The 54,363-nt window shown below is 61.2% G+C and carries 62 protein-coding genes and 1 other RNA gene (1 of these 63 only partly in view); 28 read left to right on the top strand and 35 right to left on the bottom strand.

Annotation, left to right across the window (positions count from 1 at the left end; genetic code table 11):
• The 3 genes from LNV07_RS00315 to LNV07_RS00305 all read left to right on the top strand — a co-directional run.
• Positions 1–989, top strand: the 3' portion of a protein-coding gene (locus tag LNV07_RS00315; RefSeq protein WP_263569188.1) for a DUF3369 domain-containing protein. Its footprint begins 562 nt before the window's first position; only the last 989 of its 1,551 coding nucleotides appear in the window; its start codon lies off the left edge, out of view; its stop codon occupies positions 987–989.
• 81 nt (positions 990–1,070) lie between these two features.
• Positions 1,071–1,868 (top strand): adenosylcobinamide-GDP ribazoletransferase, encoded by a 798-nt coding sequence (locus LNV07_RS00310; RefSeq protein WP_263569187.1) that lies wholly within the window; start codon positions 1,071–1,073, stop codon positions 1,866–1,868.
• Entirely contained in the window at positions 1,858–2,397 is a 540-nt protein-coding gene (locus LNV07_RS00305) for a histidine phosphatase family protein (protein ID WP_263569186.1), read from the top strand. The genes LNV07_RS00310 and LNV07_RS00305 overlap by 11 nt, the downstream gene beginning before the upstream one ends.
• Here the strand turns inward: LNV07_RS00305 and LNV07_RS00300 are convergent.
• Positions 2,387–3,505 (bottom strand): ankyrin repeat domain-containing protein, encoded by a 1,119-nt coding sequence (locus LNV07_RS00300; RefSeq protein ID WP_263569185.1) that lies wholly within the window; start codon positions 3,503–3,505, stop codon positions 2,387–2,389. The genes LNV07_RS00305 and LNV07_RS00300 overlap by 11 nt on opposite strands.
• Before the next feature lie 214 nt (positions 3,506–3,719).
• On the opposite strand from LNV07_RS00300, the gene LNV07_RS00295 reads away from it, so the two are divergent.
• Together LNV07_RS00295 and LNV07_RS00290 are read left to right on the top strand one after the other, a co-directional pair.
• Positions 3,720–5,462, top strand: a complete 1,743-nt coding sequence (locus LNV07_RS00295; protein WP_263569184.1) for an SUMF1/EgtB/PvdO family nonheme iron enzyme — start codon at positions 3,720–3,722, stop codon at positions 5,460–5,462.
• 40 nt (positions 5,463–5,502) lie between these two features.
• A complete protein-coding gene (locus LNV07_RS00290; protein ID WP_263569183.1) occupies positions 5,503–5,811 on the top strand; it encodes a hypothetical protein in 309 nt (102 codons plus the stop codon).
• 67 nt (positions 5,812–5,878) lie between these two features.
• On the opposite strand, the gene LNV07_RS00285 is transcribed toward LNV07_RS00290, so the two are convergent.
• The gene (locus tag LNV07_RS00285; protein WP_263569182.1) at positions 5,879–6,175 is read right to left on the bottom strand and encodes a hypothetical protein; all 297 of its coding nucleotides are present in this window, start codon (positions 6,173–6,175) and stop codon (positions 5,879–5,881) included.
• Between the two features lie 27 nt (positions 6,176–6,202).
• Positions 6,203–6,529: a hypothetical protein gene (locus LNV07_RS00280; RefSeq protein ID WP_263569181.1), complete on the bottom strand. Its 327-nt coding sequence runs from the start codon at positions 6,527–6,529 to the stop codon at positions 6,203–6,205.
• Positions 6,530–6,636: 107 nt separating this feature from the next.
• Between LNV07_RS00280 and LNV07_RS00275 the strand changes: the two genes are divergently transcribed.
• Positions 6,637–7,350: a helix-turn-helix transcriptional regulator gene (locus tag LNV07_RS00275; protein WP_263569180.1), complete on the top strand. Its 714-nt coding sequence runs from the start codon at positions 6,637–6,639 to the stop codon at positions 7,348–7,350.
• A gap of 275 nt (positions 7,351–7,625) precedes the next feature.
• On the opposite strand, the gene LNV07_RS00270 is transcribed toward LNV07_RS00275, so the two are convergent.
• Both LNV07_RS00270 and LNV07_RS00265 read right to left on the bottom strand, forming a co-directional pair.
• Positions 7,626–8,414, bottom strand: coding sequence for a substrate-binding periplasmic protein (locus tag LNV07_RS00270; RefSeq protein WP_263569179.1), 789 nt, complete (start codon positions 8,412–8,414; stop codon positions 7,626–7,628).
• A 249-nt stretch (positions 8,415–8,663) separates the two neighbouring features.
• Entirely contained in the window at positions 8,664–9,149 is a 486-nt protein-coding gene (locus tag LNV07_RS00265) for an Lrp/AsnC family transcriptional regulator (protein ID WP_263569178.1), read from the bottom strand.
• Positions 9,150–9,294: 145 nt separating this feature from the next.
• Between LNV07_RS00265 and LNV07_RS00260 the strand changes: the two genes are divergently transcribed.
• From LNV07_RS00260 to kce, 7 genes are read left to right on the top strand one after another with little or no spacing between them, the layout of a single operon-like run.
• Positions 9,295–10,515 carry a KamA family radical SAM protein gene (locus LNV07_RS00260; RefSeq protein WP_263569177.1) on the top strand — a complete coding sequence of 407 codons (1,221 nt, stop codon included), beginning with the start codon at positions 9,295–9,297 and terminating at the stop codon, positions 10,513–10,515.
• Between the two features lie 19 nt (positions 10,516–10,534).
• Complete coding sequence (kdd, locus tag LNV07_RS00255; RefSeq protein ID WP_263569176.1) at positions 10,535–11,578, top strand: L-erythro-3,5-diaminohexanoate dehydrogenase; 1,044 nt, start codon at positions 10,535–10,537, stop codon at positions 11,576–11,578.
• Positions 11,562–12,668, top strand: coding sequence for a lysine 5,6-aminomutase reactivase subunit KamB (gene kamB / locus LNV07_RS00250; RefSeq protein ID WP_263569175.1), 1,107 nt, complete (start codon positions 11,562–11,564; stop codon positions 12,666–12,668). The genes kdd and kamB overlap by 17 nt, the downstream gene beginning before the upstream one ends.
• Positions 12,649–14,199 (top strand): lysine 5,6-aminomutase subunit alpha, encoded by a 1,551-nt coding sequence (gene kamD / locus LNV07_RS00245; protein WP_263569174.1) that lies wholly within the window; start codon positions 12,649–12,651, stop codon positions 14,197–14,199. The genes kamB and kamD overlap by 20 nt, the downstream gene beginning before the upstream one ends.
• A gap of 1 nt (position 14,200) precedes the next feature.
• Positions 14,201–14,971 carry a lysine 5,6-aminomutase subunit beta gene (gene kamE, locus LNV07_RS00240; RefSeq protein ID WP_263569173.1) on the top strand — a complete coding sequence of 257 codons (771 nt, stop codon included), beginning with the start codon at positions 14,201–14,203 and terminating at the stop codon, positions 14,969–14,971.
• The gene (gene kal / locus LNV07_RS00235) at positions 14,968–15,363 is read left to right on the top strand and encodes a 3-aminobutyryl-CoA ammonia lyase (protein WP_263569172.1); all 396 of its coding nucleotides are present in this window, start codon (positions 14,968–14,970) and stop codon (positions 15,361–15,363) included. The genes kamE and kal overlap by 4 nt, the downstream gene beginning before the upstream one ends.
• The gene (gene kce, locus LNV07_RS00230; protein ID WP_263569171.1) at positions 15,360–16,184 is read left to right on the top strand and encodes a 3-keto-5-aminohexanoate cleavage enzyme; all 825 of its coding nucleotides are present in this window, start codon (positions 15,360–15,362) and stop codon (positions 16,182–16,184) included. Before kal ends, kce begins: the two co-directional genes overlap by 4 nt.
• Before the next feature lie 22 nt (positions 16,185–16,206).
• Here kce and LNV07_RS00225 read toward each other — a convergent pair whose 3' ends face one another.
• From LNV07_RS00225 to LNV07_RS00215, 3 genes are all read right to left on the bottom strand, one after another.
• Positions 16,207–17,580, bottom strand: a complete 1,374-nt coding sequence (locus LNV07_RS00225; RefSeq protein ID WP_263569170.1) for a histidine kinase dimerization/phosphoacceptor domain -containing protein — start codon at positions 17,578–17,580, stop codon at positions 16,207–16,209.
• Positions 17,577–18,044 carry a YfiR family protein gene (locus tag LNV07_RS00220; RefSeq protein ID WP_263569169.1) on the bottom strand — a complete coding sequence of 156 codons (468 nt, stop codon included), beginning with the start codon at positions 18,042–18,044 and terminating at the stop codon, positions 17,577–17,579. Before LNV07_RS00220 ends, LNV07_RS00225 begins: the two co-directional genes overlap by 4 nt.
• 127 nt (positions 18,045–18,171) lie before the next feature.
• Positions 18,172–20,112: a TonB-dependent receptor plug domain-containing protein gene (locus LNV07_RS00215; protein WP_263569168.1), complete on the bottom strand. Its 1,941-nt coding sequence runs from the start codon at positions 20,110–20,112 to the stop codon at positions 18,172–18,174.
• A gap of 266 nt (positions 20,113–20,378) precedes the next feature.
• On the opposite strand from LNV07_RS00215, the gene LNV07_RS00210 reads away from it, so the two are divergent.
• Positions 20,379–20,570, top strand: a complete 192-nt coding sequence (locus LNV07_RS00210; protein ID WP_263569167.1) for a hypothetical protein — start codon at positions 20,379–20,381, stop codon at positions 20,568–20,570.
• A gap of 5 nt (positions 20,571–20,575) precedes the next feature.
• Here LNV07_RS00210 and LNV07_RS00205 read toward each other — a convergent pair whose 3' ends face one another.
• From LNV07_RS00205 to LNV07_RS00155, 11 genes are all read right to left on the bottom strand, one after another.
• Entirely contained in the window at positions 20,576–21,025 is a 450-nt protein-coding gene (locus LNV07_RS00205) for a DoxX family protein (protein ID WP_263569166.1), read from the bottom strand.
• Between the two features lie 127 nt (positions 21,026–21,152).
• Positions 21,153–21,404, bottom strand: a complete 252-nt coding sequence (locus LNV07_RS00200; protein WP_263569165.1) for a YfhL family 4Fe-4S dicluster ferredoxin — start codon at positions 21,402–21,404, stop codon at positions 21,153–21,155.
• Positions 21,405–21,415: 11 nt separating this feature from the next.
• Positions 21,416–21,916 (bottom strand): pantetheine-phosphate adenylyltransferase, encoded by a 501-nt coding sequence (gene coaD / locus LNV07_RS00195; RefSeq protein ID WP_263569164.1) that lies wholly within the window; start codon positions 21,914–21,916, stop codon positions 21,416–21,418.
• A 39-nt stretch (positions 21,917–21,955) separates the two neighbouring features.
• Complete coding sequence (gene rsmD / locus LNV07_RS00190; RefSeq protein ID WP_397545507.1) at positions 21,956–22,579, bottom strand: 16S rRNA (guanine(966)-N(2))-methyltransferase RsmD; 624 nt, start codon at positions 22,577–22,579, stop codon at positions 21,956–21,958.
• Positions 22,576–23,337 carry an imidazole glycerol phosphate synthase subunit HisF gene (hisF, locus tag LNV07_RS00185; RefSeq protein WP_263569163.1) on the bottom strand — a complete coding sequence of 254 codons (762 nt, stop codon included), beginning with the start codon at positions 23,335–23,337 and terminating at the stop codon, positions 22,576–22,578. Before hisF ends, rsmD begins: the two co-directional genes overlap by 4 nt.
• A 16-nt stretch (positions 23,338–23,353) precedes the next feature.
• Positions 23,354–24,097, bottom strand: a complete 744-nt coding sequence (hisA, locus tag LNV07_RS00180) for a 1-(5-phosphoribosyl)-5-[(5-phosphoribosylamino)methylideneamino]imidazole-4-carboxamide isomerase (RefSeq protein WP_263569162.1) — start codon at positions 24,095–24,097, stop codon at positions 23,354–23,356.
• Positions 24,098–24,139: 42 nt separating this feature from the next.
• Positions 24,140–24,787 carry an imidazole glycerol phosphate synthase subunit HisH gene (hisH, locus tag LNV07_RS00175; protein WP_263569161.1) on the bottom strand — a complete coding sequence of 216 codons (648 nt, stop codon included), beginning with the start codon at positions 24,785–24,787 and terminating at the stop codon, positions 24,140–24,142.
• A gap of 1 nt (position 24,788) precedes the next feature.
• Positions 24,789–25,385, bottom strand: coding sequence for an imidazoleglycerol-phosphate dehydratase HisB (hisB, locus tag LNV07_RS00170; protein WP_263569160.1), 597 nt, complete (start codon positions 25,383–25,385; stop codon positions 24,789–24,791).
• Positions 25,382–26,464, bottom strand: a complete 1,083-nt coding sequence (hisC, locus tag LNV07_RS00165) for a histidinol-phosphate transaminase (RefSeq protein WP_263569159.1) — start codon at positions 26,462–26,464, stop codon at positions 25,382–25,384. The genes hisB and hisC overlap by 4 nt, the downstream gene beginning before the upstream one ends.
• Complete coding sequence (locus LNV07_RS00160) at positions 26,461–26,904, bottom strand: PIN domain-containing protein (protein ID WP_263569158.1); 444 nt, start codon at positions 26,902–26,904, stop codon at positions 26,461–26,463. Before LNV07_RS00160 ends, hisC begins: the two co-directional genes overlap by 4 nt.
• Complete coding sequence (locus tag LNV07_RS00155; protein WP_263569157.1) at positions 26,901–27,125, bottom strand: CopG family transcriptional regulator; 225 nt, start codon at positions 27,123–27,125, stop codon at positions 26,901–26,903. Before LNV07_RS00155 ends, LNV07_RS00160 begins: the two co-directional genes overlap by 4 nt.
• A 185-nt stretch (positions 27,126–27,310) precedes the next feature.
• On the opposite strand from LNV07_RS00155, the gene LNV07_RS00150 reads away from it, so the two are divergent.
• The gene (locus LNV07_RS00150; protein ID WP_263569156.1) at positions 27,311–28,867 is read left to right on the top strand and encodes a methyl-accepting chemotaxis protein; all 1,557 of its coding nucleotides are present in this window, start codon (positions 27,311–27,313) and stop codon (positions 28,865–28,867) included.
• A 14-nt stretch (positions 28,868–28,881) separates the two neighbouring features.
• On the opposite strand, the gene hisD is transcribed toward LNV07_RS00150, so the two are convergent.
• The 5 genes from hisD to LNV07_RS00125 all read right to left on the bottom strand — a co-directional run bounded on the left by hisD (position 28,882) and on the right by LNV07_RS00125 (position 32,951).
• Positions 28,882–30,189, bottom strand: a complete 1,308-nt coding sequence (gene hisD / locus LNV07_RS00145) for a histidinol dehydrogenase (protein ID WP_263569155.1) — start codon at positions 30,187–30,189, stop codon at positions 28,882–28,884.
• A 7-nt stretch (positions 30,190–30,196) separates the two neighbouring features.
• Positions 30,197–30,835 carry an ATP phosphoribosyltransferase gene (gene hisG, locus LNV07_RS00140; protein ID WP_263569154.1) on the bottom strand — a complete coding sequence of 213 codons (639 nt, stop codon included), beginning with the start codon at positions 30,833–30,835 and terminating at the stop codon, positions 30,197–30,199.
• 66 nt (positions 30,836–30,901) lie between these two features.
• Positions 30,902–31,168 (bottom strand): BolA family protein, encoded by a 267-nt coding sequence (locus tag LNV07_RS00135; protein WP_263569153.1) that lies wholly within the window; start codon positions 31,166–31,168, stop codon positions 30,902–30,904.
• A 92-nt stretch (positions 31,169–31,260) separates the two neighbouring features.
• Entirely contained in the window at positions 31,261–32,034 is a 774-nt protein-coding gene (locus tag LNV07_RS00130; RefSeq protein ID WP_263569152.1) for an ABC transporter permease, read from the bottom strand.
• Entirely contained in the window at positions 32,031–32,951 is a 921-nt protein-coding gene (locus tag LNV07_RS00125) for an ABC transporter ATP-binding protein (RefSeq protein ID WP_263569730.1), read from the bottom strand. The genes LNV07_RS00130 and LNV07_RS00125 overlap by 4 nt, the downstream gene beginning before the upstream one ends.
• A 181-nt stretch (positions 32,952–33,132) precedes the next feature.
• On the opposite strand from LNV07_RS00125, the gene LNV07_RS00120 reads away from it, so the two are divergent.
• The 3 genes from LNV07_RS00120 (at position 33,133) to LNV07_RS00110 (ending at position 35,124) form a co-directional block, all read left to right on the top strand.
• Positions 33,133–33,786 (top strand): TetR/AcrR family transcriptional regulator, encoded by a 654-nt coding sequence (locus tag LNV07_RS00120; protein ID WP_263569151.1) that lies wholly within the window; start codon positions 33,133–33,135, stop codon positions 33,784–33,786.
• A gap of 18 nt (positions 33,787–33,804) precedes the next feature.
• Positions 33,805–34,578: a tetratricopeptide repeat protein gene (locus LNV07_RS00115; RefSeq protein WP_263569150.1), complete on the top strand. Its 774-nt coding sequence runs from the start codon at positions 33,805–33,807 to the stop codon at positions 34,576–34,578.
• Positions 34,579–34,773: 195 nt separating this feature from the next.
• Positions 34,774–35,124 (top strand): hypothetical protein, encoded by a 351-nt coding sequence (locus LNV07_RS00110; protein WP_263569149.1) that lies wholly within the window; start codon positions 34,774–34,776, stop codon positions 35,122–35,124.
• Positions 35,125–35,137: 13 nt separating this feature from the next.
• On the opposite strand, the gene LNV07_RS00105 is transcribed toward LNV07_RS00110, so the two are convergent.
• Positions 35,138–36,553 carry a wax ester/triacylglycerol synthase family O-acyltransferase gene (locus LNV07_RS00105; protein ID WP_263569729.1) on the bottom strand — a complete coding sequence of 472 codons (1,416 nt, stop codon included), beginning with the start codon at positions 36,551–36,553 and terminating at the stop codon, positions 35,138–35,140.
• A gap of 115 nt (positions 36,554–36,668) precedes the next feature.
• Here LNV07_RS00105 and LNV07_RS00100 point away from each other — a divergent pair, with 115 nt between their 5' ends.
• Positions 36,669–36,920, top strand: a complete 252-nt coding sequence (locus tag LNV07_RS00100) for an acyl-CoA-binding protein (protein WP_263533809.1) — start codon at positions 36,669–36,671, stop codon at positions 36,918–36,920.
• Between the two features lie 40 nt (positions 36,921–36,960).
• Here LNV07_RS00100 and LNV07_RS00095 read toward each other — a convergent pair whose 3' ends face one another.
• The 3 genes from LNV07_RS00095 to LNV07_RS00085 are packed head-to-tail and all read right to left on the bottom strand — an operon-like array spanning position 36,961 to position 40,416.
• Positions 36,961–37,284, bottom strand: a complete 324-nt coding sequence (locus LNV07_RS00095; protein ID WP_263569148.1) for a polyhydroxyalkanoic acid system family protein — start codon at positions 37,282–37,284, stop codon at positions 36,961–36,963.
• Positions 37,285–37,288: 4 nt separating this feature from the next.
• Positions 37,289–38,350: an aminopeptidase gene (locus LNV07_RS00090; RefSeq protein ID WP_318013651.1), complete on the bottom strand. Its 1,062-nt coding sequence runs from the start codon at positions 38,348–38,350 to the stop codon at positions 37,289–37,291.
• A complete protein-coding gene (locus LNV07_RS00085; protein WP_263569147.1) occupies positions 38,347–40,416 on the bottom strand; it encodes a molybdopterin-containing oxidoreductase family protein in 2,070 nt (689 codons plus the stop codon). The genes LNV07_RS00090 and LNV07_RS00085 overlap by 4 nt, the downstream gene beginning before the upstream one ends.
• 64 nt (positions 40,417–40,480) lie before the next feature.
• Here LNV07_RS00085 and LNV07_RS00080 point away from each other — a divergent pair, with 64 nt between their 5' ends.
• From LNV07_RS00080 to LNV07_RS00055, 6 genes are all read left to right on the top strand, one after another.
• The gene (locus tag LNV07_RS00080; RefSeq protein ID WP_263569146.1) at positions 40,481–40,858 is read left to right on the top strand and encodes a hypothetical protein; all 378 of its coding nucleotides are present in this window, start codon (positions 40,481–40,483) and stop codon (positions 40,856–40,858) included.
• A gap of 95 nt (positions 40,859–40,953) precedes the next feature.
• A complete protein-coding gene (locus tag LNV07_RS00075; RefSeq protein WP_263569145.1) occupies positions 40,954–42,150 on the top strand; it encodes a M20 aminoacylase family protein in 1,197 nt (398 codons plus the stop codon).
• A gap of 14 nt (positions 42,151–42,164) precedes the next feature.
• A complete protein-coding gene (locus LNV07_RS00070; RefSeq protein WP_263569727.1) occupies positions 42,165–43,253 on the top strand; it encodes a M14 family metallopeptidase in 1,089 nt (362 codons plus the stop codon).
• Positions 43,246–43,815, top strand: a complete 570-nt coding sequence (locus LNV07_RS00065) for a DUF1415 domain-containing protein (RefSeq protein WP_263569144.1) — start codon at positions 43,246–43,248, stop codon at positions 43,813–43,815. The genes LNV07_RS00070 and LNV07_RS00065 overlap by 8 nt, the downstream gene beginning before the upstream one ends.
• A gap of 165 nt (positions 43,816–43,980) precedes the next feature.
• A complete protein-coding gene (locus tag LNV07_RS00060; RefSeq protein WP_263569143.1) occupies positions 43,981–46,302 on the top strand; it encodes an ATP-binding protein in 2,322 nt (773 codons plus the stop codon).
• A 16-nt stretch (positions 46,303–46,318) separates the two neighbouring features.
• Positions 46,319–47,038 (top strand): substrate-binding periplasmic protein, encoded by a 720-nt coding sequence (locus LNV07_RS00055; RefSeq protein ID WP_263569142.1) that lies wholly within the window; start codon positions 46,319–46,321, stop codon positions 47,036–47,038.
• A 14-nt stretch (positions 47,039–47,052) separates the two neighbouring features.
• Here LNV07_RS00055 and LNV07_RS00050 read toward each other — a convergent pair whose 3' ends face one another.
• Entirely contained in the window at positions 47,053–48,057 is a 1,005-nt protein-coding gene (locus tag LNV07_RS00050) for a carbonic anhydrase (RefSeq protein WP_263569141.1), read from the bottom strand.
• 75 nt (positions 48,058–48,132) lie between these two features.
• Positions 48,133–49,338, bottom strand: coding sequence for a multidrug effflux MFS transporter (locus LNV07_RS00045; RefSeq protein ID WP_263569140.1), 1,206 nt, complete (start codon positions 49,336–49,338; stop codon positions 48,133–48,135).
• A gap of 101 nt (positions 49,339–49,439) precedes the next feature.
• Here LNV07_RS00045 and LNV07_RS00040 point away from each other — a divergent pair, with 101 nt between their 5' ends.
• Positions 49,440–50,444, top strand: coding sequence for a Gfo/Idh/MocA family protein (locus LNV07_RS00040; RefSeq protein WP_263569139.1), 1,005 nt, complete (start codon positions 49,440–49,442; stop codon positions 50,442–50,444).
• Between the two features lie 58 nt (positions 50,445–50,502).
• Here the strand turns inward: LNV07_RS00040 and rnpB are convergent.
• Positions 50,503–50,879, bottom strand: an RNA gene (rnpB, locus tag LNV07_RS00035) — RNase P RNA component class A.
• 49 nt (positions 50,880–50,928) lie between these two features.
• Between rnpB and LNV07_RS00030 the strand changes: the two genes are divergently transcribed.
• Both LNV07_RS00030 and cysK read left to right on the top strand, forming a co-directional pair.
• On the top strand, positions 50,929–51,228 hold the full coding sequence (locus LNV07_RS00030) for a helix-turn-helix domain-containing protein (protein WP_263569138.1): 300 nt from the start codon (positions 50,929–50,931) through the stop codon (positions 51,226–51,228).
• Positions 51,218–52,135, top strand: a complete 918-nt coding sequence (gene cysK, locus LNV07_RS00025) for a cysteine synthase A (protein ID WP_263569137.1) — start codon at positions 51,218–51,220, stop codon at positions 52,133–52,135. The genes LNV07_RS00030 and cysK overlap by 11 nt, the downstream gene beginning before the upstream one ends.
• Before the next feature lie 488 nt (positions 52,136–52,623).
• On the opposite strand, the gene LNV07_RS00020 is transcribed toward cysK, so the two are convergent.
• The 4 genes from LNV07_RS00020 to LNV07_RS00005 form a co-directional block, all read right to left on the bottom strand.
• Entirely contained in the window at positions 52,624–52,938 is a 315-nt protein-coding gene (locus LNV07_RS00020) for a helix-turn-helix domain-containing protein (RefSeq protein ID WP_263569136.1), read from the bottom strand.
• Complete coding sequence (locus tag LNV07_RS00015; RefSeq protein ID WP_263569135.1) at positions 52,922–53,233, bottom strand: type II toxin-antitoxin system RelE/ParE family toxin; 312 nt, start codon at positions 53,231–53,233, stop codon at positions 52,922–52,924. Before LNV07_RS00015 ends, LNV07_RS00020 begins: the two co-directional genes overlap by 17 nt.
• 157 nt (positions 53,234–53,390) lie before the next feature.
• Positions 53,391–53,810 (bottom strand): DUF4279 domain-containing protein, encoded by a 420-nt coding sequence (locus LNV07_RS00010; RefSeq protein WP_263569134.1) that lies wholly within the window; start codon positions 53,808–53,810, stop codon positions 53,391–53,393.
• Positions 53,811–53,956: 146 nt separating this feature from the next.
• Positions 53,957–54,363: hypothetical protein (locus LNV07_RS00005; RefSeq protein WP_263569133.1), on the bottom strand; the 407-nt coding region annotated here is incomplete at its 5' end.

The raw sequence follows: 54,363 nt of genomic DNA, 5'->3' as shown, positions 1-54,363 counted from the left end.
CCTCGGCCGTACTGGAGCAGGTCACCCATCTGCTGGGCATGGATGCGCGCGCGCTGTGTGCCAGCCGGGTCTCGGCCTACGCGGCCAGTAACTGCGAAGGCCATCTGAAGGTCTTGGCCGCTACCGCCGAATACTCCCGCCTGCTGGTCGATGATGAAATCAGCAATCTGCCGCCCGAGGTCAAAACCGCGCTGGACCGCGCGCTGATCGATCAATGCGGCTATTTCGACTCCCATCATTTCATCGGTTACTACCGCAGCAGCACCGACAACGAGACCCTGCTCTATATGCAGTTTTCGGACCCGGTCGATGCGCAAGCGCGCGAGTTGCTGGAGATCTTCTGCGCCAATGTCGCCATCACCTATGAGTCGCTGCTGCTGCGCGAGGAGATTCAGGAGACCCAGCGCTCGACGGTCTTCATCTTGGGCGAAGCGGTCGAGCGCCGCTCCAAGGAGACCGGCGCCCATGTCCGGCGCGTGGGTGAAATTTCCGCCTTGCTGGCCGAGACCTCGGGCATGCGTGCGGCCGATGTGGAGTTCATGCGGCAGGCCTCGCCGCTGCACGATGTGGGCAAGATCGGCATCCCGGACCGGGTCTTGAACAAGCCGGGCAAGCTCGATGCCGACGAATGGGAAATCATGAAAACCCATGCGCGCATCGGCTTCGAGCTGCTCAGCAAGTCAGACAAGCGCATTCTGCAACTCGGCGCCATCATTGCGCACGAGCACCATGAGCGCTGGGACGGCGCTGGCTACCCCCGCGGCCTGCTTGGCGACCAGATCAATATCGCCGGTCGCATCGTGGCTCTGGCCGATGTATTGGACGCGCTGGTCAGTGGGCGTTGCTACAAAGAGGCATGGGAATTCGATGCCGCGCTGGCCTACATCACCGAGCAGGCCGGCAAACAGTTCGACCCCGCCTTGGTGCAACAACTGTTTGACAAGCTGGAAGCGGTGCACGAAATCTATAGGCGCTATCCGGACTCCTGAACGCCCGGGGCGTTGGTTTGGGACCGGCATTTGCATTGGCATTGGCGAGGTAGAGTGCGGGCCTGCCCCTCCCTCCCGCCTATGAGCTATCTACTGCACGAACTGCGCCTCTTCTTCATCGCCCTGCAATTCTTCACGCGCTGCCCGACGCCGCGTTGGGTCGGCTTCGAACCGATTTGGTTGCAGCAATGCGCGCGCCACTTCCCCGCAGTTGGCCTTTGCATAGGCAGTTTTGCCGGCCTGGTGCTGGGGCTCGCCTTGTGGATCTGGCCGCCTGCGGTGGCCGTGGGCCTGAGCATGGCCGCCAGCATCTGGCTGACCGGCGGCTTCCACGAAGACGGTTGGGCCGACACCTGCGACGGCCTCGGCGGCAGCGTCAGCCGCGAGCGCGCGTTGACCATCATGAAAGACTCCCGCATCGGCAGCTACGGCTCGCTCGGCCTGATCCTGATGCTGGGGCTGAAGGCCGCGGCGCTGTTGGCGCTGGCCGAGGCGAGCCCGGAATTGGCCGTGCTGCTGACGATCTGGGCCCATGCTGCCTCGCGCGCCGCGCCGGTCTGGTTGATGCACAGCCTCGCCTATGCCGGCGACGCCGAGCATGCCAAAGCCAAGCCCTTGGCCACGCAGGCCGATGGTCGCACCTTGAGCGTCGCCTTCGCCTGGGTGCTGGCGGCGGGCGCTGCAATGGTGCTGCTGATGCCGCCCCTGTTGCCGAGTTTGCTATTGGCCCTGCTGAGCGCCGCCGGGCTAACGCTTTATATGCAGGCCTGGCTGGATCGCCGCCTGGGCGGCTACACCGGCGACAACCTCGGCGCCACCCAGCAGGTGGTGGAACTGGGCGTCTTGTTGAGCTATTTGGCGCTGTTGAATGTCTTCTGAAAATATCAGGGTCTGGCGCCATCCATGCCCGAGCGGTGCGGCAGGACGCTGCATCGGTGCCGGTACCGACCTGCCGGTGCATTGGCGGGCCGCCAAACGCTTGGCAAGGCGGATTCAAAAGCTCGCCCAGCGGGAGCGACTGCCCAAGATCATCTATAGCTCGCCGCTGCGCCGCTGTGCCGATGTCGGCGCCTGGCTGAAGGCCTGGGGCTGGCAACACCATCAAGACCCCGCCTTGCTGGAGCTGGACTTCGGCGCCTGGGATGGCCGCGCCTGGGCCGAGATCGAACGCGCCGAGATTGACCTATGGGTGGCCGACTTTGTCGCCCATGCGCCGGGCGGCGGCGAGTCGCTCGCCGCTCTGCTTGAGCGCGCCGGCAACTGGCGGCCACAAGAAGGTGGCCTCCTCATCAGCCATGGTGGCTGGATGCTGGCGCGGCGTTGGCGGGCCGAGCAGGGTCAGGTCTTGCCGGCCGCCGCAACTTGGCCCAAGCCGCCGCGCTATGGCGAGTTGTGGCTCACGGCTTAGCCGGCGGCAAAGGCTTTGCGCCCAGGCTCAGCAGCAGTTCGGCGGCCGCCTTGAGCGAGTCATCGCCGGTCCAGCCCAGCGGCGATGTGCCTTCGGCATCCGGCGCGTCGATGGGCACGCCCTCGGCCACCAGCCAGCTGATCATCTCCAGCCGCCCCGCCGAGGCCGCCAAATGCAGCGGCGTCACGCCCACCGCACGCTTGGCCGCTTGCGCACTCAGGCTGGCGCCACCCGCCCGCAAGCGCCGGCAGACCGCAACATGCCCCTCGCGCGCGGCCTCCATCAGCGGGGTCAGGCCGATGCTGTCGCTTGCATCGACCTTGGCGCCGGCTCCCATCAAGGCCTCGAGTGCGTTCAACTTGGCGCCGCGAGCGGCCAGCGCCAGCACGGGTCTATGGGTTTCGTCCAAAGCATCGGGCTTGGCGCCGGCGGCAAGGGCGGCCTTGACGGCGGCGGCATTGTCGGACTCAATCGCCCGCACCAGGCTCCGCGACAGGGCGTCGAGTGGCTTGCGTTCGCCGCGATAGTCCAGCAGTCGCAACACCAGCGCCTGATGGCCGCGCCGCATCGCCACCTCCAAGGCATTGCCATGGCCGACCAGATCGCTGCGGGCCTTGTACAGAAGCAGCAATTCGGTGATGGGCCGATCGCCGTAATAGACCGCCCAATTCAAGGCCGGGTCGCCCTGGCTGTCGACCAGGTCAACGCCGGCTCCGCCGGCCAGCAGCAACTCGACCATCTTGGCATCACGGCTGTCAATCGCCAGCATCAGCGCCGTCGCATTCAGGTAAGCGGCAAAGCGCGGGTTCGGGTCGGCACCCAGGGCCAGCAAGCGCTGCGTCACCACATGCCGGCCTCGCGAAGCCGCGATCAAGAGTGGCGCCGCTTGGTCGGCCGCCGCCGGGTCCATGGCTGGCAAGGCGGTGGCCAAGAGTTGCAAGGCCCGCGCGTCGTCGCCGGCCCTGATGGCTGCGGCAAGCTCGGTGGATGGCGCGGCAAGGCAAGGCTCGCCCACCATCGCCAGCAAAAGCATGCCGGCGCCTATGCATTGCCCGAGCGCATATTTCAAACCAGTGGTTCGAGGCGAAACCTGCTCTTGCTTGCTCATCGTCTGCTCCTTTGTTTTGACCCACTCTAGGCGCTGCGGGCGACTCCGGTCTATTCAGCTTTCTACTTAGATAGAAGGCTCGCGCGCCGCATCGACCGGCTTGCGGCGCCGGCATTGCGCCGAACTCGTCGCCGCCCATTCGACTTCGTCCCCACCGGCGGCGCATTCATCGCATGACCCAGCGCGCCGCCCGAGGGCTTCGCAGAATGAGGGCATGAACACACCTCACATCCTGGCCCTATCGCTCCTTGGCCTGAGCATCCAACAAGCCCTTGCTGCAGCGCCTGCACCGGCTGCCTACATTGAGCCGCCCATGGTGACCGTCCCCAGCGGCGAATTCCAAATGGGTGGCGGCAAGCCCTATATGGGCGAGGCCGCGCCAGACCCTAAAGCCCTGCCCATCCACAAAGTCAAGATCAAGGCCTTCAAGCTGGCCAAGTACGAAGTGACCGTGGCCGAATTCCGGCGCTTTATCGAAGCGACCGGCTACAAGGCGCCCGACCAATGCATACATCAGCCGAATCAGGGCTGGTTCGGCCAAGGGCCCACGCAAGGCTCATGGGACAAGAACGAGTTGACCACCAGCGAGTTCCAACCGGCGGTCTGCATAGGCTGGGCCGGCGCCGACGCCTATGCCAAATGGCTATCGAAACAAACCGGCAAGAGCTACCGCCTGGCCAGCGAGGCCGAGTGGGAGTACGCGGCCAGCGTGGGCAAAGGCAAGCCCGGTTTCCCCTTCGGCGAGGACGTCGACCAGAAACGCATCTGCGAATACGCCAATGTGTCCGACCAATCGGCCGAGCATGCCGCCTTGGAGCGCTTTGGTGCCACCTACCAAGGCTTTATGGGCGGCATTTCGCCCTGCGATGACGGGGCAGGTTTTGCCAGCATCGTCGGCATGTACAAGCCCAATCCGCTGGGGCTGTACGACCTGATCGGCAATGCGTCCGAGTTTTTGCAAGATTGCTGGAGCGAGAACTACGAGGGCGCACCGGCGGACGGCAGTGCGCGGCTGGACGGCGACTGCAAGCAGCGCGTCGGGCGCGGCGGCTCCTGGCATTGGCGTGGCAAAACCGCCACCCAGCGCGGCGCGATGCCGCTCGATTGGGTCGGTGTGATCGAAGGCTTCCGCCTGGCCCAGAGTCTGGACAAGCCCGCCGACAAGCGCTCGGCACCGACCGCCCTGGCCTTTGAGCAAGAGCTCAAGCAGGCGCAATCCGTGGAGCGGGCGCGCCGCGCGAGCTTGCAGCCGTTTCCGCAGCCGCCGCAGGGCTTGCAGCTGACTCAAGGAGGCGGCAAGGCGGCCGTTCAGCTGACTTGGGCTGCCAGCCCCGACCCCAAGGTCCTTGGATATCACGTTTTCCGCAGTGACAGCGTCGGCGGCGATTTCGTGCGGATTGCCTCAGACGTCAAGACGCAGCGTTATGTGGATGAAGCCGCCCCTGCACGCAAGCACAGCTACGTGGTCGTGGCCGTCAACCGCGATCGTTTCAGCGAGTTCAGTGCGCCGGTGTTGACGGCTGATCAGGTGCACGCGCTGCCCGGCCGTATCCAGGCGGAAGATTTCAACCGGATGGACCAAGCCTTCGTCGGCAAGGTCGCGCCGCAAGAGGATATGGAAGACGCTGGCGGCCAAGCTGGCTTGAACTTGACGGGTGGCGCCCCCGGGATAGCCAAGGACAGTTGGACCGAATACAGCGTTGAACTCCAGCGGGCTGGCAATTACCGGCTCAGCTTCCGCGTCGCCAGCCTGACCGGTAGCAAGGGTCTGGCCTTGAGCGTGAACGGCCAGCAGGTGCTTGAGCAGACCGTGCCCGCAACGGGTGGCTGGAAGATCTGGCAAACCGTGGCCGCGCCTGGCACTATCCGTCTGGAGGCTGGCCGCCATGTGCTGCGCATCAGGGCGATCGACCTGGGCTGGAAGCTCAACTGGTTCGAGCTTGAACTTGCGCAATGACGAGGGCCAAGATGCTGCGCCGGCTTTAGGGGTGCGATCTTTGCGAACCAAGCTCAATGCGCATCCGCAATCGTCGCGCCGGCATATGCTGGCCGACATTGAGCAGATTGGGGCCACTGCGAAGGCGGCTGACGCCCTGCCGCCCAATCACCAAGTTCCGGGCTTGGCCCTGCGCGCCAGCAAGCCGGGCTTCGACATCCCGGCCGACTATGTGAAGCGGCAATATCCACAGGCTAGGGAGATATGGATCGAGGCCGGGCATAAGCTGCAATGGGAGGCGCCGGCCGATGTCGTCGCGGCGACTCGAAGCTTGCTCACGGCAAAGCCGGCACGACAGGCCGGTCTGTAAAAATCAGCATATCCTGATGCTGATGCTGATGCTGATACTGAAGCCGGCAAGCAGGCAACAAAGCCGCTCAGCCCGCCTGGAAATGCATCATCTGCACCGATTCGGGCGCGATCAAGGCAAAGAACTCACGGCACTGCGGGCAGTCCATCACCTCCTTTGCAGCGCCTTGGGCCGAGGCCATGTCCTGCCAATGCACGATGTCCACATAGCGTCCGTCGGCCCCGATACCAAAGCTACGGGACACAAAGCCCGCCAGCGCCTGCAAGCGGGGCGCCACCTTGTGGGCAGCCGCCCGCATCTGCTCGGGCGTAACGCCGTCCACGCCTTTGAAGATCACCACTTCTATCGCCTGTTGCTCACTCATTTGTTGATCGACTCCTGTGCTCGGCTCTTAGGCCATTCGTTCAAAAAATGCCAGCGATACACTGCCGTCCTCGATCAACGAGAGGTAGTTGGCGCAATCCGGGTTGCCGACCCACAGGCCGCAGATCTCGCTTGCACGCGCTTGCGTTTCAGCCCACAACATGTCGACATAGACACCGTCGTTGCCGCGCAAGACGGCATGGCCCAAAAATCCCGGCTGCCTGGCCATCAAGCCCTCGCGAGCCAGGTTGGCTGCCGCGTGCAACTCGCCCTCGCTGACGCCCGGCTTAAGCCGAAAAGTGGAAAATTCCAGCCCGCCGAATGTTGGCGTTATTGATGCAGCTTCTTCGTTCATCCCTGCTCCTTTGATATTGCTTGGCGGCACGGCCCGCTGCCGTGTCGGTTCACATTGTTGTCATTAAAGGTGCCAAAATGTGACACCATTTATGCAAACATAAAACCATGAAAGCTCGCCTCACCGATAGCTTGCTGGGTCTGCTGGCCAAGGGTGAACGCTGGACCGCGCAGACCCTGGCGGATGAGTTGGGCGTCAGCCTGCGCAGTGTGCGGCGCGGCTTGGCCTTGATGCAGCAGGAGGGTGTGACGCTGGACAGCGAGCCCGGCCGCGGCGGCGGCGTGCGCTTGGCGCGGCGCAGTGGTGTGCCTCGCATGGCCTTGACACAACGCGAGGTCATCACCCTGTTGATGGGCTTGGCCGTGGCCGAGAGTTATGGTGCGCCCTTGTTGGCTACCGAGCTGCGCACGCTACGGGGCAAACTGGGCCTAGTGCTGGGTCCGGCGGACAGGGCCGGCCACAAGCAACTGCGCGAACGCGTGCTGCTCGGCGGGGCCGCCTCTGAAGCGGTTCGCAGCAGCTGGCAGATGCCGCGGCCGGCCATGCTGGCCCAGTTGCAAGAAGCCTTCTTTGCTCAGCAAGGCCTAGGTATCAGCTACTGCGATGGGATGGGGCAAAGCAGTCGCCGCGATATCGAGCCGCAGTACTTGCTGATCAACGCGCCGGTTTGGTATGTATTGGCCTGGGATCTGGGCAAGCAAGCGACGCGTTGCTTCCGACTCGACCGCATCAGTCAAGCTCAACCGCGGCCGGGCCGCTTCCTGCTCCGTCCGGCGGCGCAGATGATGGATGAGGTGGGGCAGTTCTTCTCTACCTTGTGAGGCTGCGCCGGTGATGTCCCACTCGATGCCGAATCTGTGGCATAGCGCTCAGCGGTAATGAAGAGCAAGCCGAGGATAAGAAGTCTGCTTCTTTCCGATGCTTGCCGCGCTGTCCGCCTCGGTATTTTTTTCAGCGCGACGGCATCAAAGGGCATGCGCACAAAAGGCATGACCGTGGTTTGCTGAGTTTTCCTCCCAATAAATGAACCTGACCCCATTTTCTTATACCTGACCCCATTTTCTTTCCCGCGCTATGGCGAAATGTGGCGGCTGATTTACTTGAAGTTCAGCAACAGCTCTTTGTACTCGCTCGATTCGCGCACCTGCTCGATCGCGGCCCAGATCAAGCGGGCATGGTCCTCCTGCTCGGCAAAGAAGCCGCGCGAAAAAATCAGGAAATAGGGTTTCTCGACCAACACCGGCTGCATACGCTCGACGCGGGCGGCCCATTCGGGGTTTTGGGCCAACTGAGCCTCACCCACTTGAGTCTGCACGGCCACCGCCACAACCCGGCCCTTCAACAGTTTCTGGAAATTGGCGCCGGTCTGGCGGTTGCCGTCGTCTACCTTGGCACCCAGACCCTTGAGCTGCGCCACCACCGAGAAGCCGGTCTGTGCACCCAGGATGCCGTCGGCGCTGAGTTGCTTGCCGTCCCATTCAACCCGCGCACCCTTCAGACGAAACAGGCTGTAGCTTTCGGTCAACATGCGCTTGCTGGTGTCAAGTTGGCCACCCCGCATCGGGAAGACCGCACCCTCGGCCGCACGTTCTTCGCTATAGCTAGACTTGAATACCGCTTGCACTAGGCCGGATTTGGCCTCCAGCAGACACCGCCTCCAGGGCTTGGCCTCAATGACGAATTTGCCACCGACGCGACTTTCCACCATGCGCATCATGTGTATCAGCACCCCCGGCCGATCGGGAAAATGCCAAGGATAGGACTCTTCGTCTCCCACGCAGATCTGCAGCACGGGTGCCTCGCCCGCACAGGCCCAGACTTGCTGGCCAAGCCCCAGAAGAAAGAACAGCCCTTGTACAACGGTTCGTCGCCAAATACATCGCATGGAAGAACCTTTCCCAAAGCCCAGAACTTGGGCCACTGGCTTGCGAGAACAGTATCGGCGACTTCCGATCAAGCTCAGATGACTCCGGCCAAAGCAAACCGGGACGCATGTGCAGAACGCCGCACAGCCGGGCAGTCCCTGCCCCTGAACAGCGTGGCCAGGAGTTCGCGCGGGGATCGAAAAAAAATTTATAGGCTCTTGCGCAATTTCGTGGTCGGTCAAACTCGCGGCGGCAACGCCCGCCCCCCCCTACTCCGGCCTATCCAACTTATTGCTCAAGAGAATAGTCGACACCGTGTCGACCACGCCCTTGATCGCCCGAATCCGGTCCAGCAGCGTATCCAGCTCCTCGGTCGACTCGGTCGTCAGCATTGCGCATAAATCAAAACGCCCGCTGACAGCATAGAGCTTGTGAATCTCATGCCGACGCGTCAGCTCGCGCGCCACCTCGGGCTCCAGCTTGGAATCGACCGAGATCAAGACCATCGCCCTGATGCCCGGCCGCGCCCGGCTGGCCGCCACACTGATGGTGTAGCCGGTGATCTGCCCGCCATCCTCCAAGGCTTTCAGACGCAGCTGCACCGTGCTGCGCGCGCAGCCCAAGGCCTTGGCCAGCTTGACCACAGGCAGCCGCGCATTGACACGCAGCAACTCCAAAAGCTGCCTGTCCAGCCCATCAAGACCGGCCACGGGTTCACCCGGATCTGCACTTACCACTTGATAACCACCAATCATTTTGTCTCTACGTCAGTCATTATGACCGCCAATAAGCCTGCCTATCCGTCAGTTTGCTCGTAGGCATCGGCCGAACTGATTTCTAAAATTCTCACAATACCCTCAGCCCGCGCATGGACAAATGGGGACCCACAGGAGACATCACATGTTGCAAAAAGTCGTCGAAATCAAAGCCCCTTCCACCGCGACCGCGACCACAAGTGCAAGCGCCAGCGGCAAGCTGCTGACCCGCCCTGAGCTGGACGCCTATGACCCGCGTGCCGAGTCCTGGCAGAAGCAGTTTGCCCGCCGCTACACCCACCACTCGGAGCTGACCGGCGTGCTGGACGGAGTCGAGAACGTCGACGAAACCGTCTACAGCAAGTTCGCCGTGGCGCTGACGCCTTATATGGCGCAGTTGATGGACAAGAGCGATCCGGCCTGCCCGATCCGTCTGCAATACCTGCCCAGCCACCACGAGCAAACCAAACCCGGCTTCGCCACCATGCTGGATCAGCTGGGCGAAGAAGGCGACACCATTCCCGGCACCAGCATCGTGCACCGCTACCCGCGCCGCGTGCTGTTTTTGGTCTCCAATACCTGTGCCACGCTGTGCCGCTTTTGCACCCGCAAGCGCATGGTCTCGCAGCCGGCCGGCTCGGTGCACAAGGACGAGATCGAGGCCTCGATCGACTACATCGCCGGCAACCCGCTGATCCAGGACGTGCTGCTGTCGGGCGGCGACCCGCTGACCTTCACCGACGAGCGCCTGGACTACATCCTCGGCGAGTTGCGCCGCCGCGCCCCGCATGTGCGCTTCCTGCGCATGGGTTCGCGCATGGTGGTGCAGTTGCCCACCCGCATCACGCCCGAGCTCTGCGCAGTGCTGGAAAAGCACCGGGTGCAGATGATCAATATCCACATCAACCACCCCAAGGAAATCACCCCGCTGCTGCGCGAGCGGGTCAAGATGATCCAAAAGGCCGGCATCATGATGGGCCTGCAAACGGTCTGCCTGAAGGGTGTCAATGATGACGTCGAAGTGATGCGTGAGCTGTTCATGCAGTCAATCGAAATGGGCGTGCGCCCCTACTACGTCTACTCGACCGATATGGTCGAGGGCGCGCACCATTTCATCGTGCCGCATCACCGCATGATCGAGCTGTACGAAGGCCTGCGTGGCTGGATCAGCGGCCCGGCAGTGCCGACCTTCATCGTCGACGGCCTCGGCGGCCTGGGCAAGCTGCCCATCATCCCGAGCTATGTCAAAGAAGAAGTGCTGGATGACGGCACCGGCACCACGATCAAATGCCGCAACTACGCCGGCAAGACGGTCGAGATGCCGGGCCTCGGGCAGAACTACAGTCTGCCCACCCGCAGCAACTGATAAAGCGTTGGCGAAAAATATGACTCTGACGACTGCTTCGCCCTACGGCATCCACCGCGTCATCGAACCCAAGGGTGTGCTGCCGCAACCCGCCTGGAAGATCGACAACTCGATGGAGATTTTCGACAACGAAATCCTCATCGATGTGTCGGCGCTGAACATCGATTCGGCCAGCTTCACGCAGATCAAAAAAGAGGCCGCGGGTGATGCGGCCCGCGTCGAGGCGATCGTGCGGCGCACCGTCGCCGAGCGCGGCAAGATGCACAACCCCATCACCGGTTCGGGCGGCATGTTGATCGGCACGGTGCTGCAAATCGGCGCCAAGTTGGCGGGCAAGATTGACCTTGAGGTGGGCGACAAGATCGCCACGCTGGTGTCGCTGTCGCTGACGCCGCTGCGCATCGACAGGGTCAAGAAGATCCATCTGGACAAAGACCAGATCGAGATCAGCGGCCGCGCCGTGCTGTTCGAAACCGGCCTGTTCGCCAAGCTGCCGGCCGACATCCCCGAGAACGTCGCGTTGGCGATTCTGGACGTGGCCGGTGCACCGGCGCAAACCGCGCGGCTGGTGCAGGCCGGCCACACGGTGGTCGTGATCGGCGGCGGCGGTAAGTCGGGCACGCTGTGCGTGTACGAGGCCAAGAAACGCGTCGGCCCGGCCGGCCTGGTGATCGGCGTGTCACCGTTTGCCAAGGACTGCGAACGCATGCGCGAGCTGGGTTGGGTCGATCATGCCCTTCAAGTCGACGCGACCGACGCGGTGGCGCTAATGGAAGCCGTTAGCGCCGTGACCGGCGGGCGGATGGCCGATGTGGTGATCAACTGCGTCAATATCCAGAACACCGAGATGGCCAGCATCCTGGCCACACGCGATGGCGGCAAGATCTATTTCTTCTCGATGGCCACCAGCTTCACCGCCGCCGCCCTGGGCGCCGAGGGTGTGGGCAAAGACATCGAGATGATTGTCGGCAATGGCTATGCGCGCGACCACGCCAAGTTCGCCTTGGCGCTGCTGCGCGAAAGCCCCAAGCTGCGGACCTTGTTTGATGAGCAATATGTCTAAGAGCAGCGCTGCGTCGCCGCTCTGGCAGCGCATCAAGCACAGCGGCATTGAGACGCTGGCCGTGATGGGCATGGCCAAGAACACCGGCAAGACGGTCGCGCTGAACCATGTCTTGGCGCAGGCCCATGCCGCGCAGGTGGCGGTCGGCGTGACCTCGATTGGCCGTGACGGCGAGGACCGCGATCAGGTTTTCCTGTTCCCCAAGCCGCCGGTGCTGATCTGGCCCGGCAGCCTGGTCGCCACCGCGCGCGACACCTTGGTGCGTTCCAAACTGCGCTTCAAGCTGCTGGGCAATACCGGCATCGATTCGCCGATGGGCGAGATCGTCATCGTCAAGGCGCTGGAATATGGCGAGATGGAGATCGCCGGCGCCTCGCGCAGCAGCGATCAACTGAAGGTCATTCAGCGCCTGCGCCAGGCCGGCTGCGAGTTGGTGGTCTTGGACGGCGCCTTGGGCCGCAGCCACCATGCCTCGCCGGCGATTGCCGACGGCGTGATCCTGGCGACCGGCGCGGCGATTGGCGGCGGCATTCAGGATGTGATCCGCAAGACCCGCGACCGCCTGGCGATTCTGGGCATTGCGCGCGTGCCGGCCGAGCTGGGCGCGCGCGTGCAGGATTTGTTCAACAAAGGCGGCGTGGCAATCTGGGCGCGCGACGGCGAGCCGCTGTTCCAGGCCGAGATTGCCAGCTTGAATGCCGCCTCCGTGCTGATGGGTTTCGCTGAACAAGATGTCGGCACGATTGCGGTCAGCGGTGCGGTGGGCCGCCAGCTCTGGCGTGCAATGTCCAGCCTGGGGGCTATGAAGCCAGGGCTCAATCTCGTCGTGGCCGATGGCACCAAGCTCTTTGTCGATGCGCTCGATGTGCAGGCCTTTTGCAAACAAGGCGGCAGCCTCTATGGCTATCGCAGCATCCGTATCCTGGGCCTGACGCTGAATCCTTTTTCACCGATGGGCGGCAGCTTCGACGGCGCGGAGTTCCTCGCCAGCTCAATCGATTCTTTCCCCGGTTACGACGTCTGTGACGTGGTGCTGAATGAGCAACAACTAGAACAAGGAGTCGACCACGATGTCGCAACTTCAGCTTGATAGCGCGCAGATAGACCGCGCCCGCGAATCCGCGCGGCGGATTGCCCGCAATGTTTTCGACGAAATGAGCCAGTTCACCACCACCACGGTGGAGCGCGCCACGCTGCGCTTGCTGGGCGTGGACGGTGTCGACGAGAACTATGTGCCGCTGCCGAACCGCCTGGTCAGCCATTTGCAGGAGCAAAACCTCTTGCAACATGGCGCGGCATGGGCCGTGGCCGGCGCGATGCTGGAACAGGGCTTGAGCGCCCAAGGCGTGGCCGAGGCCGTGGCAGCCGGCACGCTGACGCTAACTTCCCCGAAGGACGGCGCGGCCGCACGCCGCAAGGCCGAGGCCGAGGCGCAAAGCCGCTGTGAGCAAATCGCCGGCCAGCGCAGCTACCGCGCCGCCGAGATCAAGAGTAACGGTGGCGAAGCGCCCACGCCCTGGCTCTATCTGATCGTTGCCACCGGCAATATCTATGAAGACGTGACGCAGGCCTGCGCCGCCGCCGAGCAAGGTGCCGACATCATCGCGGTGATCCGCTCGACCGGCCAGAGCCTCTTGGACTATGTGCCATATGGCGCCACCACCGAAGGCTTCGGCGGCACCTATGCAACGCAGGAGAACTTCCGCCTGATGCGCACCGCCCTGGACGCGGTAGGCAAAAAGCTCAACCGCTACATCCGGCTCACCAATTACTGCTCCGGCCTGTGCATGCCCGAGATCGCCGCCATGGGCGCGATGGAGCGGCTGGACATGATGCTGAACGACTCGATGTACGGCATCATCTTCCGCGACATCAATATGAAGCGCACCTTCATTGACCAGTTCTTCTCGCGCATGGTCAATGCCTACGCCGGCATCATCATCAACACCGGCGAAGACAATTACCTGACCACGGCCGATGCCTATGAGGCCGCGCACACCGTGCTGGCTTCGCAGCTGATCAACGAGCAGTTCGCCTATCTGTCGGGCCTGCAGCCGGATCAGATGGGCTTGGGCCATGCGTTCGAGATTCACCCCGAGCTGGAGAACGGCTTTTTGTGGGAAATCGCCCATGCGCAGCTGGTGCGCCAGGTCTTCCCCGATGCCTGCCTGAAGTACATGCCGCCGACCAAGCATATGACCGGCAATATCTTCAAAGGCCATGTGCAGGACACCTTGTTCAATGTGGTCAGCACGCTGACGAATCAAAACATCCATCTCTTGGGCATGATGACCGAGGCGATCCACACGCCCTTCATTCAGGACCGCTTCCTCGCCATTCAGAATGCGCGTTATGTGTTCGGCACCATGAAGGATCTGAATTCCGAGATCGAGTTCAAGCGGGGCGGCAAGATCGAGCTGCGGGCGCAGGAAGTGCTGGCCGAGACCGAGACCATCCTTGCGCAAATCGAGCAGACAGGCTTGCCGGCTGCGATCAGCAAGGGGACTTTCGCCGAGATCTCGCGCACACCCACCGGCGGCAAGGGCCTGGACGGCGTGATCGCCAAAGCCAAGGACTACTTCAACCCCTTCCCCGCATTGATGTTGAAGGGAGGGCTGTGAAATGTCCGAACCAATCATGATCAACGACCAGATCCCCGAGCAATGGGTCAAGCCCTATGGCGACACGCTGGACGACGGCCGCGTGCAGCTGTCCTTCACGCTACCGGTGCCGCTGGACGAAACCGCCAAGGAAGGCGCCAAGATGTTGGCGCTGCAGATGGGCCTGGAAGAGCCGGCCGTTGTGCATGCCGAAGCAATGGGCAGCGGCTTCTCCTTCTTCGTCGTTTACGGCCAGAGCAAGCACCGGGTCGACCTGAGCAAACTCAAGGTCGCCAAGCCCGAATTCGAGGTGCTGGACAAGGCCGGCGTTGACGCGCTGATCGCCGAGAAAATGGGCCGCCGCATGGTGGTGGTGGGCGCTTGCATCGAGACCGATGCGCACACCGTCGGCATCGACGCGATCATGAATATGAAGGGCTATAACGGCCACAAGGGCTTGGAGAGCTATCACGAGATCCGCGCCATCAACCTCGGCGCGCAGGTCGACTCGGAAGATCTGATCAGCCGCGTGATCGAAGAAAAAGCCGATGTCATCCTGGTTTCGCAAGTGGTGACGCAAAAGAACATCCACCTCGACAATCTGACCAAGCTGTCCGATCTGCTCGAAGCCGAAGGCTTGCGCGACAAGGTGATCCTGATCGTCGGCGGGCCGCGCATCAGCCATGAGCTGGCCAAGGAGCTGGGCTATGACGCCGGCTTTGGCACCAAGACCTATGCGGAGGACGTTGCGTCCTTCGCTATCCATGAGTGGATCAAGAGGAAAGCAGCATGAGTGAAGAAACTACTAGTTTGATCCGCCTGCGCATGAGCGCCCACGACGCCCATTACGCCGGCAATCTGGTCGACGGCTCGCGCATGTTGGGCCTATTCGGCGATGTTGCCACCGAGCTTCTGATCCGCAGCGATGGCGACGAAGGTCTGTTCGTTGCCTATGACAAGGTTGAGTTTTTGGCGCCGGTGTTTGCAGGAGACTTTATCGAAGCCGTCGGGCATATCGTGTCCATGGGCAAATCCTCCCGCAAGATGGTGTTCGAGGCCCGCAAGGTGATCAGCGCCGCTCAAGTCGCGGGTCAGGTGTCGGCCGCCGACGTGTTGGCCGAGCCCATCGTGGTCTGCCGCGCCTCGGGCACCTGCGTGGTGCCCGTCGGCTTCCAACGCAAATGAATAGGCTGATCATCACCGCCGCGCTGACCGGCGCCGAGGTCACGCGTGAGCAGCAGCCGGCGCTGCCGATCACGCCGGACGAGATCGCCGATGCGGCGGCCGAATGCGCGCTGGCCGGTGCGGCCATCGTCCATGTGCACGGCCGCTTGGCCGATGGCAGCTCGACGCAGGACAAGGAAATCTACCGCCAGATCATCGAGAAGACGCGCGAGCGCTGCGATGTGATCGTGCAGGTGTCCACCGGCGGCGCGGTCGGCATGACGCCGCAAGAACGGCTGGCGCCGGTGACGCTGCGCCCGGAGATGGCTACGCTATCGATGGGCACGGTCAACTTCGGCGGCGATGTGTTCATGAATCACCCGGCCGACATGGAGATCTTTGCGGCCGCGATGACTGAATACGGCGTCAAACCCGAGTTCGAAATCTTCGACAGCGGCATGCTGACGACCACGCTGCGCTGGCTGAAAAAAGGTGTTGTTCAAGGCCCGCTGCACTTCGACTTCGTGCTCGGCATTCCCGGCGGCATGGCCGGCACGCCAGAAGCCTTGATGTATTTACGCTCGCAGTTACCGCCAGACAGCAGCTGGACGGTGGCCGGCATCGGCGCGGCGCAACTGCCCTTGGCCACGCTCGCCATCGTGCTGGGCGGCCATGTGCGGGTCGGCTTTGAGGACAATGTTTACTTCCGCAAGGGCGAGTTGGCCCGCAGCAATGCTCAGTTAGTCGAGCGCATCGCGCTGATCGCGCAGCAGCTGGACAGGCCGGTGGCCACGCCGGATGAAGCCAGGGCGATGCTGGGGATCAACAAGCGCCCCTTGTAGTTCCGATCAAGCCGAGCCGGGTTCAGGGCGCAAGCCCTCCCAGCGTGATCACCAGCGGTTTGGGCTCATCAACGGTGAAATCCACCGTAAACACCGCCCGAGATCCGGACTCGATATGCAGTGCCCCACTCATTTGGGCGGCGAGATCCCCGACCAATTGCAGGCCTAGCGACCGTTGCCGCCTGGCTTCAAAATCGGCGGGCAAACCGATGCCGTTATCGCTGACACGCAGGCGCCAAATATTGGTTTTTTTCAACAGCGCTAAAGAGATCGAAATCTCACCCGTCCGGCCCTCGGGGAAACCATGTTTGAGGCAGTTCGCCAGCAACTCGGTGACCAGCATGCCGCAGGGCGTGGCCTGATCCAGCCCCACCTGCACCGCCCCAAAATCCAGACGCAAACTCACCGTCCCCGCCCCGATCAGCAAGGTCTTCAAGGATTCGCTCGCAATCTGGCCTATATAACTGCCCAGATCGATGGCGGCAAAAGTGCCCTTGCGATAAATGGTCTCGTGCAGCAGGGCCATCGACCGAATGCGGCCCTGCATATCTTTGAGCACCGCCTTGGTGGGTTGGTGTTCGCTGCGCGAAGTTTCCATGCGCAAAAGGCTGGTAATAACCTGCAGATTGTTTTTTACCCGGTGGTGGACTTCAAGCAGCAGCGCAGTCTTTTCGCGCAAAGCTGAGGTGCGGTCAACAACCTCCTGGGCCAATACTTGCTGTTGCCTGCGCAGTTCAACATCTTGCAACTGAATGCGGTCCAACATGGTGTTGAAGCTAAAGGCCAATTGATAAACTTCGTCGCGACCATCGGTAATCGGAGCTCGCGCACCATAGTCATTTTTGGCACCGACTTGGTCTGCGACCTCACTGAGCTTTCGCAAAGGCAAGGTCATCACGTTGGTAAACCACTGCACAAAAAAACCAATAACAAAGAGCGCCACCAACGCCATTGCCAAGGTCAGTTCTATTTGCCGATAAAGCTTTTCTCGCAGCGCCGATGTATCGACTTCAAGATATAAATTACCGACCGGTTCTTCCAGCCAGAGAACCTCGGTTGCCAAATTTTTTATAGAACCGGCCACACCCGCCGAACCACGGTGATAACTTGCCAACTTGTTTCTATTGGCGGTCATCAAGCGCGCTGAAATGATGCTTGAATCGACGCTCAATGCCTTCAATACGTTGGTGGCGGCACGCTCATCGGCAAACATGCTCGATGAGGCAATATTAAAAGCGGTAACCTTGGACAGCACATTCAACTGCTGATCCATTTGCTCCATGGCGGATTTATATTGTGCGAAGGCGCTTAACAGCGATGCAATCAATACCACCAATGATGAAACCACCATGGCGAGCAGGCCAATTTTTCGAGATAAGGTCCAGACGGGCTTCATTTCGCCCCCCCAGACGGCCGATTAACCGCCAGTTTCAATAACTGACTGCTCATCTTTACCCCGGAGGCCAACACTGCGGCCTGGTTGATGGAGAATTCGAGCCGCCCATCATCACTGTGCATCAAAGCAATGCTGGCATTTGGCGTGACCGAATTTTCACCATTCACGACCAACACCAAACCAAGCGGCAAAGGTTGCGGAAGATCGATCGTCAGTTTGCCCACTTGATAAAGAATTTGGCAGGCCCGAAACTTATTCGTCGCCGCTTCTTGACCGACATGCACCAATTCAATCGTCGACTTACCGACCATTTTTCCATGCAAGGGACTCAAGGCCTCGCGCATTTCATCCTTGGCTCCCAGCACACAAAGACGAAAAGAACCGCTTGATTCAACGGTGGGCCATTCGATAAATTTGATGAAATGTAAACAAAGGCGGCTCGTAACTCCGCCTCGGATGACCAAGCCGGCAAGGGCAGTACAAACAGACCGGCGCAAAACAATGGACCAAGTCGTAAGCTGCCAAGCAAGGCGGCGCAGATAGATGCATTGAACGACTGTGCCGCCATATAGTACTTAAAAACTTAATTTTCTAAAAATACCAACGAGCGCCAATTTCGACCTGGCGCCTGCCTCCAGGCACCCCGACATTATTCACCGCCGCCGGCAACGTATAATTTCGATCGGCGAGATTACGCACCGTGCCAAAAATCTGCCAGGCGGAATCTATTCTGTAATTCACATGTGCATCGAATAGCGCAAAGGCTCCCAAAGCATGGTATCCCTGCGCACTCGCATCGCGAGTTTTAACCGCGCCACGGTATCGACCGCTAAGACTGGCGCTCAGGCCGCGCGCTTGGTAGATCACGCTCGCACCCGCCATTGATTCCGCGTCTTTATTGATCGCCACTGCCGGCTTGAACATATGCGTCAAGTTGCTGCGCAATTGCCAGTTATTGGCAAAATGCCAAAGCCATTCGAACTCCGCGCCATGCATATGTTGATTGGCGCCATTGATATAAGGATGAGGGAGCGGCGTCGCCAAGTTCAATTCCACCGAATTCTTGATGTCTGTGTCAAACAGGCTGATGCTACTAAAGTGGCCCGCATCACTGTGAATCCAGATCAACTCAGTGGTCTTCGCAAGCTCCGGCGTCAGGTTCGGGTTGCCGACTTGAAAGAAGTTATTCTTGTAACCCAACTCGTTATAGGCTGGCGCCCGAAAGGCCTCGCCATATAAAATTTTCAATGTATTTTTTAGATTCATTTTCCAAATCAAACCCAGCCGCGGACTGGTATTACCTCCGATATCGCTGTACTGGTCATGCCGAACACCCATGATATAGCTCAAGCCATCGAAGAAATCATCTTGCCACTGCGCATACAGCGCAGCCACATTGCGCTTTGTTGACGGAATGGCATCGATAGATGCTTGCGGCGCTGCCGGTGGCAGCCAAATTTGAGCCTGCGCATCGCCTGAATTATGCGAATAATCAAAACCCAGCAAGGCATCGGCCTTTCCTTGGTGCCATGACAGGCGATTCTCGCTGCCAATTTCTCGCCCGCTGGATATACTGCTGGCGATCGCCGGCGCTGTCGTTTGCCTAAATTGATATAAATTACTGAAATTAGAATTAAAAATGCGACTACTGACAAGCCATCCATCGCTTATCTGATGACGATAGTTCATAGCCCAAAAACTGGTTCTGGTGCGCAGTTTGTTATCATCATCATTGGCGCTGCCTATGACGTAGCCACCATCAACGCGCGAATTGGCATAATGTGCCTGCAGCGCCCACTCACCCCATTGCGCATTCCAATTGATAACTTGGTCGGATCGATCCGGCTGTACATTCGTAAACTTACCCTCGGCCGGCGCAAAAACAGACTGTTTTTCGCCTTTGCCATTGACGCCTTGAATGAATATTGAGGTCTGCAATCCGTTGTCAAATGCATGACTTGCATTTATTTCAGAATATATTTTCCGTGCCCCAACAAGGCTGACCGCGGCATCATTGAGAGTCTTGGATGTAATGATATTTATAACGCCCAAAAAGGCATTTGCGCCATATATTGCAGAGCCCGGCCCACGCAAGAACTCGACCCGCGCCACATTCGCCAACGGCAAATTATTATCGTTACTCCCGCCGAAAGTATCGTGATTGAGTCGCTGGCCATCCAAAATAACTAAAACCTCGCGGGTGGCAAATGCGATGCGGCGACTGCGACTCGAATAGAGCGCATTGGCATCGTCAATCAGGAAGCTTTGATAACCGGGCACATGGTTCATCAACTCTTCCAGCGTCTTCACACCCAGTTGTTGAATTTGCTCGCGAACAAAGACGGTCGCGGAAGCAGGCACCGTCGTCAATGAGGCCTCGGTCAGGGTGGCCGCAGTAATCCTCACTTGCAGCAGATCCTCAAGAGACAATTCCATCAAGGGCGTGGCAGCCACCGCACAAGCAAGGTTCGTGCTGGTCGCAAACAGAACGGCCGAAAACAAGCGGTGAATAAAAGAACCTGATCGACTCATTGCGCAATCCCCTCGGGATGCTCTAGTAGCGAGCAATATAGTCCAAGTTAGTCGGGCATAGAGTACAAACTGGGCCGGCTTCTTCGGCTTCTTCCGCAACAGCGAGCCGACTCAGCCCAATACCCTTGGCCGGAACGCATGGCCTCACAGTCCTTAAACCACTCGATTGGCCGGCAAGGATTGCCAAGGTCTTGGGCAGCTATAGCTGCAAAACGGCGGTTAATTCTTTGAGCGGCCTGACGATCTCAAAGGTGGACAGCAACAGCATGCTGATCAGCAGCAAGAACATGTTCCCGGTGGAGGGGCTCTTCAGCGGCATGGCCCGTGCCTTCCAAAGCGTGGTCACCGGCACCGCTTATGCCGAACTGGGCAGTGACGGTCAGGTCAGCGACATCAAGCTTGCGCTGCATGCCGGCGACGGCAAGGGCTTCTACGCCTGCCAGTGTAAGAAAAACTGAGCGGCTCATTGAGCAGCCGCCATCGCGCCGGACTGACCGAACGGCCAGAATCGGTAGTGGCGGTTATCCCAAGCCACGACCACAAAGCAGGTGATCAGCATTGCGCTGTATTCCCAGCCATCCGTTCCCGGCCCGACCACAAAGAAGCCGGCTTGGGCATGGAAGATGACGATGCCGGTAAAGTAAATCACCGAGAAGGCCGCGCACAGCGGCCACACCATGATGCGCAGCGCCAAAAACAGCGCGCCAAAGGTTTCGACCAGATTCACAAGGCAAGCCAAGAAGTAGCCGCTACCCTTGGGAAAGCCGCTGAGCTCCAACAGCTTGCCCATGATGGGCAGGCTGCCTTCGTCATAGCGGTAAATGCCATGGACAAAGACGATGGCGCACAAGACCAGGCGCAGCAGATCGGGGCCAAAGCGCGCGGGCGAGATGATTCGGTTCAGGAAAGACATGGTCGTAGCCGAGGGCTTGTTAGCAAAGACCAGCGGATGCTAAAGATGCGAGCCCGCGCCAACCAGCCCCTTGGCGATGAGCGACGGTTTATCGGCGTCCAATTGACGCCCAAATGAAACCAACAACTCAGGCGACTTGGGTCAAACGCAAATATTTACCCATCAGCGTCTCTTTGCTCTCCTGATGGGCCGGGTTGACCGGGATGCAAGCCACCGGGCAGAGTTGCACGCATTGCGGCTCGTCGAAATGCCCCACGCATTCGGTGCATTTATTGTGGTCGATCTGGTAGAACTCCTCGCCCATAGAGATCGCCTCGTTCGGGCATTCGGGCTCGCAGACATCGCAGTTGATGCATTCGTCTGTAATCATCAAGGCCATGTCGTTCCCCTTCAGCTTTCGGCCTGCAGGCGCTTATTCAAGCGCTGCAGCACCGAGGCTGACACAAACTTGGAAACATCACCGCCCAGAGTGGCGATCTCGCGCACAAAGGTACTGCTGATGAACTGATATTGATCCGAGGGCGGCATGAAGATCGTCTCGACGTCGGCCATCAGTTGGCGGTTCATGCCGGCCATTTGGAATTCGTAGTCAAAGTCGCTGGCGGCACGCAGGCCGCGCACCAGCACATTGCCACCTTGGCTCGCGACGAAGCTGCTCAACAAGCCGCTGAACGGCAGGACCTCGACATTCGGGTACTTCGCAGCCAGCTCACGGGCAATCTCCAGCCGCTCATCAACGCTGAACATCGTCTTCTTGTGATGGCCGGCCGCCACGGCAATGATCAGCCGCCCGAACAAACGGCTGGCGCGGCGCATCAGGTCTTCATGACCCAGGGTCATCGGGTCGAAGGTGCCGGGATAGACGGCGATCAAAGAGGTCACAGCGCTCAATCGAAAGATGGAATACCCGAGATTATCCCTGCTGAGGGCTTAGACCTTGCGCAGCAACTGGAATTGCACCGCACCGGCCTTGCCCGCACGCCAAGCCTCCAGGCCCAATTCGGCCGGGGCATCGATCAGCTCGGGTGCTTCGAGATAGATGAAGCCGCCCGCGACCAGCAAGGGCGCCGCCGCCCGCAAGGCCGGCAAGAACAGGTCTTGCTGAAACGGCGGATCGAGCAAGATCAGCTCGAAACGGGCTGGCGCGCAGCGGCCCATCCAGCCCAAGGCGTCACTGCATTCGACGCGCAGACTGTCGGCCTTCAACCTGAGCTTGCTGGCGCTGAGACTGCGCGCTAACTCGACGTCACGTTCCAGCAGCAAGACCTCGGTAGCGCCGCGTGAAGCAGCCTCGAAACCCAAAGCGCCGCTGCCGGCAAAGGCATCCAGCACGCGCCAGCCATCCAGATCCTGGCCCAGCCAGTTGAACAAAGTTTCGCGCACGCGGTCGGGCGTCGGGCGCAAGCCGGGTTTGTCGGCCACCGGCAGCTTGGAGCGCTTCCACTGCCCGCCGATGATGCGCACCTCGCGGGCTCCCATGCGCGGAGCACCGGCGGCCTTTTGCGTCAGCGCCGAAATCGCCTTGGCGGCCCCGCTGGAACGAGGCCGATTCACAAGCGCACCGGAATGCCGCACGCCGCCATCACCGCCTTGGCCTCGGCAACGGTGTGGTGGCCGTAATGGAAAATGCTGGCCGCCAAGACCGCGTCGGCGCCGCCAATCTGCACGCCATCGGCCAAGTCATCGAGCGAGCCGACGCCGCCCGAGGCGATCACCGGCACCGCCACCGCATCGCTGACGGCGCGCGTGAGCTCCAAGTCAAAACCGCTGCGGGTGCCGTCGCGGTCCATGCTGGTCAATAAGATTTCGCCGGCACCGTATTCGGCCATCTGGCGCGCCCAGGCGACAGCGTCCAAGCCGACATTCTTGCGCCCACCGTGACTGTAAACATCCCAGCCCGATCCATCGGTGCGGCGCTTCGCGTCGATCGCAACGACGATGCATTGCGCGCCGTATTTGTCGGACGAGTCCCGTATCACTTGCGGGTTAGCGATCGCTGCCGAGTTGAAGGACACCTTGTCGGCGCCGGCATTCAGCAAGCGCCGCACATCGGCAACTTCGCGCACGCCGCCGCCGACCGTCAGCGGGATGAAGACCTGGGAGGCCACCGCTTCGATGATGTGCAGGATCAGATCGCGCCCGTCGCTGGTGGCGGTGATGTCCAGAAAGGTCAGCTCATCGGCGCCCTGCTCGTTGTAGCGGGCGGCGATTTCTACGGGATCGCCGGCGTCACGCAATTCGGTGAAGTTGATGCCCTTGACGACTCGACCACCGGTCACGTCAAGGCAGGGAATGATGCGTTTAGCCAGCATGGATTTTTCGCAGCCCTCAGCCGAGGCCGAGTTCGTCGGCGCGAGCTTGGCCGGCCGTGAAATCCAGGTCGCCGGTATAGATCGCGCGGCCGCAGATCACGCCCTCGATGCCTTCCTCTTCGACCGCACAGAGCGCGTCGATATCGGCCAGGCTGGCCAGGCCGCCCGAGGCGATCACTGGGATGCTCAATGCCTGCGCCAGCTTGACGGTCGCTTCGATATTGATGCCGCTGAGCATGCCGTCGCGGCCGATGTCGGTGTAGATCACGCCTTCGATGCCGTAGCCCTCGAACTTGCGCGCCAGATCGATCACCTCATGGCCGGTCAGCTTGCTCCAGCCGTCGGTCGCGACCTTGCCGTCTTTGGCGTCGAGGCCGACGATGATGTGGCCGCCAAAAGCCGTGGCCGCGTCTTGCAAAAAGCCCGGGTTCTTGACCGCCGCCGTGCCGATGATGATGTAGCTCAGTCCGGCGTCCAGATAGCGCTCGATGGTGTCGAGGTCACGGATGCCGCCACCCAGTTGTACCGGGATCTCGCCGTTCACCTCGCGCAGGATCGCCGTGATGGCGGCCGCGTTGACCGGCTTGCCGGCAAAAGCGCCGTTCAGGTCGACCAGATGCAGGCGCCTGGCGCCGGCGTCGATCCAGCGCCTGGCCATCGCGGCCGGGTCTTCGCCGAAGGTGGTGGAGTCATTCATATCGCCTTGCTTGAGGCGGACGCAGCGACCATCTTTCAGGTCAATAGCAGGGATCAGCAACATGACGGGAGCAGAACTTTGGGTGATGAAAAACAGTCAAAGAAATCAGGGTTTCCAAAGAAGGAAATTCCGGTACAGGGCCAGGCCGTGGACGGAGCTCTTCTCGGGGTGGAATTGTGTGGCAAAAATATTATCTCGGGCGATAGCCGAGGTAAAGCGCGCGCCGTAATCGCTTTCACCGACACTGTGGCGCGCATCTAACGGCGCGGCGTAGAAGCTGTGGACGAAATAGAAGTAGCTGTCGTCGGGCACATCGCCCCAGACCGGATGAGGCAGCGTTTGCCGCACGCGGTTCCAGCCCATCTGAGGCACCTTGTAGCGACTGCCATCGGCTTGCAGCCGCCCGTCCAGAGTGAAGCGTTTGACCAGGCCGGGAATCAAGCCCAGACCCGGCGTGTCCTGTTCTTCGCTATGGTCCAAAAGCATCTGCATGCCGACGCACACGCCCATCAAGGGCTTGTTGGCGGCAGCGTCCAGCACGGCAGCCTGCAAGCCCGATTCGCGCAGCTCGCGCATGCATTCCCGCATCGCGCCCTGACCCGGCAGAACCACCCGTTCGGCCGCGAGCACCTCGTCCGGATTGGCCGTTATCACGACCTCCAGCCCGGTGCCCTCGGCCACATGCAGCACCGCCTGAGAGACCGAGCGCAGATTGCCCATGCCGTAGTCGACAACGGCTACTGTCCTGGCCATATCAAAGGCTTCCTTTGGTTGAAGGAATGACGCCGATGGAACGGGAATCCAGCGTCATCGCCATCCGCAGCGCCCGACCGAAGGCCTTGAAGATCGTCTCACATTGATGATGGGCGTTATGGCCCTTCAAGTTGTCGATATGCAAGGACACCAGCGCATGATTCGAGAAGCCTTGGAAAAACTCGAACGCCAGTTGCGTGTCAAAGGCGCCGATGGCCCCGGCCGTGAATTTGACGTCCATTTCCAAACCCGGCCGGCCCGAGAAGTCGATCACTACGCGGGACAGCGCCTCATCCAGCGGCACATAGCTGTGGCCGTAACGGGTCAGGCCTTTTTTGTCGCCGACCGCCTGCGCGACGGCTAGGCCCAGCGTGATGCCGACATCCTCGACCGTGTGATGGCCGTCGATATGCAGGTCACCCACCGCCTGGATGTCCAGATCGATCAGGCCATGGCGGGCAATCTGATCCAACATATGGTCGAAGAAACCAATGCCGGTATTGAGCTTTGCCTCGCCGCTGCCGTCCAGATTGACGCGAACGGTGATCTGCGTTTCTTTGGTGTTGCGGCTGACTTCTGCGATGCGATCGGTGCTCATGACAGTGATTCCTGGAGTGCGGCCAGCATGGCCTGGTTTTCTTCGGCCGAGCCGATGGTGATGCGCAGGCAGTTGTTCAGCAAGGGGTGTGCCGCATGCGAATTCTTGATCAAGACGCCGCGCGACTTCATGCCGGCGAAGGCATGCGCCGCATCGGCCACACGGACCAAAATCATATTGCCCTGGCTAGGGAAAGCCTGCACACCGGCCATCGCCTGCAGCGCGCTGAAGACCCGCTCGCGCTCGGCCCGTAGCGTCGCCGCCTGGGCGGCGTAAACGTCGGCATGATCCAGCGCGAACAAGCCGGCCTCGGCATTCAGCACGCTGATATTGAAAGGTGGGCGCAGCTTGTCGATCTCGGCGATCAAGGCGGCCTGCCCGATCAAGTAACCAATACGCACACCGGCGAGACCGAACTTGCTCATCGTACGCATCACCAGCACCTGCGGGTAGCGCGCCAACAGCGCCATCGAGTCGCCGGCGGCAAAGGGCTGATAGGCCTCGTCCATCACCACCAATCCCGGTGCCGCCTGGATGATCTGCTCGATGACGGTCGCATCCCAGAGATTGCCGGTCGGATTGTTGGGGTAGGACAGATAGATCAGCGCCGGCCGATGTTCAGCAATCGCCGCCAGCATGGACGGGCCGTCGAGTTCGAAATCGGCCGCACGCAAGGGCACGCCGACAAACTGCAGGTTCTGATAGCGCGCCGACAGCTCGTACATCACAAAGCTGGGGCTGGGCGACAAGATCTTGGCGCCGGCTTTGCTGACGGCCATGCTCAGCATGGTGATCAATTCGTCGGAGCCATTGCCCAGCGTGATCGCGCAGCCATCCGGCATGCCGGCATGAGCGGCAAGCGCGGCCGCCAGCTTGGCGGTGCTTTCGGCCGGGTAACGATTGATCGCGACGGCACCGAGCCGCGCGCCGAGTTGCGCCTGCAACTCCGGCGACAGGCGAAACGGGTTCTCCATCACGTCGAGCTTGACCATGCCGGCGCTGGATGCAACCGGGTAGGCCTGCGCGGCGCGCACATCGTCGCGAATGCAGGACAAAGCGTTGTTCAAAAAGGTGCTCATGGATTCAGTCGCTCCGTTCCAGCGAGTTTCGGATTGATCACGGTCACGCTGTCAAACACCGCCTGATGCGGCAGCTCCAGGCTCAAGAGCAGCGTGCAACCTTGCGCCTTGGCGGCGGCGACGATCAAGGCGTCGGCATAGAGCAGGCCGAAACGGCTTTCGATCGACCAGGCGCTCTCCACCGTCGCATGGTCAATCGCCCAGGGCTGCCAGCGCTGATAGCGCCTGACCTCGGCACGGGCATCGCCATTCGGCATGGGCGGCTGGATGCGCGTGGTGACCGAGGCATAGAAATCGTTCAAGACCTGGGTCGACAAGCGGCCGTTGCGGCACTGCCAGAGCTCGCGCAGCCAGTTCATTGCTTGATCGCGAGCGCCTGCATCGGCACCATCTTCGCTGAGGATCAAGACCGAGGTGTCGACAAAGACCAGTTCAGTCATTGGCTCAACTCGCTGCGCTGGGGGTAGGCATTGCCATCCGAGGCCCATGTGCGCTCGCGGTGCAGCCAGTCTTGCAAGGCCCGCTCATAGGCATCGTCATGCCGCATCTTCTCGGCCAGCATCTCGCCGACCAGGCGCGACACGCTGGTATTGCGGCGCGCCGCCTCCAAGCGCGCCCATTCGGCGACGCTGTCTTCCATGCTGATGGTGACGTTTTTCACAAGCGCAATGTTACACGAACTTCGTGCAACACGAACTTCGTGTCGTTCAAATTGAAACTTCAGTTTCTTTTGAGTGAGTCGAAAACAGAGATGTCAGAGTGACCGTACGCTAAGTTTCGGAGCAAGGCTGGGAGGCCAAAGCTGGCGAATTGAGAAGCCAATAAAGCGCCCTCCAGGAGATTGACATGTCAAGCCCTGTTCCCAACACCTCGCGCTCGATGTCTATCCGCAAGCGCATCGCCTGCCTTGCGCTGAGCGGCTGGCTGGCCGCTGTGCTGATGCTGGTCCACTCGATCTGGAGCTATGCGCTGCTGCGCACCAACGCCGAACAAACCTTTGTCGCCAAGGATGTGGTGGCCGACATCTTGCCGCCGCCGATGTATTTGATCGAGTTGCGGCTGGCGCTATCCCAAGCGGTCGAAGGCACGATACCCCCGAGCCAAGGCCGGGACGATGTCGAGCGACTCAGCACGGAGTACGAGGCCCGCGTCAAATATTGGCAACAAAACCCTCCCCATGGTTTGGAGAAGGCGTTGTTCGGCAGACAGCATGAACAAGCCGGCTTGATGCTGCAGGCCGCCCGCAAACAAGTCATTGAGCCCCTGCTGAACAAAGACGAGGCGGCGGCGCGTGAAGGGCTGAAAGTCGTCCACGCGATTTATCAAAGCCACCGCGTCGGCGTGGATGCCACCGTCGCGCAAGGCATCAAATTTGCCGAACAATCGCAACTCGCCTTTGACGGCACCCATCAGCAAGCAGCCTGGCAAATGCCAGTGGGCGCCTTGCTGCTTTCGGCACTCTTGCTGGCCAGTTATTTCTGGGTCTTGCGCAGTGTGATGGCACCCTTGCGCGAGGCCATCGCGATGGCCCACGCAGTCAGCGCCGGCGACCTGCGGGCCAGTCGCGACAGCCTCGACCGCGCCGACGAAATGGGCCAACTGCACGATGCGATGATCGATATGGTCAGCCATTTGCGCAGCGCCATTCAACGTGTGCGCGCCGGCAGCAGCCAGATCGCCAAGGCTTCGGCCGAGATTGCCGACGGCAATATGGACCTGTCCACCCGTACCGAAAGCCAAGCCGCCAAGTTGCAACAGGCGGGGCACTCGATGCAAGAGATGGTGGGCAGCGCACAACAAAGCGCCAGCAATACGCGCGCAGCGGACGAGCTAGCTCGCGCCGCCTCCGGCGTGGCCAGCCGAAGCGGCGAGGCCGTCGGGCAGGTGGTGCTGACCATGCAGGGCATTCAACAGGCCAGCCAACGCATTTCGGACATCATCGGCGTCATCGACAGCATCGCTTTTCAGACCAATATCCTGGCCTTGAATGCCGCCGTTGAAGCCGCCCGCGCCGGTGAGCAGGGGCGCGGCTTTGCGGTGGTAGCGTCCGAGGTACGCATGCTCGCGCAGCGCAGCGCCGAGGCCGCCAAAGAAATCAAGACCTTGATTCAAAACAGCGTCGAGCAGGTCGAGGCGGGCGGACGCAGTGTCAGCGACGCCCAAGTCACCATCGGCGAAGTGGTGCAGCAAGTGCAGCGCGTCAGCGTGCTGATGGGTGAAACCGATGCAGCCATCCGCGAACAGAATCAAGCCGTCAACGGCATGGGCAAGACCTTGTCCGAGATCGAGCAAAGCACCCAGCAGAATGCCGCTTTGGTCGAGCAAACCGCCGCCGCAGCTGACAGCCTGCGCGGCCAGGCGCAAAACGTCGATCAGGCTTTGAGCGAATTCCGTACCGAATAGCTCGATCGCTGAAGCTATTTCTTCAAGCGCATCTCGGCCGCCCGGGCATGGCCCTGCAGGCCCTCGCCATAGGCCAACTCGGCCGCAATGACGCCCAACTTTTGCGCGCCCGCCTCGCTGACCTCGATCAGGCTACTGCGCTTTTGGAAGTCGTAGACGCCCAGCGGCGACGAGAAACGCGCGGTGCCGGCCGTCGGCAAAACGTGATTCGGTCCAGCGCAATAGTCACCCAAGGATTCGCTGGTGTAAGCGCCCAAAAAGATCGCCCCGGCATGGCGCAAGAGCGGCTCCCAGGCCTGCGGATTCGCGCTGGAAACCTCCAGATGCTCGGGCGCGATGCGGTTGGAAATTTCGCAGGCTTCTTCCATCGAGCGCGTCAGAATCAGCGCGCCGCGCCCCTCCAAAGAGGCGCGGATCACATCGCGGCGCGGCATCTCGGGCAAGAGCTTGTCGATAGCGGCGCTGACCAACGCGATGTATTCGGCATCCGGGCAGAGCAGAATGCTTTGCGCCATTTCGTCATGCTCGGCCTGGCTGAACAGATCCATCGCGACCCAGTCGGGCGGCGTCGTGCCGTCGGCCAGGATCAGAATCTCGCTCGGGCCGGCAATCATGTCGATGCCGACCTGGCCGAATACATGCTTTTTGGCGCTGGCCACATAGGCGTTGCCGGGGCCAGTGATCTTGTCGACCTTGGGCACGGTCGCTGTGCCATAGGCCAAGGCCGCCACCGCCTGCGCGCCGCCCAGCGTAAAGACACGGTGCACACCGGCGATATAGGCGGCGGCCAGCACCAGCGGATTCCTCTCGCCGCGCGGCGTGGGCACCACCATGATGATTTCGGGCACGCCGGCCACCTGGGCGGGAATCGCATTCATCAAGACGCTGCTCGGGTAGGCGGCCTTGCCGCCCGGGACATAGATGCCGACGCGGTCCAAAGGCGTGACCTTCTGGCCCAAGAGCGTGCCGTCTTCGTCAACGTAGCTCCAGCTCAGACCGCTGGCCTGCTTCTGGCGCTCGTGATAGCTGCGCACCCGCAAGGCGGCGGCTTTCAAGGCCTCGCGCTGGGCCGGCGTGATGGCGTCGAAGGCGGCCTTCAATTCATCGCGAGTCAGTTCCAACTCGGCCACACTTTGAGCCTGCAAATGATCAAAGCGAGCGGTGTAGTCCAGCAACGCTGCATCGCCGCGCAGGCGCACATCGGCGAGGATCTCGGCCACGCGCAGTTCGATCGCCGAATCGGTCTCGGCCGACCAATGCAGCACGCGCTGAAACTCGGCTTCAAAGTCGGCGGCGGCGGTGCTGAGATGGCGAAGTTTCATGAAAATTTCACTTAGGGATGGCTGAAGCAAAAGCGTCGATCATGCGGCGCAGCGGTTCGCGCTTGAGCTTGAGCGCGGCCTGATTGACGACCAGGCGCGACGATATTTCCATCACCTTTTCGACCTCAACCAGATGGTTGGCCTTCAGCGTATTGCCGGTCGAGACCAGGTCGACGATCGCATCGGCCAGGCCGGTCAAGGGCGCCAGCTCCATCGAGCCATAGAGTTTGATCAGGTCGACATGCACGCCCTTGTCGGAGAAATGCTGACGCGCAATCTGCGTGTACTTGGTGGCCACGCGAATGCGCGAGCCCTGCTTGATGGCGGCCGCGTAATCAAAGTCATCGCGCACCGCGACGCTCATGCGGCAGCAGGCGATATTCAGGTCCAGCGGCTGATACATGCCGTCCAGGCCATGCTCGATCAAGACATCGCGCCCAGCCACGCCGAGGTCGGCACCGCCGTACTGCACATAGGTCGGCACATCGCTGGCGCGCACCAGCACCACCTGCACATCCGGGCTGTTGGTGGCGAGGATCAGTTTGCGCGAGGTTTCCGGGTTGTCCAGCACCGATATGCCGGCCGCCTTGAGCAGCGGCAGGGTTTCTTCAAAGATGCGGCCTTTGGACAGGGCAAGGGTGATCATGTGGGGGCACTCACTGGCATTCGGGGAGGCGGCCCGGCGGACCGGGCAAAAAAACGGACAAAACGATCAGCGCGCCGACGATTGCGGCGTCGGGTCGGCCGCCCATTCGGCGGGCGTCAGCGTCTTCATCGACAGCGCATGAATCTGCTCGCGCATGCGCTCACCGAGCGCTTGATAGACGCGCTGATGGCGGCGCACGCGGCTCAAAGCCTCGAACTCGGCAGACACGATGGTGGCAAAGAAATGCCGCCCGTCGCCCTCGACTTCGCAGTGATTGCAGGGCAGCCCGGAGGCAATGAATTGCTGAACTTCAGCTGGAGTAGGGTCGGCCATGGGGAATATTTTAGCTTTTGCGTGACAGACCGCCCGAGCGCAGCGAGTAGCTCTGTCACCAACTGATTGAATGGGTGGAAGACTTGTCCAAATTAGCTGCGGATCTTGTAGCCCCGCCGCAGCAGCTCCAAGGCGATGCCCGCGACGAGCAAAAAGCTGCCGCCAACCACGCCCAGGCTCAGCCAGGGCGAGGCATCGCTGACGCCAAAGAAACCATGCCTGAAGCCGTCGATCATGTAGAAAAACGGGTTCAAGTGGCTAACGCCCTGCCAGAACGGTGGCAAGGAGCCGACCGAATAGAACACGCCGGACAAAAACGTCATCGGCATGATGATGAAGTTTTGAAAGCCCGCCAATTGGTCGAACTTCTCGGCCCACAGGCCGGCGATCAGGCCCAAGGTTCCCATCATCGCCGCGCCCAGCAAGGCAAAACTCAGTATCCACAAGGGCTGGCTGAGGCCGGGCGGCGCAAACCACACGGTCACCACCATAACGCCCAGGCCCACCATCATGCCGCGCACCATCGCCGCGCCCACATAGGCGACGAACCAGGCCCAATGCGACAGCGGCGTCACCAGCAGGAAGACCAGATTGCCGGTCACCTTGCTCTGGATCAGGCTGCTTGATGAGTTGGCAAAAGCGTTCTGCAAGACGCTCATCATCACCAGGCCGGGGATCAAAAAGCTGGTGTAGCCGACCGTGCCGTAGACCTTCACATGATCTTCCAGCACATGGCCGAAGACCAGCAAATAGAGCACGGCGGTCAAGACCGGCGCCGCCACGGTCTGGAAACTGACCTTCCAGAAACGCAGCACTTCTTTGTAGAACAGCGTGCCGGCGCCCTTCAATTGGATTGCGCCACTCATGCTGTCACTCCCTTTTTCTGCTCTTCTTCCTGCATGATTTCCAGGAACACATCTTCCAGATCGGCGCGCCCTATCTCCAGGTCTTCGACTGGGCAATTGGCCGCCCGCAGCGTGGTCAGAATCGACTCGACCTCGGCCGCGTCATGCGCCTTGATCTGCACAATGCGGCCGGTGATGCGCGCCTGCGCGGCCAGATTCGCGGGCAGCGCGGCATCGGTTTTGAAGCGCAGCATCGTCGAGGCGCGGCCTTTCAGCAGCTCCGAGGTGCGCTCCAGCGCCACCACCCTGCCCTGCTTCAACATCGCGATGCGCCCGCACAAGGCCTCGGCTTCTTCGAGGTAATGGGTGGTCAGCAAGACGGTGTGGCCCTCGCGGTTCAGGCGCGCAATGAACTGCCACAGGGTCTGACGCAACTCCACATCGACGCCGGCCGTGGGCTCATCCAGCACGATCACCGGTGGGCGATGCACCAAGGCCTGCGCGACCAACACACGGCGCTTCATACCGCCCGAGAGTTGGCGCATATTGGCTTCGGCCTTGTCGGCCAGGCCCAAGTTCTGCAGCAACTCGTCGATCCAGGCCTCGTTGTTGTGCACACCAAAATAGCCGCCCTGAAAGCGCAAGGCCTCGCGCACATTGAAGAAGGGGTCGAACACCAACTCCTGCGGCACGATGCCAAGCGCGCGCCTTGCTGCGGCAAAGTCGCTGACCACATCATGGCCCTGCACCAGCACGCGGCCGCCGCTGGCCTGCGCCAGCCCCGCCAGAATGCTGATCAAGCTGGTCTTGCCGGCGCCGTTTGGCCCCAAGAGTCCAAAGAATTCGCCCTGCGCGATATCGAAGCTGACGCCGTCCAGGGCCTTGACCTGACCCCCTCGGTAGGTTTTGCTGACGTTCTGAAAGGAAATGGCCGGCATGGTGCCGGCGCCTTGAGTAAGCGGTGATTGCATGTGCCGATTGTAGGAACGGCGGCGAACACACGCTCGGCCAAGGTTGTTATGCGCCCACGCCCGTCTCGCAATGGAGCCAAATCCCTAGAACCAAGCCCAAGCTTGGTGACAGAATCGGCTCACAGGAGAAAAGCTCACGCATTCACACATGGCCACAAAAAAACCGCCGCGCCGCACCGCTGAACGCATTCTTGAAGTCACGCTCGATCTCTTCAATCGTTTTGGTGAGCCGAACGTCTCGACCACCTTGATCTCCGCCGAGTTGGGCATCAGCCCCGGCAATCTCTACTATCACTACCCGGCCAAAGACGAGTTGATCAACTCGCTGTTCGCCCGCTTTGAGCGCGAGTTGCTCGACTTGCTTGCCGCTGCCGACAATGTGACTAACGTCGAAGACGCATGGCTGTTTTTCCATATGCTGTACGAGCTGATCTGGAAGCACCGCTTTCTCTATCGCGATCTGAATGACCTGCTGTCAAAAAATCGGCGCCTGGAGATGCATTTTCAAACGGTGCTGACCCAAAAGGGTCTGGCGATGCGCAATGTGCTGGCCGGGCTGCAACATGGCGGTGCGCTGAAGATGGATGCCCGCGAAGCCGCCCCGACGGCCAACGCGATGGTGGTGCTCTTGAGCTATTGGCTCAGTTTCGAATATGTGCGTGACCCGCGCAATGCCTTGGAGCCCGCACAAGCCGGCGCCGCGCTGATGCGCGGTGCCTTCCATGTCTTGAGTTTGCTGCTGCCCTATCTGGAGCCCGAATCAAGAGAACACTTGTTTGCCCTGGCGAACAAATACCAGTAGAAACAACGGAGACGAAAAATGGCTAAATGGACCGCCTTCCCGCATGACAACGCCGCCTTTCAATACAGTCCGGCCTCACTGAAAAAGCATTGGGCTCGCCTGCATACGGGGGATGCCGAACCCTGGCCCAAGGACGCTGCGGTCGTCGCGGCCTGGATTCACTTCCATGCCGGCGAGTTTCAACAAGCCTACGAAGCGGGGCTGGCCGCAGGAAGCGCGGGCATCAGCGTCGCCAACAAGGCGCAGGCCATCTACGCCAACTACCTTGAGAAGAAGGAAAAGGTCAAGCTGGAGATGTTCCTCGAAGTAGCCGAACGCGCCGCCGCCCAGCAGGCCGAAGAGCCCAAGAACCCCAATGCCTATTACTGGCAAGCCTATGCCATTGGCCGCTATGGCCAGGGCATCAGCGTCGCCAAGGCCTTGGCCCAGGGTTTGGGCAGCAAGGTCAAGAACGCACTCGAAACCACCATTGCGCTGGCACCCAAGCATGCCGATGCCCATATCGCGCTGGGCGCCTTCCACGCCGAGGTGATAGACAAGGTTGGCAAGCTCTTGGGCCGCACCCAAGGCGCCGACAGCGCCACCGGCCTCAAGATGTTCGAGCAGGCCTTGAAGCTCAACCCCGGTAGCGCCATTGCGATGATCGAGCGCGCCAATGGTTTGGTGATGCTGGAAGGCGATAAACGCATGAAGGAGGCCGAGGCTTTGTATGCCGAAGCGGCGGCCTGCGAGCCAATGGACGCGATGGAATGCCTGGATGTCGAAATGGCGCGCGAAGAGCTCGAGGATTGATCGATCATCGAAGCGGGTGTGCCGTGCGGTTTCTCACGCGTTGGGTGGGAAATGGCCGATATACCCCCCGCAATCGCGCGTGTTCAAATTGGCCCGCGACGTTTAAGCTGTGAATCCTGAGCTGCCGAATTCGATCGGACAAACGGTCCGGTCATTCAGCTCCACCCTGCAATTTTTCACCGAGGTTCGAACATCATGAAACGCACTCTGTTGGCCCTGATCCTGACTCCTTTGGCCGCGCTCTCCTGGGCGCAGTCGCCCGAAGCCACCGCCCTGCGGGTCGAATGCGCAGCCAAGTTTGCACCCATGACCGAGGCCAAAACAGGCGCGGCCAGCGAGTACCAATTCGTCTACAGCAAGGGCGAGTACCGCGGCGAGAAGCAAAACGGCAAGCTGCTTGGCTGTACCGATGCGCAGTACAACGGCTATCTGGCCAGCGTTGACCCGACACGCGTGATGTCGGCCTACCCAACCGCCGCCGGCCGCCCCAATATCAAGCCCAATATCAAGCCGAACCTGGCTGAGCAGGCGACCAAGGCCAAGTAAAAGGACCTTCGTCCTACTCCCAGGGCAGCATCATCGTCAGCAGCAGGAGTTTATTGAATTCCGGCTCGAAACGGTCGATGATGCCCTCGGGATCAGGGCATAGCGTGCTGTCGGTGATCAGGCCAAATTGCACCCGGCCGGCATAGGTCAGGATGCTGACGCCGACGCCGATATCGCCCGATTGCGGCACCCAGAACATCAGCCGCTCAACCTGTGATCCCAGCATCTGCAGCGGCGCGGTCGGGCCCGGCACATTGGTCATCACCGCCGTGGCCTTTTTGGCGAATATATTCAACATCGCCGTCTGCACCGGCTTGATCAGCAAGCCCGCCACCGACAACAGTCCGAAGGCCAGCACCGGCTGAAAACTGCCTTTGAGCTCATTCATGCGGGCTCTCACCGCATAAAGGCGCTCGACCGGGTTCTCGATCCCGATCGGCAGCACCAGCGGCACCAGGCCGAAGCGATTACCCAACTGGTAGCTATTCGCCAAGGGTCGCAGATTGACCGGCACCATCGCCCGGATTTCCTTGCCCTCGACATCCTCGCCCTTGCTCTGCAGGTAACTGCCTATCGCACCGGCAACGCAGCTGAGCAAGACATCATTGATCGAGGAGCCCAGTCCCTTGCCCACGGCCTTGACGGCGTCCAGCGGCAAGTCATTGCTCCAGGCAACGCACTTTTTCTTGCCCGGTTTGCCCTTGAGTTGCGTATGCGAGTCATCCGGCATGAAGGCGAAGGCGGCCACATCATTGAGCGCCTGATAGCCGATCCGCGCCATGTCGACCGACGAGTCGAGCGGGTGCGGCGGATGGTTCCAGGCCTCGACCGATTTCGCCACCCCCGAACCGGCAGCGCCTATCGCCTTGATCGCCAAGTCGGCCATCGGTCGCAACAGGCTGTCGGTCAGCCAGTCCTTGTCATCACGCGGCTGCTGCTGTCGCTTCGGGGGCGCGCGCCCACCATCGGTAATCGACATCATCACCGATGTCAGCGCAATGCCGTCGCCAATGCAGTGATGAATGCGCATGATCAAGCCGCTGCTACCCAGCTCTTCCCCCGCAGCCAAATCCTCAATCAAGTGGAACTGCCAGAGCGGGTGCGCCGGATTCAAGGGCTCCATCGCCAACTCTGCCACCCGCTCCTTCAAGGCATCCTGCCCTGTTTGGCCGGCCTTGCCGCGCACCGGCATCAACACCTCGGCGACCACATGGCGGTCAATATCGAAGTCTTCGTCTTCGACCCATTGAGCACCCAGCGCATCTTCCACAACAAGCTGGTGAAAGCGCGTGTATTGCAGCAGCCTCGCCTGCACCCGCTCCTTCAAAGCCTCCAAAGTGATGGATGGGCGGATGTACCAAACGCCCACAATCATCATCAAATTGGATTCGGTATCCATGCGTAGCCAAGCGGTGTCTACCTTGGACATGCGTTCAATCGCTTGCGACAAAACTGTCTCCTAGAATTTGGTGTGTGCTGCCTACACAATGCTGGTTAACATCAAGGCTGTCTATCCCGATTGTTACCACTATTTAGGAGAACCCATGAGCCTTCAGGACCAATTCGACGCAGCCGTTGCTGGATCAAAACAATTGCCCGAGCGCCCGGACAATATGACCTTGCTCAAGCTCTATGCGCTGTTCAAGCAAGGCAGCAGCGGCGATGTGGAGGGCTCACGCCCAGGCTTCACCGACATGGTCGGCCGCGCCAAATGGGATGCCTGGAATGAGCTGAAGGGCCAGAGCCAGGACGAGGCCAAGCAGAGCTATATCGACCTGATCGAATCGCTGAAGTAAGCACTACCCGCATCGATAGGCCGAGCCCATAGCGCTCGGCCTATTTTTTTGGCGGCTTGCTCTTCTTGCCCGCATCCGCCGTCAATAGGGCATCAAGTTCCTTTTGGATCTCGCCCTCGATCGTGCCCCGGAAGGCGCCGAGCAAGAAGCCCAGTTTGGCGCTCAACTCGAAATGCTTGGCCGCCACGATCAACTGCCCCTTGACACCCGAACGGCTGAACTCCACGGTATCGCTGGTCTTGCCCTCCAGCACCGTGCACTCCATATCAAACTTGGCCTCGACCTGCTCGGCCCAGGCCCACGCGATCTCGCGCGCCCGCTTCAAGCCCAGCTCATGATCTCTGTGGATGAGGATATCGGCCATGTCTTTAGTCTCCGGTTTTATTGTTCAGCAATTCGGCCCGACGCTCGGCCTTGGGTAGCGCCGCCAGACGCTTGACCTCGGCATAAAAACGCGGCCAATCATGCGCCTGACGCGCCAGCAAGGCATCAAAAGCCGGGGTCAGATCTGAATAGGCCGCCAGCAAAGCAAAACTGGCGTTGTTGGCGCGCACAAACCAGCCGTCATAGGAAGCATCGCCACCCCATTCCTCAGCCTTCAGCCGCCCATAGTCATCCCGCAAGCCCTGCAACAGAGCCGTCTTGGCCACGCGCTTGACGGAGTCGCTCTGCTGCGTGGCATACAGCTCGGCCAGACGCCTTCGGTACTCGCCCGTCAAGGCCCGGAACTGCTCGCGCCGCTGCAGTCGCAGCGCGTGAGCTGCGCGTTCGGCGGGCAAAGCCTGCGCCTGCAACCAGGCCTCGGCACCGCGCCGCTCGACCAGGGTGGCGAATGATTCATTGAACTGCGTGTCGTCGGCCGCGTAGGCGACCTGATGCGCCAGTTCGTGAAACAACATGCCCGCCAACTCACCCGGTGGGTATTTGATGAATGTATTCAGCAGCGGGTCGCCACCGAAGAAATTGCTCCAACCCAAGGTGGAATAGGCCGGCACCCCGTAGACCAATACCTCCATGCCCTCGGTGCGCAGTTGCGCGGCATAGGCATCGGCCTCGGCCCGGTCAAAGTAACCCCGATAGCCGACGCAGCCCATGACCGGGAAGCACCAGGTCTTCAGCGTCAAACTGAGCTCGGGCGTGGCCACCACATTCCAGACCGCCGCCGAACGGCTCAGGTCGGCATAACGGCGATAGCTGTCGTTATCCGGCAGCTTCAACTGGGCGACCGAATAGGTTCGCAGGCGTTGACTCAACAGCAGACGCTCACGCAGATCCGCCGCCAACTCGGGCTCGGCCAAAATCGCTTCGACCGGCCTTGCCGCCGCCATCAGATTCAGATGGCCGCCCACCGATTGCCCCAGGTAGCCGAGCTGGGAGCAGCCCCCAAGCAGAGCCGACAGCGCCAGCATTGCGACTGTGAAAACCCTCACTCGGTCTGCCCTCCGTCCCAAGCCTCGATCTCGACCAGGCAATCATAAAAACTGGGGCCACCGCCCATATCGGTCAGGCGCTGATGGGTGACTTCATTGACATTGCTGCCCGCCACACCCAGCTTGCGCCACCACACACCGAGGCCGTTGACGACGCCGGGGCGCGCCCGCGCGCTGATGCGCGCCCGGCAGGGGTAGCTGCCCCTGTCGTTGAAAATACGCACCATCGCCCGGTCCGCCAAGCCGCGTGCCGCCGCATCCACGGCATGAATCTCGACCAGCGGCTCGCCCTCGATATCGCGCAAACTCTTCACATTGACGAAGCTGGAATTGAGGAAGTTGCGGGCCGGCGGCGAGATCATCGCCAGCGGATAGCGTGCCGCCAGTTCTGGGCTGGAGACCACGCTCTCGTAATTGGCCAAATGGTCGGCGTCGCCGCATTGGGCGCGGCCATTGGCGGTCAAAAATCCACCGTTGGCGAACGGCGCCTCGGCCAGCGGCAGGCTTTGCCATCCCTGTACGCGCAAGGCGTCGAAATCGATTTCCGCGCTGAAGGCCTGGCGCGCCAATTGCTCGTCCGTGTCGGCAAAGCAAGCCTCGGTGAAACCCATGGCGGCGGCCAAGTCCCGGAAAATCTGCGTATTCGGCCTGGCCTCGCCCAGCGGCGCCACCGCCGCTTCATTGATCAAGACATCGGTGTGGCCATAGCTGGTGTGCACATCCAGATGCTCCATCTGCGTGGTGGCCGGCAACACATAATCGGCCAGATCTGCTGTGTCGGTCATGAAATGCTCGAGCACCACGGTGAACAGGTCGGCGCGCTGAAAGCCCCGCACCACCTTGGGCGACTCCGGCGCCACCGCGACCGGATTGCTGTTGTAGACGATCAGCGCCTCGATCTGCGGGCCAAAGTCGGGGCCGGTCGGGCGCAGCAAGTCATCGCCAATCGTGCTCATATTGACGGTCCGAGTTGGCCGCCCGGCGCGTAGCTCGGGCCGTTCCAGATCGGCGCGTTTATAGGGCGCGAACCAGCCCGAACTCGACAAGAGCAGGCCGCCGGCACGGTTGCGCCAAGCGCCGGTCAGGCAAGGCAGCAAGGCAATCAGGCGCACCGCATTGCCGCCGCCGCGCACCCGCTGCATGCCGTAATTCAAGCGGATCGCGGCCGGAGCCGTCTGCGCATAGTCACGAGCCAGGCCGCGCACCTCGTCGGCCGCAATGCCGCAGACCTCGGCCACCCGCTCGGGCGGCCAGGCCAGCGCCCGCTCGCGCAAGCCACCGACGCCGTCCCAGCCATCGACATGGTCGCGCAGATAGTCGTGATCGAGCCAGTCATGGGCTATCAACTGTTGCATCAGCCCCAGCGCAAGCGCGCCGTCGGTGCCGGGCATCAGCGCGATGTGCTGATGGCATTTATCGGCCGTCTCGGTCTTGCGCGGGTCGATGCAAATCAGCTTGGCGCCGGCTCGCTTTGCCTGGTTGGCGTAGGTCCAGAAATGCAGGTTCGACGCGATCGAATTGCTGCCCCAGATCAGGATCAAGCGACTCTCGGCAAAGTAGGGCAAATGCATGCCTAGCTTGTGACCATAGGTCGCGGTCAGCGCCGCCGCTCCGGCCGAGGCGCAAATCGTGCGGTCCAAGAGAGAGGCGCCCAGACGGTTGAAAAAGCGCCCGGCCATCGCCTCGCCCTGCAACAGCCCCATGGTGCCGGCGTAGCTATAGGGCTGAATCGCTTGCGGGTCGCGTGCGGATATCGCACCCAGGCGAGAGGCGATGTCGGCCAGCGCGGCGGCCCAGGTGACCGGCTCAAAGCGCGGCGCCTCATGCTTGCCACTGACCCGTTTGAGCGGCTGCAAGACCCGCTCGGCATGATAGGTACGTTCAGCATAGCGCGACACCTTGGTGCACAAGGCGCCATGGGTGCTGGGATGATCGGCCCGGCCCTGCACCTTGATGACGCGGCCATTTTCAACCGTCAGCGCCAAGGCGCAGGTATCGGGGCAGTCATGCGGACAGGCGCCGTTGACGAGGGCTTGAGTCGGGGTTCGAGAGCTGAGGCTGTGCATATCGCAACTATTGCACATTGGACGGATACTTGGCCGCAGCGTGATCTAACTGCCGGAGAAAGCTATGGATAGCAACGCTTGGTTGATAGGTGGCAGCGCCGCCGTGCTGGCGGCCGGCCTGGCCTGGCTTGGCGCTATGTGGTGGTTTGGCCGCAAATTGGCGGCGGCGGCGGCCCGCGTTGGCAAGCTCGAAAAAGCTCGCCAGACCCTGAACCAGCAGAACTCGCAGGCGCGCAAGCAGGTCGAGCAACTGCAGGCGGAACTGGCCGAGCTGCGCCATACCCTGACCCGGCAAGACGCAGCAAAGGCGCAGCAGCAGCGCGTGCATGCGGCACGCCAAAGCTTCGAGGACAGTGGGCCATTCATTGAAGCGACGGATCCTGTCGCGACGCCGGCCGACGGCTTCGCCGATACGCACTTCTTTATGCCCAAGAAGGACTGAAGGGCGACAAGGGGTGGCAGGGACCGGCATTAAACTCCCTGGCATTGGGTCGCCGCCTTCAACCGCGCAAGGCATGTACCCGTCACGGAGAGCTCATGAAGCTGATCGACTCGATATTGACCGATGCGCCAGGCATTGCCGCCTTGCGGCGCGACATCCATGCACACCCGGAGTTATGCTTTCAGGAGCAGCGCACCTCCGAGCTGATCGCCAAGGCCTTGAGCGATTGGGGCATCCCGGTACACCGTGGCCTGGGTACGACCGGCGTGGTCGGCATCATCAAAAACGGCAACTCCGCGCGCGCCGTCGGCCTGCGCGCCGACATCGACGCGCTGCCGATGACAGAGCACAACCATTTCGCCCATGCCAGCACCTACGCCGGCAAGATGCACGCCTGCGGGCATGACGGCCATACCGCCATGCTCCTGGCTGCGGCCAAGCATTTGTCCACCGAACGCAATTTCGACGGCACCATTTACCTGGTGTTTCAACCGGCCGAAGAAGGCGGCGGCGGCGCCCGCGAGATGATCAAGGACGGCTTGTTCGAGCTGTTCCCGATGGAAGCGATGTTCGGCGCGCACAACTGGCCGGGCATGGCGGCCGGGCAGTTCGCGGTCAAGAGCGGGCCGGTGTTTGCCTCCAGCAACGAGTTCAAAATCACCTTGCACGGCAAGGGTGCCCATGCGGCGATGCCACACAACGGCATCGACCCGGTGCCGGCGGCATGCCAGATGGTGCAGGGCTTTCAAACCATCATCAGCCGCAACAAGCGTCCGATCGATGCCGGCGTTATTTCCGTCACCATGATCCACACCGGCGAGGCCACCAATGTGATCCCCGACAGCTGCGTGATCGAAGGCACGGTGCGCACCTTCACGCTGGAGGTGCTGGACATGATTGAGCGTCGCATGCAGCAGATGGCCGAGGCCACCGCGCAAGCGTTCGAAGTGCGCTGCGAGTTCGAGTTCCGGCGCAACTACCCGCCGACCATCAACCCTGCGGCCGAGACCGAGTTTGTCCGGCAAAGCCTGGTCGCCATGGTCGGCGCCGCCAATGTGCAGGAGTTCGAGCCGACCATGGGCGCAGAAGACTTCAGCTTCTTCCTGCAGCAAAAGCCCGGCTGCTATTTCCTGATCGGCAATGGCGATGGCAGCCACCGCGACGGCGGCCATGGCATGGGGCCTTGCATGTTGCACAACCCCAGCTACGACTTCAATGACGAGTTGATCCCGCTGGGCGGCTCGATGTGGGTCAGGTTGGCCGAAGCTTGGTTGAACGCACCCAAGCCCTGAGCTTGAAACCCGCGATGAAGGCCGCCGCTCATTTTTCGCAAAGCTACGCCGAGGCGAGGGCCAAGTTCCTGGCCGCGGCCGAGTCTGCGGGCCTGGACAATGAACCTCATTGGCACCCCTTGCTGGGTCGCGACGGCGAGCGGCTGGCCATGGACGTGGTTCGCCAAGGGCCGCGCCAGGCAAGGCGCCTGCTGATCATCAGCAGCGCCTGCCACGGCGTCGAGGGCTTTGCCGGCTCAGGCATACAAGCCGGCCTGTTGAACGACCACACTTGGCTGGCTGCGGTAGCGGCAAGCGGGGCGGCCGTGTTGTACATCCATGCGCTCAATCCGCATGGGTTTTCCTGGTGGCGCAGAGTCACGCAAGAAGGCGTCGACCTGAATCGCAATTGGCATGATTTCCACCGGCCCTTGCCGCACAACGCCGGCTACGACGAAATCGCCGCCGCCTTGATTCCCAGCCAATGGCCGCCCAAGGCCGCAGCTCAAGCCCTGCTGGACGACTATGCCGCCCGCCATGGTGACAAGGGTCTGCAGGCCGCCATTACCGGCGGCCAGTACGAGCATGAGCTGGGTCTGTTCTACGGCGGCCGCGCGCCGACCTGGAGCCAACAGACGCTGCGCCATGTCTTGCAAGAACAAGCCGGCGCCAGCGAAGCGGTCGCATGGATTGATCTGCATACCGGCCTGGGCCCCAGCGGCCACGGCGAGCGCATTTTTGCCGGCCATGACGATGGCCAATCCTTGGCCCGGGCAAGGCGCTGGTGGGGCCAGGAGATAACCTCGCTGGCCGATGGCAGCTCTAGCTCGGCGCCCTTGGTCGGCTTGATGTGGTCGGTCGTGCCCGAGCTGCTTCCAGACGCCCAGTACACCGGCATTGCGCTCGAATTCGGCACGCTGCCGCTGACCCAGATGATCGACGCCTTGCGCGCCGATCACTGGCTGGAAGCCCACCCCGAGGCCAGCGCGGCACAGGCCCTCGCCATCAAGCAACAAATTCGCGACGCTTTTTACATCGACACCGATGACTGGAAGCAGCAACTGCTGACCCAGGCCCGCGAAGCCTGCGGCCAAGCCTTGAGAGGATTGACAAACAATGACTGAACTAGACCCGACACGCAGCGCGAGCATCCAGCAAGAAACCCAAGAGTGGCTGGAAAAGGCCGTCATCGGGCTCAACCTCTGCCCGTTTGCCAAAAGCGTGCATGTCAATCAAAGGCTGCGTTATGTTGTCAGCGCGGCCACGACGCCGGAGGCGCTGCTGAAGGAGCTGGCGCGCGAATTGCTGAGTCTGATGCGGGCCGACCCGAATGAGATCGAAACCACCCTGGTGATTCACCCCTTGGTGCTGACCGACTTTCTCGACTTCAATGATTTCCTCGGCGCCGCCGACGCCTTGGTCGAGGATCTGGCCTTGGACGGCGAGTTGCAGATTGCCAGCTTTCATCCCGACTATCAGTTCGGCGGCACCGAGCCAAGTGATATCAGCAACTACACCAACCGCTCGCCCTACCCGACGCTGCATCTGCTGCGTGAGACCAGCATTGCCCGCGCCACCGAAACCATGGCCGATACCGACGCGATCTACGAGGAGAATATGCTCACCCTGGAAAAGCTAGGCCTAGAAGGCTGGCTCGCCCTGGGATTGAAGGCCGGTAGTGCCTAGAAGCCCCGCTCACTGCGGGCCAAGAAAAGCGCGTGCAAGCAGGCTATTCGGGACAGAATGCGCCTCATATCGGCGCTTCAAGGCTAGCCAGGGCCTTGAGAATCAACACCAAACCAATGGACCCGCGTCCGCGCTCCAGCATCAGCCAAGAATGACGAGGCCCTATTGAGTAGAAAGTCCGCCAGCTCCCTGTTTGTCGCGATTGCGCTGGGCGCCAGCATTGGTTTACTGCTGCCCGCCTTGATCGTGGGTGGTCTGTTGATTGGCCTGCGTGAACCGCAGGCGGCCGAAGCCGCACTGCAGCGCGACCTGGAGGCGAAACTCGATGTACTGGTCAGCAGCCTGCCCGAATTGCTGTGGAACCTGGACACGGTGGCGGCGCGCGAAGTGGTGGCCGCCGTGATGAAATCTCCCGACGTGGTGCGGGTGACCGTCCGCGATGCCTCGCAAGGCGCACCCTTCATTGAAATGAGTTTCCCGGAGCGCCAGAAGGGTCTCAGCGTCAAGGGCGAACGCGAGATCTTTCGCGGCGTGGCCCGCATCGGGCATTTGAAGGTCGAGGTGGATGACCACCTCAGCACCGCCGCATTGACGCGTCAGCGCTGGCTTTACGGCGCGACTGTCGGCGGCCAGTTGCTGGCCTCCTTGGCCCTGATTTTGGCCTTGCTGAACTCCAGACTGATGCGTCCACTGCGGGAGTTAGGCGGCTTCGCCAATGATTTGGCACAAGGCCGATTCACCGCGCAACTGCCCCCCGGCCGCAAAGACGAGATCGGCCTGCTGGGCGCTCACCTCGAACATATGCGCGACGCGCTGCAGCAGCAATTCAACGAACAGCGGGCCTTGATCGAGCGCCTGCGCGGCATGGCCGAAACGGTGCCCGGAGTGGTCTACCAATTGCGTTTGGGCCAAGATGGCCGATTCTCTTTTGCCTATGTCAGCGAGGCGGTGAAGGATTATTTCAATGTGTCGGGCGCCAACTTGGCCTTGGACGCCGAACCTTGGTTCGAACAAATTTCGGCGCTTGACCGGGCGGCGGTGCGCGAGTCACTGCTGGCCTCTGCCCGCGCCCTGACGCCCTGGCAACAAGAGTTCCGCACGCCCCGGGAGGATGGCGGCGAGCGCTGGATCTTCGGCAACGCCATCGCGCAACTGGAACCCGCCGGCACGGTGCTCTGGCATGGTTTTTTGACCGACATTTCGCATCAACGTCGCGACGCCCTGGAGTTGGTACGTTACCGCCTGCACCTGGAGGAGTTGGTCGAGGCCCGCACCGCCGAATTGGCCGAGGCCACCAAGGCGGCGCAGGCGGCAAGCTTGGCCAAGAGTGCCTTCCTGGCCAATATGAGCCACGAAATCCGCACACCGATGAATGCCATCATCGGCCTGACCTATCTGGTTCAAAGCGATAGCACCGAGCCGGCCCAACAAGTTCGGCTGCAAAAGGTCGCCGATGCGGCCGAGCATTTGCTCAGCATCATCAACAATGTCCTGGATTTTTCCAAGATCGAAGCCGGCAAGATGCAACTGGCCCACAATGACTTCAACGTCGCGCAGGTGCTCGACAACGTCTCCAGCATGTTGGCTCAGCGCGCCAACGAGAAGGGACTGCAGGTTCAGGTTGAAGTGTGTGATCCGCTTGCCACCCAGATCTTGGCCGGCGATGCCCAACGCATCACCGAAATTTTGTTGAATTTCGCCGGCAACGCGGTCAAGTTCACGGAGACTGGTTTCGTCAGGCTGGCCGCCAACATCGAGGCGGATTTTGGCGACGCGCTCAAGCTGCGTTTTGAGGTGCAAGACAGCGGCATCGGCATCAGCCAAGAGGCCCAGTCTCGCCTTTTTCAAGATTTCGAACAGGCCGACAGTTCCACGACACGCCGTTATGGCGGAACCGGTCTGGGTCTGGCCATTTGCCGGCGCTTGGCCGCGCTGATGCATGGCCAGGTCGGCGTGCAAAGCAGCCCCGGCGAAGGCAGCCGTTTCTGGTTCACGATCCAGGTCGAGAAGAGCAAAGGCGCCTCACCGGCCGTGGCTCCGCCGCAGGCCTCGCGCGGCGCGGTGGCGCGGGAGTTGCTGCAGCAGTTCAAGGGCACAAGAGTGCTGCTGGCCGAAGACAACGCCGTTAACCAGGAAGTCGCGGTGGCCATGTTGGGCAGCGCCGGCTTGGTGGTGGATGTGGCCAGCGACGGCCAGGAGGCCTTGCGCATGGCCGGCGAGTATGACTACGCCTTGATCTTGATGGACGTGCAAATGCCGCTGATGGACGGCTTGGCGGCGACCCGCGCGATACGAGGCAGCGCAGGCGGCAAGCGCACACCCATATTGGCGATGACCGCCAATGCCTTTGCCGAGGAACGCCAACGTTGCCTGGACGCCGGTATGAATGATCATGTGGCCAAGCCGGTGGTGGCCGAACAACTGTTTGCGACCTTGTATCGGTGGTTGAGTCGCAGCGAGAAACTCCATACAAACCCGCCGACCTGAACCGAGGAATATGGTCATGCGCATCGCCGTTGGCAGCTGCTTGCTGGCTCTGTGCCTGACAAGGCCTGCCATGGGTCAGCATTTGACTCTGCTGACCGAGGAGTACCCGCCCTACAACATGAGCGGCGCCAAGGGCCAGGTCAGCGGCATTTCGACCCAGATCGTCAAGGCTTTGCTGACCGAAGCAGGGTTGGAATATGAAGTGACCCTCTACCCCTGGGCCCGTGCCATCTCGATGGCACGCGTGCAGATCAACACCTGTGTCTACTCAATGTCGCGCACACCCGAGCGGGAAGCTCTCTACAAATGGATCGGGCCGCTGGTCTACAACGACTGGGCGCTGTTTGCGCTCAGCGATGCCGCCAGACCGAACCGGCTGGATGAGTTACTGAATGCAAGCATAGGCAGCTATCAAGGCGATGCCATCGTCAGCTATTTGCAGACGCGCGGCCACCGGGTGGATGTCGCATCATCGGACGATCTGAACCCGAAGAAGCTGCAGCTCGGCCGCATCGATTATTGGGCCACCGGTCGCCTGACTGGCCAATACCGGCTGCAGCAACAAGGCATTCAGGGCATAGCGCCGGTGCTCAATTTCAACCGCACCGAGATGTACCTGGCCTGCAATGCGCAAATGCCGGACGACTTGGTCAAACGATTGAACGCCCTGTTGACCGGTTTGGACAAACAGGGCGCGATCAAGAAAATCTACGCCGACTTTGGCTACTCACCCTAAGTGACATGGGGGTCTCACGGCCCGCCGGATGACTCCTTGATCAATCGCCCCGAGGCGGCCTGAATCGGCCTGGCGTTCATCGGGTAGAGCCGCGCAAAGATCGAAATCTGATTGCTCGACAGCTGCACCGGCGTGCGCATCACCATCCAGAGCACGCCCTCGGAACAAGGCGGCGTGGTCAGCGAGCCCATATAGGTGAAATAGCTGCGGTCCTCGGGCAAGAGCTGATTCAAATCCAGCAGGCCGGGCGCCGCCAAGGGCTGGCCTTTTTCAAGCGGCAGGTTATTCCAGATGGTTTGAATCAAGGCCTGGTCGCGGCCGCGCTCCAACAACACCGCCACCACGCCCAGTTTGCCGTCGGCATCCTTGTGCACCAGATGCGCGACCATATCGTATTGGCGGCCATTGATGCGCTCTTCGCTGGGGCGATGAAAGTGAAACTGCAGCAACTCGAAACGCCGCCCCATCACCTGCAAAGCATTGCCGGGTGCGACATTGACCTGCACCGTATGGCCATTGTCCAGCACCGCAAAATTACTCGGCCGGTAGTCGAAATTGATCTTCTCGAGATCGACGCGGATGCCCTCGCGGATGTCGATCGGGCTTTGTCTTGTGCCAATCGCACATTGGCGGTTCTCGGGATCCAGTTCGGCCCAACGCTCGGGCGCGCCCTCCCCGACATAACCCCAATGTGCATGCTCGGTGGCGGCATGCGCGGCCGGCTCTGCTTTCTTGCCGGCCTTGGCAGCTTTGGCGGCCTTGCCCGCCTCCTCGTGTCCGCCGCTGGCCGTCACCTTCATGCCCGGAGCGGGGGCGTCGCCCTTGCTGCTCAGGCGTTCAGCCAGGCGCTGGCGCAACAGGTCCAGAGATTCTTCGCCTGCTGCTGCTGCGGCAGGCGCCGCAGCGGGCTTAGTCTTGGCTTCCGAGGCCTGCGCCAGCGATGCGCTGCTGCAGGCGCACGCGATCACGCCGACTCGAATCAAGCGCCCTACGTATTTCTTTTTGAAAATTTCTTCCATGCGATGCTCCCGCACCTCGGTGCGCTCCAATCGTCATGTCTTCGGTCAAATTGGCGCCAGCTTGAGCCGGCGGCCCTATTTCAATTGCCGTTTGACCGCGGTCCAAGCCAGCAGACCAATGCTCATCAAACCCATTGAGGTCAGCGCCAAAGTGAGCGTGGAGTGCATCACCAAGGGGGCCACGACACCTGCCACCACGCCGTTGGCGGCACTGCCAATGCAAGCCTGCAAGGACGAAGCCATGCCGCGCCGCTCGGGCACCTCATCCAGCGCCAGCAGCGTCACCACCGGCACCATCAAGGCCCAGCCGAACGAGAACGCCCCGATCACCGGCAAGGCCCAGAACGGGCTCGGCGGCAGCAGCAAATTCAGTCCCACATTGAGCGTGGAGAAGGTGAACATGATGATGAACCCGCGCCGGATCTGTTGCCTGGGCTTGATCTTCCCGGCCAGGCGCCCACTCAACCAGGCACCGGCCATGATGCCGCCGATGGCAAAGCAGAAGAACCAGAAAAACTGCGTCGGCGCCAGCTTCAAATGTTCACCGACAAAAACCGGCGCGGCCAGCACATACAAAAACATGCCATTGAACGGGATGCCGCTGGCCAGCGCTAACAAGATAAAGCGCCGGTTCGAGCAGAGTTGCCAGTAGCCGCGCAGCAGAGGCCGGACCTGGAAAGGCTGCACCATATCGGCATGCAGGGTCTCCGGCAACAAACGCCAATTGGCAATGAAGAGCACCACCCCGACGAAGACCAGGAACCAAAAAATTGCGTGCCAATCGGTGTGCACAAACAAGAAACCGCCGATCATCGGCGCAATCGCCGGGGCGATGCCGAAGAAGATAGTCACCTGCGACATCACCCGCTGCGCCTCGGACGGCGGGAACATATCGCGAATGATGGCGCGCGACACCACCATGCCGGCGCCGGCCGACATGCCCTGCACCGTGCGCCAAAACACCAGTTGCCCGATGCTTCCCGATAGCGCACAGCCCACCGAGGCCAGCGTGAACACCGCCATGCCCCACAGCACCACCGGTCGGCGCCCGAAACTGTCGGACAAAGCGCCATGGAATAAATTCATCAGCGCAAAGCCGAACAAATAGCTCGACAGCGTTTGCTGCATCTCGATCGGCGTGGCATGCAAGGCCGCCGCGATACCGGCAAAGGCTGGCAGATAGGTGTCGATCGAAAACGGCCCGATCATGCCCAAGCCCGCCAGCAAAACAGCCAAGGCCCAACGCGGGCCGCGCCACAGATGACCGGCTTCTGGATTCATAAAGAGAGGGGCGCCGGCAAGGCAACCGAAATGTGCAGCCGGCCAGTGTATGCGCGGCCCTAAACTGGCGCCCTTCTAAGGTATTGCACAGCGAACAAAGCATGAGTCAACAGCATTTGAATGTCGGCGTGATCGGCCTGGGAGTGATGGGCCAACGCATGTTGGCGCGCTTGGCTGGCCACCCGCGCTTGCGCCCCGTGTTGGTTTGGGATGCGAATCCAGCCGCCGTGGCACAGACACTGCAGAGCTATCCGCAGCTGCGGGCGGCAGCTTGCGCCGCAGACTTGATCACCGAGGCCGGCCTGCGTTCGCTCTATATCGCCACGCCGCCGGCACCGCATATGACGCTGTCCGAGCAGGCTTTTGACGCCGGGCTGACGGTGTTTTGCGAGAAGCCGCTGACGGTCGATTTCGACGCCGCCCGCCGCTGCATCGCCCGCATCGCGGCCGAAGGGCAGCGCGCCGCCGTCAATTTCGCCCTCGCCTCCTCGCCCGGTTTGACCTTGTTGCAACAGCATTTCGGTGCCGGCAACGCATCCGAACTGGGCGCCTTGCAAGCGGTCGAACTGGAACTCGCCTTTGCCGCTTGGCCCAGGCCCTGGCAAGCCGCCGCCGGAGCTTGGCTGGCCGAGCGCACCGAAGGAGGCTTCTGCCGCGAGGTTCTATCGCATTTCATCTTCGCGCTGCAGCGCGTGCTGGGGCCGGCGTCGGTAGTCCGCAGCCGGGTCGACTATCCGAGCGATGGCCGCATGGCCGAGACCGACTTGCAGGCCGAGCTCAAGGTCGGCGCGGTCAATGTCCTGATCAAGGGCAAGGTGGGGGGCGAGCAAGCCGACCTCAATCACATGCAATGGCGCGGCGCGGCCGGCAGCGTCGATCTGCGGGAATGGTTCAGCCGGATCGAGGTGCACCGCCATGATGGCCGGTTACTTGCAGGCATCTCGGCAGAAGCCGACGGTTTGCGTCAACGCAGCCAGGTCGACCAACTCGATCAATGGGTGGCAATGATTGAGGGCCGCCAGCATGGGCTGCCCGGCTATGCCGAAGCGCTGGCCGTGCAAGAGACCATCGAGTCTCTGCTGCAAACCCGCTCAATCAGTTGCTGACAGAGCTACTCGGGACAAGCCCTAAGGCGGTCTGTCACGCAAAAACAAAAGTTTAAAAGAGTGAAGCAAGCCGATAGGCCGGATTCTGTGCAGCGCCCTTGCCCTTGCGGGCTTGGGTGCTGTGACCGCCATTCCTCTTGGCCGGGCATCACTGCCCGGCTCGGTGCCACCTACCCGCCAGCTCTGCGAGCCGCATCAATACTGGCCTACTTGGTGTTGCTGCGCGTAGAGATTGCCCGTTTCACCCGATCCCGGAGGCTGCGCTTCCGGTCCCGCCGAGCTATTACACCCGGCACGTTTGATCGACTCGTCTCTGTTGCTCTGATCCTCGGCTCACGCCGGACAGCCGTTAACTGCTACGCCGCTCTATGCAGTCCGGACCTTCCTCCAGCCCCATGTTTCCATGATCGGGCCAGCGGCGGTCTGGCTTGCTTCACAGCCAGCATTATCGCCTACGATTGGCGCTTCATTCACCCAGTCCGCCATGCCAAAGTTCACCTCGATCGACATGCCCTCGCCCAGCGGCGATGAACTCAAGGCTGCACGCGTTGCCGCCGGCCTGAGCCAGGTGGAGGCCGCACAGCTAATGGCTTACCCGGTGCAAGCCGGTAGCCGAGGCGGACTGCAATCGCGCACCTGGCAGGCCTTGGAGAGTGCCAGCGACCCACGCAATATGCCGGGGCCGATCTTCGCCATGTTCCAACTCTTGACCCAGCAACATCCGAGCTTGAAATTGCTAGCCCCAGATTCATCATCCCCAAGGAGTGACTCACATGAAAGTTGACAACGTTCTTGCCACCATCGGCAACACCCCGCATATCCGCATGCAGCGCCTGTTCGGCGCGCAGGCGCAGGTCTGGATCAAGTCCGAGCGAAGCAATCCGGGTGGTTCGATCAAGGACCGCATCGCGCTGTCCATGGTCGAAGACGCCGAAGCGCGTGGTCTGTTGAAGCCAGGTGCGACCATCATCGAGCCGACCTCCGGCAATACCGGCGTTGGTCTGGCCATGGTGGCCGCCGTCAAGGGCTACAAGCTGATTCTGGTGATGCCGGACAGCATGTCCGTCGAGCGTCGCCGGCTGATGCTGGCCTATGGCGCCAGCTTTGATTTGACCCCACGCGAAAAAGGCATGAAGGGCGCGATCGCCCGCGCGCAGGAATTGGTGGCCGAAAATCCGGGATCGTGGATGCCGCAGCAGTTTGAAAACCCGGCCAATATTGCCGTCCATGTGCGCAGCACGGCGCAAGAAATCCTGCGCGACTTCCCCGAAGGTCTGGACGCATTGATCACTGGCGTGGGCACCGGCGGCCACATTACCGGCTGCGCGCAAGTACTTAAGAAGGCCTGGCCGAATTTGAAGGTGTTTGCGGTCGAGCCCAGCGCCTCGCCGGTCATCAGCGGCGGCGCGCCGGCACCGCACCCGATCCAGGGCATTGGCGCCGGCTTCATCCCGACCAATTTGCACACCGATTTACTCGACGGCGTGATCCAGGTCGAGGCCGAGGAGGCGCGCGAATATGCGCGCCGCAGCGCCGCCCAGGAGGGCTTGCTGGTGGGCATTTCCAGCGGCGCCACGCTGGCCGCCATTGCCAAGAAATTGGCCGACTTACCCGCCGGCTCGCGGGTCTTGGGTTTCAACTACGACACCGGTGAGCGCTACTTGTCGATCGAAGGCTTCTTGCCCGCCTGATGCTGGTTGTTCGCCCAGAGCCGCTTACGAGCGGCTCGGCCCTGCGGTGATCCCAGCCAAGGCCGCGTCCAACTCGCTGCTCACCTCGGCGGGCTCAAAGGGGACTGTTATTGCAAGGAGTTTGACCAGTCAAAAAATGACGGAAGGGCTTCAGGATCAAGACCTGACCCCGGTGGAATGTGCCGCTCAATGTGAATCCGGGGTGACCTGATTTGGGAATTTTTTTACAGCCTCAACGTTTGAGCTAACCGGCCCGCGACGGCAGGACGCCGGAGGGCCAAAATGAAATGTGGCCCGCAGGAGGCATGCCGTTTCGGGTCCGGTTGAGTGAATCGCCCCGGGGCGATTCACTTAGCCTGCGGCACAACGTTGAAGTTGAGCCGCGAGCGACGGCTGGGCACGGACGGCCCAGAATGAAATGGGGGCCTGGAGAGACCAGCCGTTGCGAGTCGGCTCGAACGACCGGTTCGGCCTCTTGCGCATGAGGCCTACTTGTGCGCCACCGCGAGCAACGCCTTCGGATTGGAACTAGCAATGGCCAACAACGTGCGGGCTGCCCCGCTTGGCTGCTTGCGCCCTTGCTCCCAACCCTGCAAGGTACGAACCGACACACCCATCAGCGCAGCGAATTGCGACTGCGATAGTCCCGTCTTATTGCGAGCATCAATGACTGGCGACGCCACAACACGGACTTGTCCCGCCTTCATTTCACGCACGGATTGCAGAAGCTCAGCAGCAAGATCGCGTTTGGCTTCGTACGCAGTCAGTTCTGCGTCGGTCAGGGGTTTACTCTTCGAGGGCACGGCGAATCTCCTTCAACTTTGGGCCGGTCAGGTTGTCCGTTTTTGATTTCGCATAGAGCGTAAGCAAGACAACTTCACCTTCTGCACTACGAGTGAAGTAAATCACTCGCACGCCACCCGACTTGCCCGAACCTGCGCGACCCCAGCGCACTTTGCGAATGCCGCCGGATTCGGGCACGACGTCTCCGGCAGTGGGATGCTCTGCAATGTGAGCGGCAAATACGCCGCGCTCCTCTTCGCTCCAATAGAGCGGCCACTGACGTTGGAAGAGAAGAGTTTCGACGACTGTGAGCATTGCTGAACTATACGCCCAAGGCGCACAATCGTCCAGAAACGAATTTCAAGAGGCCGAACGTCGAAGTTGAGCCGCGAGCGGCGGCTGGGCACGGAAGGCCCAGAATGAAATGGGGGCCTGGAGTGACCAGCCGTTGCGAGTCGGCTCGAACGACAGGTTAGCCCTCATTTTGGCCCGCCCAAACATTGAATTCGAATTCCAGTCCCAAGTTAGCAACCTCGCGCTGGAGTTCCGAGCTCAAAAGAATGTGGGCAACTTCACCGGTCGTAAGGAAACAATCAAGCAGGCACCGATTTCCGGCCCCGGAAAGCTCTTGAATACCAGGAATTCGAGCAAGAAGTTCCTGTGCCCAGTAGCGCAGTTGTTCCTCGAATGGTTTGCGTTTCAACGAATCCGGTAGTTTTTGCCGCCAGCCACCCCATTCATGCAAGGACTCCCCGATCTGCTTCGGGTCACCTTTGCTCCAGAATTTGTCCGGTTCCAGTCCAAGGATGCGCGACACGACCGACGGATTCAACGATTCGCCGAGGATCATCAACGAAACGCTGCTTATGTAGTCGGGATTCTCTGGAGGCATGTTGAAAATGTGTGTGAATGAGGGCTAACGTCGAAGTTGAGCCGCGAGCGGCGGCTGGGCGCGGAAGGCCCAGAATGAAATGGGGGCCTGGAGAGACCAGCCGTTGCGAGTCGGTTCGAACGACAGGTTAGCCAGCACGACTCGCATCAGGCAACTCCATTGAATAAAAATATCTTGAATTTCATTGCCTTCGCGTCCCAGACAGCGCTGAAGTAGCAATCGCCGCCGTCCATAGTGTTGAAGAAGCCCTTGCGCCGTTCCTCGCGGGAATGGGCATCAACCTCACACGAGCCGCGCAGTTCTATCACCCGAGCGCTGGACGGACCCGCTCCTTGGTACTGGATAACGTAAGTCGATATGTCCTTCGGCGCGCCTCTGCGCCCGCGTGCACCCGCAGCCGCAGCCTGAATCTTCCCAGCCATTTGAACGACATCATTTGCAGGAACAGTCCAGGAGCCGCCTTGAACTTGGATCCAGTTTTCATTCGCATCAGCCAGGGCTGCGAAGGAGGTGAGGAGCATTGCAAGAAGTGAAGCTTTACGCATGTGCTGGC

The organism is Roseateles oligotrophus, from assembly GCF_025717515.1.
Classification (GTDB): domain Bacteria; phylum Pseudomonadota; class Gammaproteobacteria; order Burkholderiales; family Burkholderiaceae_C; genus Paucibacter_A; species Paucibacter_A oligotrophus.
Note: the sequence above shows the minus strand (reverse complement) of the source record. Positions and strands in the feature narration are given on the sequence as shown.

Bases quoted from the DNA above. Each gene is read 5' to 3' on its own strand.
- LNV07_RS00310 (WP_263569187.1), top strand. From the start codon at position 1,071: ATGAGCTATCTACTGCACGAACTGCGCCTCTTCTTCATCGCCCTGCAA.
- LNV07_RS00305 (WP_263569186.1), top strand. From the start codon at position 1,858: ATGTCTTCTGAAAATATCAGGGTCTGGCGCCATCCATGCCCGAGCGGT.
- LNV07_RS00300 (WP_263569185.1), bottom strand. From the start codon at position 3,505: ATGAGCAAGCAAGAGCAGGTTTCGCCTCGAACCACTGGTTTGAAATAT.
- LNV07_RS00295 (WP_263569184.1), top strand. From the start codon at position 3,720: ATGAACACACCTCACATCCTGGCCCTATCGCTCCTTGGCCTGAGCATC.
- LNV07_RS00285 (WP_263569182.1), bottom strand. From the start codon at position 6,175: ATGAGTGAGCAACAGGCGATAGAAGTGGTGATCTTCAAAGGCGTGGAC.
- LNV07_RS00280 (WP_263569181.1), bottom strand. From the start codon at position 6,529: ATGAACGAAGAAGCTGCATCAATAACGCCAACATTCGGCGGGCTGGAA.
- LNV07_RS00275 (WP_263569180.1), top strand. From the start codon at position 6,637: ATGAAAGCTCGCCTCACCGATAGCTTGCTGGGTCTGCTGGCCAAGGGT.
- LNV07_RS00270 (WP_263569179.1), bottom strand. From the start codon at position 8,414: ATGCGATGTATTTGGCGACGAACCGTTGTACAAGGGCTGTTCTTTCTT.
- LNV07_RS00265 (WP_263569178.1), bottom strand. From the start codon at position 9,149: ATGATTGGTGGTTATCAAGTGGTAAGTGCAGATCCGGGTGAACCCGTG.
- LNV07_RS00260 (WP_263569177.1), top strand. From the start codon at position 9,295: ATGTTGCAAAAAGTCGTCGAAATCAAAGCCCCTTCCACCGCGACCGCG.
- kdd (WP_263569176.1), top strand. From the start codon at position 10,535: ATGACTCTGACGACTGCTTCGCCCTACGGCATCCACCGCGTCATCGAA.
- kamB (WP_263569175.1), top strand. From the start codon at position 11,562: ATGAGCAATATGTCTAAGAGCAGCGCTGCGTCGCCGCTCTGGCAGCGC.
- kamD (WP_263569174.1), top strand. From the start codon at position 12,649: ATGTCGCAACTTCAGCTTGATAGCGCGCAGATAGACCGCGCCCGCGAA.
- kamE (WP_263569173.1), top strand. From the start codon at position 14,201: ATGTCCGAACCAATCATGATCAACGACCAGATCCCCGAGCAATGGGTC.
- kal (WP_263569172.1), top strand. From the start codon at position 14,968: ATGAGTGAAGAAACTACTAGTTTGATCCGCCTGCGCATGAGCGCCCAC.
- kce (WP_263569171.1), top strand. From the start codon at position 15,360: ATGAATAGGCTGATCATCACCGCCGCGCTGACCGGCGCCGAGGTCACG.
- LNV07_RS00225 (WP_263569170.1), bottom strand. From the start codon at position 17,580: ATGAAGCCCGTCTGGACCTTATCTCGAAAAATTGGCCTGCTCGCCATG.
- LNV07_RS00215 (WP_263569168.1), bottom strand. From the start codon at position 20,112: ATGAGTCGATCAGGTTCTTTTATTCACCGCTTGTTTTCGGCCGTTCTG.
- LNV07_RS00210 (WP_263569167.1), top strand. From the start codon at position 20,379: ATGCTGATCAGCAGCAAGAACATGTTCCCGGTGGAGGGGCTCTTCAGC.
- LNV07_RS00205 (WP_263569166.1), bottom strand. From the start codon at position 21,025: ATGTCTTTCCTGAACCGAATCATCTCGCCCGCGCGCTTTGGCCCCGAT.
- LNV07_RS00200 (WP_263569165.1), bottom strand. From the start codon at position 21,404: ATGGCCTTGATGATTACAGACGAATGCATCAACTGCGATGTCTGCGAG.
- hisF (WP_263569163.1), bottom strand. From the start codon at position 23,337: ATGCTGGCTAAACGCATCATTCCCTGCCTTGACGTGACCGGTGGTCGA.
- hisA (WP_263569162.1), bottom strand. From the start codon at position 24,097: ATGTTGCTGATCCCTGCTATTGACCTGAAAGATGGTCGCTGCGTCCGC.
- hisH (WP_263569161.1), bottom strand. From the start codon at position 24,787: ATGGCCAGGACAGTAGCCGTTGTCGACTACGGCATGGGCAATCTGCGC.
- hisB (WP_263569160.1), bottom strand. From the start codon at position 25,385: ATGAGCACCGATCGCATCGCAGAAGTCAGCCGCAACACCAAAGAAACG.
- hisC (WP_263569159.1), bottom strand. From the start codon at position 26,464: ATGAGCACCTTTTTGAACAACGCTTTGTCCTGCATTCGCGACGATGTG.
- LNV07_RS00160 (WP_263569158.1), bottom strand. From the start codon at position 26,904: ATGACTGAACTGGTCTTTGTCGACACCTCGGTCTTGATCCTCAGCGAA.
- LNV07_RS00150 (WP_263569156.1), top strand. From the start codon at position 27,311: ATGTCAAGCCCTGTTCCCAACACCTCGCGCTCGATGTCTATCCGCAAG.
- hisD (WP_263569155.1), bottom strand. From the start codon at position 30,189: ATGAAACTTCGCCATCTCAGCACCGCCGCCGCCGACTTTGAAGCCGAG.
- hisG (WP_263569154.1), bottom strand. From the start codon at position 30,835: ATGATCACCCTTGCCCTGTCCAAAGGCCGCATCTTTGAAGAAACCCTG.
- LNV07_RS00135 (WP_263569153.1), bottom strand. From the start codon at position 31,168: ATGGCCGACCCTACTCCAGCTGAAGTTCAGCAATTCATTGCCTCCGGG.
- LNV07_RS00130 (WP_263569152.1), bottom strand. From the start codon at position 32,034: ATGAGTGGCGCAATCCAATTGAAGGGCGCCGGCACGCTGTTCTACAAA.
- LNV07_RS00125 (WP_263569730.1), bottom strand. From the start codon at position 32,951: ATGCCGGCCATTTCCTTTCAGAACGTCAGCAAAACCTACCGAGGGGGT.
- LNV07_RS00120 (WP_263569151.1), top strand. From the start codon at position 33,133: ATGGCCACAAAAAAACCGCCGCGCCGCACCGCTGAACGCATTCTTGAA.
- LNV07_RS00115 (WP_263569150.1), top strand. From the start codon at position 33,805: ATGGCTAAATGGACCGCCTTCCCGCATGACAACGCCGCCTTTCAATAC.
- LNV07_RS00110 (WP_263569149.1), top strand. From the start codon at position 34,774: ATGAAACGCACTCTGTTGGCCCTGATCCTGACTCCTTTGGCCGCGCTC.
- LNV07_RS00105 (WP_263569729.1), bottom strand. From the start codon at position 36,553: ATGTCCAAGGTAGACACCGCTTGGCTACGCATGGATACCGAATCCAAT.
- LNV07_RS00100 (WP_263533809.1), top strand. From the start codon at position 36,669: ATGAGCCTTCAGGACCAATTCGACGCAGCCGTTGCTGGATCAAAACAA.
- LNV07_RS00095 (WP_263569148.1), bottom strand. From the start codon at position 37,284: ATGGCCGATATCCTCATCCACAGAGATCATGAGCTGGGCTTGAAGCGG.
- LNV07_RS00085 (WP_263569147.1), bottom strand. From the start codon at position 40,416: ATGCACAGCCTCAGCTCTCGAACCCCGACTCAAGCCCTCGTCAACGGC.
- LNV07_RS00080 (WP_263569146.1), top strand. From the start codon at position 40,481: ATGGATAGCAACGCTTGGTTGATAGGTGGCAGCGCCGCCGTGCTGGCG.
- LNV07_RS00075 (WP_263569145.1), top strand. From the start codon at position 40,954: ATGAAGCTGATCGACTCGATATTGACCGATGCGCCAGGCATTGCCGCC.
- LNV07_RS00070 (WP_263569727.1), top strand. From the start codon at position 42,165: ATGAAGGCCGCCGCTCATTTTTCGCAAAGCTACGCCGAGGCGAGGGCC.
- LNV07_RS00065 (WP_263569144.1), top strand. From the start codon at position 43,246: ATGACTGAACTAGACCCGACACGCAGCGCGAGCATCCAGCAAGAAACC.
- LNV07_RS00055 (WP_263569142.1), top strand. From the start codon at position 46,319: ATGCGCATCGCCGTTGGCAGCTGCTTGCTGGCTCTGTGCCTGACAAGG.
- LNV07_RS00050 (WP_263569141.1), bottom strand. From the start codon at position 48,057: ATGGAAGAAATTTTCAAAAAGAAATACGTAGGGCGCTTGATTCGAGTC.
- LNV07_RS00045 (WP_263569140.1), bottom strand. From the start codon at position 49,338: ATGAATCCAGAAGCCGGTCATCTGTGGCGCGGCCCGCGTTGGGCCTTG.
- LNV07_RS00040 (WP_263569139.1), top strand. From the start codon at position 49,440: ATGAGTCAACAGCATTTGAATGTCGGCGTGATCGGCCTGGGAGTGATG.
- LNV07_RS00030 (WP_263569138.1), top strand. From the start codon at position 50,929: ATGCCAAAGTTCACCTCGATCGACATGCCCTCGCCCAGCGGCGATGAA.
- cysK (WP_263569137.1), top strand. From the start codon at position 51,218: ATGAAAGTTGACAACGTTCTTGCCACCATCGGCAACACCCCGCATATC.
- LNV07_RS00015 (WP_263569135.1), bottom strand. From the start codon at position 53,233: ATGCTCACAGTCGTCGAAACTCTTCTCTTCCAACGTCAGTGGCCGCTC.
- LNV07_RS00010 (WP_263569134.1), bottom strand. From the start codon at position 53,810: ATGCCTCCAGAGAATCCCGACTACATAAGCAGCGTTTCGTTGATGATC.